Origin of the sequence: Agromyces ramosus, from assembly GCF_004216665.1 — a bacterium.
Taxonomy (GTDB): domain Bacteria; phylum Actinomycetota; class Actinomycetes; order Actinomycetales; family Microbacteriaceae; genus Agromyces; species Agromyces ramosus.
Genome location: NZ_SGWY01000003.1, coordinates 111645 through 169315 on the forward strand (window position 1 = coordinate 111645; position 57671 = coordinate 169315).

Sequence of the window (57671 nt, forward strand, 5' to 3'; positions counted from 1 at the left end):
TACGGCGCGCTGGCCGTGGTGCTCCTGCTCGTGCTCGGACCCGCGTACCTGGCCGCGGGCGTCGATGCGCCGCTCGCCGATCTCGTGGCCGTGAGCGGGTGGGCGTGGGCCGTGCCCGTGGTGCAGGTCGGCGCGGGACTCGCCGCGCTCGGCGCCCTGCTCGCCCTCATCGCGGGCATCGGCCGCACGGCCCTGGCCATGGCGAGGGATCGTGAGCTGCCGGCGCCGCTCGCCGCGGTGCATCCGCGGTTCGGGGTCCCGCACGTCGCCGAGATCGCGGTGGCCGTGGCGGTCGTCGTGCTCGTGCTCGTGGCCGACCTCCGGGGTGCGATCGGATTCAGCTCGTTCGGCGTGCTCGTGTACTACCTCGTCGCGAACGCCTCGGCGCTCACCCAGCCGTCGACCGAGCGTCGCGTGCCGCGGTGGCTGAGCGCCGCCGGGGCGATCGGATGCCTCGTGCTGGTCGCGACCCTGCCGGTCGAGTCGGTGCTCGCGGGTCTCGCCGTGTTCGCCGTGGGGGCCGTGTACCGGTCGGTGCGACTTGCGGTGGCGCGGCGACGGACGGACGGCTGAGTCGTGATCGGCCGCGCCGGCCCCCGTAGGCTGGCGCCATGAGCGCAGATCCCTCGGCCCGCATCCTCACCATCGCCGACGTGCCCGCGCCGGTCGTGCACGAGCGCGCCTTCGTGGCCGCCGGTGCCGTGATCGTCGGCGACGTGCGCCTCGAGGCGGGCTCGAGCGTCTGGTACAACGCGGTGCTGCGCGCCGAGGCGGAGCCCATCGTGCTCGGCGCCGACGCGAACCTGCAGGACACCGTGGTCTGCCACGTCGACGCCGGCTTCCCGCTCACGATCGGACGCGGCGTGTCGGTGGGGCACGGCGCCGTGCTGCACGGCTGCACGGTGGAGGACGACTGCCTCGTCGGCATGGGCGCGACCGTGCTGAACGGCGCGGTGATCGGATCGGGCTCGCTCGTCGCGGCAGGCGCCGTCGTGCTCGAGGGCACCGTCGTGCCGCCAGGATCGCTCGTGGCGGGCGTGCCCGCGAAGGTGCGGCGCGAGCTCACCGAGCCGGAGCGCGACGGCATCCGGCGCAACGCCGCCGCCTACCTGCGCCATGTCGAGGAGCACACCGCGCCCGTCGACTGATCTCGAGGACGCGTCCGCGCTGCGGCGCGTGCGAGCCCGACCGGTCAGGCTCGCTCGGGCGCGAGCCGGTTGCGAAGCCGGCGGACCCGCCGCACGATCCAGCGCAGGGGCAGGGCGACGAGCATCGCCGCGACGCCCTCGAACGACCGGTCGTGCCGTCCGAGCATCCGCTTGCGCTCGAACGCCCGGCGCAGCGCGCCGCCCGCGAGGTTGTACCGCCGCCGCGCGAGCGGGAGGGGCCCATCCCGTCGACGCGCGACGAGCCGGTCGAGCCGCACGAGCCAGTCGTCGGCGTCGGCGCCGTGGAAGTAGTTGTCGCCGAGCCACTCCGGCTCGGGGTGCCTCGCGGCGCCCGAGACCAGGTCGCCCGCACCACCGAACAGCCCGCTGCCGACGAACACGGTGTTGATGAGCTTCGGTTCGACCCCGAACTCGTCGATCACGAGCGACGGCACGCCCTCGGCCACCGCCTCGAGCACCGCGGTGGAGCTCACGGTGACGAGGGCGGACGCCCGCGCGAGGTGGTCGGCCATCGGGCCGTCCTCCACCACGAGGTTCGGGGGCAGGGTGCCGCCGAGCTCGGCGCGCACCTGCGGGTCCGCGAGCAGCTCGGCGAAGTCGTAGGACTCGGCATGGGTCTGCGCCTCGCCGGCACGGGCGCGCACCTTGACCACCACCCGGCGCTGCGGACGCCGGCGGGCGGCATCCGCGAGCCACCCGAGGAGGCGCACCCGGTCCTCCCGAAGCGACGGGACCTTCGCCTGCGCGGCGAACAGGAGGTCGGTGCGTGCCGCGTCGAATCCCGCCGTGCCGTGACCAGCGGACCCTGCGGGGGCCGCGCCCGCCGCGCCGGCTCCGGCGTGCTGCCGGGCCGCCGTCCGCAGGAACGGGAGGGTCGCGAGCCCGAGCTCGACGGGCAGGCCGAGGAGCTCGGCGTTCGCGCGGAACTCCCGCACCTCGCGTCGGCTGTGCAGCACGATGAGGTCGACCTGCTCCCGGTAGATCACGGCCTTCGGCTCGGCCGGGATCGTGAGGCCGGGGAAGCCGCTCATGAGCACCGGTCGATCGTCGGACGCACCGATCACGGGTGCGACCACCCGCACGAGCGGCCCCCGGAGCGCGAGCAGCACCGCCTCGGGCCGGAGCCCGCCGACCAGTCCGGCGAGCGCGTCGAGCTCGACCACGTCGACGTCCGCCGGGGCGACGCGCGATCCGGCGAGCGCCACCCTGAGCTGGCGCGCGCTCGGCTGCGCGGGCGTGGCCAGCACGACGAGGCGCATGCGCCAGGCATCCGTGGGCAGCTGCGACGCGAGCGCGGCGCCCCATTTCACGTACGAGTCGGTGTCGGCGACGACGAGGAGCGTGCCGCTCACGCAGGCACCCGGCGCAGCTTGGCCCGCGGCGCCTCCTCACCGGGGAAGACGCGCTTCACGCCGTCGCCCATGGCCTCGCCGATGATGCGGATGTCGCGCACGAGGTGCTCGAGGCCCTGCGGCTCGAGCGAGGCGGCCTGGTCGCTGCCCCACATGGCGCGGTCGAGGGTGATGTGGCGCTCCACCGCGACGGCGCCGAGCGCCACCGCCGCGAGGGAGATCTGCAGGCCGCACTCGTGGCCCGAGTAGCCGATCGGCACGCCGGGATAGCGCCTCTGCAGCGTGTCGATCATGCGCAGGTTGGCCTCCTCGGCGGGCATCGGGTAGCTCGACGTGGCGTGCATGAGCACGAGGCGATCGGTGCCGAGCGCCTCGATGGCGCGATCGATCTCCTCGATCGTCGACATGCCGGTCGAGAGGATCACGGGCTTGGCGGTGCGGGCGACGGCGTCGAGCAGCTCGAGGTCGGTCACCGACGCCGACGCGATCTTGTGCGCGACCACGTCGAGCCCCTCGAGGAACTCGACCGACGGCACGTCCCACGGCGACGCGAACCAGTCGACCCCTGCGCGCATCGCGTACGACGCGATCTCGAGGTACTCGGCCTCGCCGAACTCCACGCGGCGCCGGTAGTCGAGGTAGCTCATCGTGCCCCAGGGCGTCTCGCGCGGCACGTCGCGCATGTGCTCGGGCGTGGCGATCTCGGGGGTGCGCTTCTGGAACTTCACGGCCTGGGCGCCGCACTCGACCGCCACGTCGATCAGTCGCTTGGCGATCCCGACGTCGCCGTTGTGGTTCAGGCCGATCTCGCCGATCACGTAGACGGGCAGGCCGGGACCGATCACCGATCGGCCGATGCGCACAGCGGTCATTCGCTCACTCCTCCTCGTTCGAGGCGCCGGTCGCGCCCCTCGTCATACGGGCTCCGACGATGAGGTCGGAGAGTTCTCGCACGGCCCCGTCGCCGCCCCGGCGGCGCAGCACGAGGCGGGCACCGGCGAGCACCTCGGGCGTCGCATCGGCCACGGCGATCGGCCAGCCCACGAGCTCGAGCGCGGGCAGGTCGCCACGGTCGTTGCCGAGGTACGCGATGCGATCGAGCCGGATGCCGCGGGCCGCCGCCCACTCGCGCAGCACCGCGCCCTTGTCGGCGACGCCCTGCGCGCACTCCACCCCGAGCTTCTCGGCCCGGCGGCCGACCACCGGGTTCTCCTCGGCGGACAGGATCAGCACGGGCACGCCGGCGGCCCGGAGACGTGCGATGCCGTGACCGTCGCTGCGGCTCACGCGCACGGTCTCCCGTCCGAGCTGGTCGACCATCACCATGTCATCGGTGTGCACGCCGTCGAAGTCGGTGACGAGCGCGTCGACCTCGACGAGCGGATGCCGCGGCTCGTCGCCGGGGTGGTGGCGTGCCGCCGCGAGCGCCCGGTCGACCTGCGGCGCGATCGCCCGCGCCCGCTCGAGGTCGGCGGCGTCGTCGATCTCGATCGCGTGGTCGGCGGGCACGGGCCGGATGCCGACGCGCCCGAAGAAGCGGTGGCCCGCAGCGAGGAACCCCGCGGTGCGGAACACGTAGAACGCACCCGTCTCGGCGTACTCGGGCTCGCGGTCCTGCCGGCGCGGACGGTGCGCGGCGTCGTGGTTCACGCCGGAGGCGCCCGCGACGGCGTCGTCGCGCCACAGGAAGACGTGCGACGCCGCGGCCGAGAACACGACGTCCCGCTCGCCGGACGTGACCCATTCGATCGCGGCGTCGAGGTCGGCGGGGTCGATGAACGGCGACGTCGCCTGGATGAACACGGTGAGCTCGTCGCCCGCCGCGGCGTCGAGTCCGAGCGCCCCGAGCGCATGCCGGAGGGCCGACTCGCTCGACGCGGTGGCGCCGGCGAGCTCGGCAGGACGCGCGACGACCTCGGCGCCCGCGTGGCGCGCCGCCTCGGCGATCCCGTCGTCGTCGGTCGTGACGACCACGCGCCCGATCCGCTCCGCGGCGAGCGCGGCGAGCACCGCCCGTGCGACGAGCGGGATGCCCCCGACGCGTGCCACGTTCTTGCCCGGAAGTCCCTGCGAGCCGCCCCGCGCCGGGATGATCGCCGTCGCCAGTGCCGTCGGCGGGACCGCCGCGCGCGGACCGGCGGCCACGCGAGGCGCGCGACCCGCCGCGGCGGGCGCGTGCCGGAGGTCGACGTGGGTCATGGCGCGAAGCTATGCCGCCCGGACGGCCGGGCGGTGCACGCCGGGTGAACACGGGGCGACCGTCAGGTCGACGGCCGATGCCGCCGGTGCCCGCGCGCGCCGACGACGAAGCGGATGCCCCGGGCACCCGGCCCGCGGCATCCGCTCGCGTTCGTCGCTCCTACCGGTGCAGGCGCTGCTCGGCCGACTTCACGACGTTCGCCAGGAGCATGGCACGGGTCATCGGCCCGACGCCGCCCGGGTTCGGCGAGAGGTGGCCCGCGACCTCGGCGACGCCCGGGTCGACGTCGCCGGTGAGCCGGCCCTTGCCGGTCTCCTCGTCCTGCACGCGCGTGATGCCGACGTCGAGCACGGCCGCGCCGGGCTTGATCCAGTCGGGCTGCACGAGGTGCGGCACGCCCACGGCGGCCACGACGATGTCGGCGCGGCGCACCTCGGCCGCGAGGTCCTGCGTGCGCGAGTGCGTCAGCGTGACCGTCGCGTCGAGGCCCTTGCGGGTGAACAGCAGCCCGAGCGGACGACCCACGGTGAGGCCGCGTCCGATCACGGTGACGTGGCGTCCCCGGATCGGCACGTCGTAGCGACGCAGCATCTCGACGATGCCGGCGGGCGTGCACGGCAGCGGCGAGTGCAGCTCGCCCTCGATTCCGAGCACGAGCCGGCCGAGGTTGGTCGGGTGCAGGCCGTCGGCGTCCTTGTCGGGGTCGATGAGCTCGAGCATCGCGTTCTCGTCGTGGCCCGCCGGCAGCGGGAGCTGCACGATGTAGCCCGTCACCTCGTGCGCCGAGTTGAGGTCGTGGATCGCCCGGCGCACGTCGGCGGTGGTCGCCGACGCGGGCAGGTCGACGCGGATCGACTCGATGCCGACCTCGGCGCAGTCGCGGTGCTTGCCCGCGACGTAGGAGCGCGACCCCGGGTCATCGCCGACGAGGAGCGTGCCGAGGCCCGGCACGACCCCGTGTGCGCGCAGCAAGGCGATGCGCGACGCGAGCTCCCCCTTCACCGCCGTCGCGGTCGCGATGCCGTCGAGCGTGATCGCCGTCATGCCGCTCCCTACTGCTGGAGGCCGGGGTAGAGCGGGAACGCCGCCGTGAGGGCCTCGACGCGCGAGCGGAGCGACGCGACATCCGCCTCGCCCTGCAGCGCGAGCGCGATGAGGTCGGCGACCTCGGTGAACTCGGCGTCGCCGAAGCCGCGGGTGGCGAGCGCGGGGGTGCCGATCCGCAGGCCCGAGGTGACCATCGGCGGGCGCGGGTCGAAGGGCACCGCGTTGCGGTTCACGGTGATGAGCGCCTCGTGGAGCAGGTCCTCAGCCTGCTGTCCGTCGATCTTCGAGTTGCGCAGGTCGGCGAGCACGAGGTGCACGTCGGTGCCGCCCGTGAGCACGTCGACGCCGGCGGCGCGCGAGTCGTCGGCGGTGAGCCGCTCCGCGAGGATCTGCGCACCGCGGATGGTGCGCTCCTGGCGATCCCGGAACTCGGCGGATGCCGCGATCTTGAACGCCGTGGCCTTGGCCGCGATCACGTGCATGAGGGGACCGCCCTGCTGGCCCGGGAACACGTTGGAGTTGAGCTTCTTCGCGAGCTCCATGTCGCGCGCGACGATGAAGCCCGAGCGGGGGCCGCCGATCGTCTTGTGAACGGTCGACGACACGACGTCGGCGTGCGGCACGGGGTTCGGGTGCAGGCCTGCGGCCACCAGGCCGGCGAAGTGCGCCATGTCGACCCAGAGCTTCGCGCCCACCTCGTCGGCGATCGCGCGGAACGCGGCGAAGTCGAGGTGGCGCGGGTAGGCGGACCAGCCGGCGATGATGACCTGCGGCTTGTGCTCGAGGGCCTTGTCGCGCACGACGTCCATGTCGACGAGGAAGGTCTCGGGGTTCACGCCGTAGGAGACGGCGTTGTAGAGCTTGCCCGAGAAGTTGAGCTTCATGCCGTGCGTGAGGTGGCCGCCGTGCGCGAGCTCGAGCCCGAGGATCGTGTCGCCGGGGGTGGCGATCGCCGCGAGCACGGCCGCGTTGGCGGTGGCGCCCGAGTGCGGCTGCACGTTCGCGTACTCCGCGCCGAACAGGCTCTTCGCGCGCTCGATGGCGAGCGATTCGGCGATGTCGACGAACTCGCAGCCGCCGTAGTAGCGGCGGCCGGGGTAGCCCTCGGCGTACTTGTTCGTGAGCACCGAGCCCTGGGACTGCAGCACCGAGACGGGAACGAAGTTCTCGCTCGCGATCATCTCGAGGTAATCGCGCTGGCGTCCGAGCTCGAGATCGAGGACTTCGGCGATCTCGGGGTCGACCTCGGACAGCGGCTGATTGAAGACGGATTCGGCCAAGACTGGCTCCTTCATGACATGCGGACCTGATGGGTGCTGCTGCGAGCGCGACTCGCGCGGCAGCAGTCGCACCGGCCCAGGCGAGCGGTCGGTCCGTGCCAGTCGCTCCCCGATGGGACTCCATCTCAACGCCAGTCGCGACGCTCGCAAGCATAGCAACGGATGCCCGGCGCGGGCCGCTCGCCCACGGGAAGGCTGTCATACGGCGTCCCGACATGGCAGGATGGTGTCGACGCCATTTGTTAGGACTCCTGCCTTACCGGCCGGACCGTTGCCCACCACGAGGACGCATGCATCGACGCACCGCCCCCGACCGCCGCCGAGCCCCCTCGGCCACCCGTCCGGCCACTCGCCCGGCCACCCGTCCGGCCCGCCGCCTCGGCCGCCGATTCGCCGCGCTCGCGAGCCTCGTCGCGATCGCGGCGGCGGGGTCGCTCACCGCCTGCACCGCCGAACAGAACGGAGACGCCGTGACCGGCATCATCCCCGCCCCCACGTCCTTCGTGCTCCACGAGGGGGCGCCGTTCCGGCTCACCGAGTCGTCGCGGCTCGTCGCGGCCGGCGAGGGCGCGTCGGCGGTGGCCGAGACGTTCGCCCGGCAGGCGCGGGCGGCGACGGGGTTCGAGCTGCCCGTCGTCGAGGGGGAGCCGGCGGCATCCGACCTCGCGTTCGTGGTCGCCGACGGCGAGGCGCCCGACGCGGCGCCCGAGGGCTACACGCTCGAGTCGGGCGACGGCGGGGTGCGGGTCGCGGCCGACACCGCGACGGGACTCTTCCGCGGCACCCAGTCGCTGCGGCAGCTGCTGCCGGCGGCGATCGAGCGAGCGGATGCCGCGACGGCGCCCGACGGCGGATGGATCGTGCCCGCGGCATCCGTCGAGGACGCCCCGCGCTTCGCCTACCGGGGCGCCATGCTCGACGTCGCCCGGCACTTCTTCCCCGTCGAGGACGTGCTCCGCTACCTCGATGCCATCGCGCTCGTGAAGCTCAACGTGCTGCACCTGCACCTCACCGACGACCAGGGCTGGCGCATCCGCATCGACTCGTGGCCCGAGCTCACGGGCGTCGGCGCCGCGACCTCGGTGGGCGGGGACGGCGGCGGCTCCTACACGAAGGACGACTACCGCCGCATCGTCGAGTACGCCGCCGAGCGGTTCATCACGATCGTGCCCGAGATCGACCTGCCCGGGCACACGAACGCCGCACTCAGCGCGTACCCCGAGCTCAACTGCGACGGCGTCGCACCCGCGCCGTACGAGGGCGTCGAGGTCGGCTTCTCGTCGCTCTGCGCCTCGCCCGAGCGAGCCGAAGCGACCGACCGGTTCCTGGCCGACGTCACGCGCGAGCTCGCCGAGCTCACGCCCGGACCGTGGCTGCACCTCGGCGGCGACGAGTCGCTCTCGACGAGTCGCGACGATTACCTCGACCTCGTGCGGCGGATGACCCGGGCCGCAGCAGCGACCGGCAAGACGGTCATCGGGTGGCACGAGATGGGCGCCTCGCGGGAGCTGCCCGCCGGCACCGTCGGGCAGTACTGGAGCTTCGTCGAGCCCGAGGGCGACGCGGCGGAGCTCACCCGCTCGTTCGTCGAGCAGGGCGGCAGCGTGATCCTCTCCCCCGCCGACGTCGCCTACCTCGACATGAAGTACGTCGACGATCCGCAGAACGCCCTCGGCCACACGCTCGGCCTCGACTGGGCGAAGGGGCCGACCACGATCGACGAGGCGTACCTCTGGGAACCGTCGTCGATCATCCCGGGCGTCGACGAGCCGGACATCCTGGGCGTCGAGGCGCCGATCTGGACCGAGACGCTCGCGTCGATCTCGGACGTGGAGTTCATGGCGTTCCCCCGGCTGACGGCGATCGCCGAGATCGGCTGGTCGCCGGCGCCCGCCGTCGGCGACTCGCGGGACACGGAGGAGTTCTTCGGCCGGGTCGCGGCGCTCGGCACGCACTGGGACGAAGCGGGCATCGCGTACTACCCCGTGCGCGGGGTCCCCTGGCACGAATAGCGCACGTGTCAGGAGCGCCCTTCCGGCTCTCCCACCTGAGGACTATGCTCCCGACCGGCGCGGTACGGTGGCCAGGCGACACGTGCCCGGGCGACACCGTGTCGTGCCCCACACGAGAGGGGTGACCACATGTCCGGCGTGGTGCATTTCGAGATCCCGGCCGACGACCAGGAACGAGCACGGGGGTTCTACCGGGACGCCTTCGACTGGCGGCTCGACGTCCTGCCCGACCTGGGATACACCAACGTGGTGACGACCCCGGTCGACGAGACGACGCAGGCGCCGCTCGAGCCAGGGGCGATCAACGGCGGCATGTTCGAGCGCACCGCCGACCTGCCCAACCCGATCATCACGGTCGACGTCGACGACATCGACGCGGCACTCGAGCGCATCACCTCGCTCGGCGGCGCGGTCGTGCAGGCGAAGACCGCGATCCCGGGCATGGGGTACTTCGGGTACTTCCGCGACACCGAGGGGAACGTGCTCGGGCTCTGGACGACGGCGGCCGACGCCGCCTGAGGCGCGCGCCGGCCGGGTGAGCGGGGCAGACGGATGCCGGGGCATCCGTCGCCCCCTCCTCGACCTACTTGACGCTGCCCGCCGTGAGGCCGCCGACGAGGCGCTTCTCGATGATCATGAAGAGGATCACGACGGGGATGATCGCCACGATGGACACGCCGAACACGTAGTGCCACGAGGTCTCGTACTGGCCGACGAACTTCGTGAGCGCCACCGAGAGCGGCTGGTTGCCGGCGGTGGAGAGGATCACGAGCGAGGCGGCGAACTCGTTCCAGCACGCCACGAACGTGAACACGATCGCGGTCACGATGCCGGGCCACACGAGCGGCAGCTGGATCCGGAAGAGCACCGTCAGGCGCCCGGCGCCGTCGATCTGCGCCGCCTCGTCGATCTCCTTCGGCACCCCGGCGAAGAACGAGTGCATGATCCACACCGCGAACGAGAGGTTGAACGCGGCGTTGATGAAGATCATCGCGGCCCAGGTGTCGATCAGGCCGAGGGTGACGAACTGGCGGAAGAGGCCCGACGTGAGCACCGCGGGCTGCAGCATCTGCGTGACGATCACGAGGAAGAGGAACACGAAGCGCCCGGGGAACCGGAATCGCGCGGTGTAGTACGCGGCCGGCATCGCGACCGCGAGCACGAGCACGGTCGCGAAGACCGCGATGACGATGGTCGAGATGAGGTTCTGCGGCAGGGGCGTCTCCGGGGTCGACCACATGTTGACGTAGTTCTCCCAGTGCCACTCCGTGGGGAGGTACGTGGGATCGACCGAGCGGATCTGCGCCTTGGTCTTCACCGAGCCGAAGAACATGATCGTGTACGGCAGGACGAAGATCGCCAGCACGATGAAGCCGCCGAGCATGCGCAGCAGCACGCGGCCGATGGACACCTGGTCCTCGGTGTAGCGACGTCGGCGGTTCGATGGCGCGGGCGCGCCGATCGCCTCGAAGGCGGGTGCGGTGACGGCCACGGCTCAGACCTCCTTCGTGGGCTTGACGACCTTCACGTACACCGCGACGATCACGATGACGATGAGGAAGGCGACGACCGAGAGCGCGCTCGCGACGTCGACCTTGTGCTGGTTCTGGATGTACTTGAAGATCAGCGTCATGATCGTGTCGGCGTCGTAGCCGGGGATCGAGCCGGTCATCACCTTCAGGATCGGCAGCGAGTTGAAGACGTTGATGATGTTGATGAGCACGGCCACGCTGAGGGCGCCGCGCAGCTGCGGGAGGATGACGCTCACGTAGGTGCGCATCGGCCCGGCGCCGTCCATCTTGGCCGCCTCGAGCACGTCGCCGGGGATGGTCGCGAGGCCGGCGAGGATCGTGTACGTGGTGAACGGCAGCGAGACGAACACCGCGACGACGATCGACCACGCGAACGCGGTGGCCGGGTTGCGGGTCCACCCGTACCCCTCGGGCGTGTCGACGAGGCCGATGTCGACGAGGAACTTGTTGATGATGCCGAAGTACGGCTCGAGGCCGTAGTACACCACCATGGTCGTCATCACGACGGATGCCGCCCACGGGATGATCACCGCGAGGCGCACGATGCGCCGCCCCGGGAACGCCTTGTTGAGCACCTGCGCGAGCCCGAGCGAGATGACGACCGTCGCCGCGACGACGACCACCACCCAGACGATCGTGCGCGCGAAGATCGGCCAGAAGTAGGGGAACGAGAAGACCTCGACGTAGTTGTCGAAGCCGACCGAGCCGTGGTCGACGCCCGAGATCGAGATGTCGCGCGTCGAGTTGAAGAACATGACGACGGCCGGGAACAGCACGACGCCGAAGATGAGGATGAGGGCCGGCCCGATCCACGGCAGCGACGCGAGGAAGTCGCGTCCGCCGGGCCTGCGGCCGGTGCGGGAGTCGGTCCCGCCGGGGCGGGGGCGGCCGGTGGCCGCCCCCGCGGGGGTCGATGACGTGTCGGTCGTGGTGCTCATGATGTCGATGGTCACCGATCCCTCCGGTGGTGCTTCGGTGCGGTTGCGGTCGTCGCGGGGATCAGCCCGCGTCGGCCTGCGCCTGGATCTCGGTCAGGACCTCCTGCGCCGGCTTCGTCTGGAGCTGGCCGAAGAGCGCCTTGAACGCGGCATCCGTGGCCGCCCACTGCGGGTTCGTGCTCGGGTAGAACTGCGCGTCGGGCAGCACCTCGAGGAACGGCGCGAGCGCCTCCTCGCCGCCGAGCGCCTCGGCGCCCGACTTCGTGACCGGCAGGAAGCCCTCGGCCTGCACCCACGGCACGTAGACGTCGGACGTGTAGTAGTAGTCGAGGAACTTCGTGATCGCGTCCTGCTTGTCGCCGTCGTTCTGGAAGGCCATCAGCTGGTCCATGACGCCGAGCGTGAAGGGGCTGCCGTCCTGGGTGGGGATGGGCACGATCGAGTAGTCGAGGTCGGGGTTGTTCTCCTCGATCTGGCCGACGGTCGGCGGGAGGCCGACCTGCATGCCGATCTTGCCCTGGATGAAGATGTCCATGAGCGGCGAGCGGTCGGTCGAGCCGGGGTCGGCCTGCGTCGCGCCGGCGTCGATCATCTTCTTGATCTGCTCGGCGCCGGGGAGGTTCGCCGGGTCGTCGACCGTGATCTCGGTCGCGTCGCCGAACGTGCCTCCGCCGCCCCAGAGCCACACGGCCGCCTCGGCCTGCGCCTCCTCCGAGCCGAGCGGCATGCCGTATCCCGCGGTGCCGCCGCCGAGCGCGGAGATCTTGGTCGCCGCGTCGAGCAGCTCGTCCCAGGTGGTGGGCGGCGCCGCGACGCCCGCCTGCTCGAGCAGGGCGTTGTTGACGAACAGCGCGCGCGCCGACGCGATGAGCGGCAGCGCGTAGGCCGTGCCGTCGACCTCGGCGTTGGCGAGGAAGGACTCCTGGAAGTCGCCGTAGGTGTCGGCCGAAACGACCTCCTCGGCCGGGTAGAGCAGGCCGTCGGCCGCGAACCCCGCGAACGGGCCGCCGTTGTAGATGTCGGGTGCCTCGCCGCCCTGGACCTTCGTGGCGATCACGCTCTCGAGGTTGTCCCACGACTGCACCTCGAGGTTCACGCTGATGTCGGGGTTCTCCTCCTCGAAGCCCTCGATGACGTCCTCCCACAGGCCCTGGGTGCTGTCGGAGTAGCTCGGGACGAGCAGGTCCAGCGTGGTCCCGCCGGCCTCGTCCCCGGAGCCGGAGCCGCCGCCGAACCCGCAGGACGCGAGCGTGAGCGATGCTGCGGCGGCTACCGCGACCGCGGCGCTGAGACGCAGTGACTTCTTCATTGTGCTTCCTCACTCTGGTGGATGGGGCACCTGACGCAGACTGAGCCTCGCGCGACGGTGCGTTGGCCGGGAAACATGCAGCGCGAGCAGGCCGTGATGATGCTTCCTGACTGTTTCGCCGATGAATCGATCATGTTCGTTCATGCGACGCACGAAATGTATGACGGATGCCGCACGCCCGTCAAGACAGGAAACGTATTCGTTACCGGATTTTGTTCAGATCCCTCACAAACGGAGAATTCTCGCCGGTCCCAAGTAATCGATCGTTCACTTGATCGATAGACATCACGAACAGTCATCTGCAATCATTGACTCGTCATGCCGCCGTGTGCACGTCACGCGCGGACCTCCCACCCACCTGGAGCACCGACCGTGAGCGAACCGCAGAGCCCCTCCGTCACCCCCGCAGCGCACATGGCGGCGGAACTCGCCTCCCAGCCGGAGACGTGGGCTCGCGCGGCGTCGATGACCCGGGAGCACGCGCTGCTCCCGGCTCCCGGCGCGCGCGTCGCCGTGGTCGGCTGCGGCACCTCGTGGTTCATGGCGCAGTCGTACGCGTGGCTGCGCGAGACGGGCGGGCGCGGCGAGACCGACGCGTTCGCGGCATCCGAGGCCTTCGTCGACCGCGGATACGACGCCGTCGTCGCGCTCACCCGCTCCGGCACCACCACCGAGGTGCTCGAACTCGTCGAGCGCCTGCGCGGACGGGTGCGCACGGTGGGCGTCATCGGCGACCCGACCTCGCCGCTCGTCGACCTCGTCGACGACGCCGTGACCCTGCCCTTCGCCGACGAGCGGTCGGTGGTGCAGACCCGCTTCGCGACCTCCGCCCTCGCGCTCTTCCGCGCCTCACTCGGCGAGGACCTGGCGGGAGCGGTGGCCGACGCCCGGGTCGCGGTCGCCGAGGAGCTCGACCCCGCCCTCGTCGACGCCGAGCAGGTCACGTTCCTCGGCCGCGGCTGGACCGTCGGACTCGCCCACGAGGCGGCGCTCAAGATGCGCGAGGCCTCGCAGTCGTGGACCGAGTCGTATCCCGCGATGGAGTACCGCCACGGTCCCATCTCGATCGCGGCGCCGGGCCGGGTCACGTGGCAGTTCGGCGAGCCGCCCGCGGGCCTCGCCGACGACGTCGCCGTCACCGGCGCGCGCTTCGAGGCGGGCGGACTCGACCCGATGGCCGAGCTCGTGCGGGCCCAGCGCCTGGCCCTCGCCCGCGCGCTCGCCCGGGGCCTCGACCCCGACACGCCCCGCAACCTCACCCGCTCGGTCATCCTCGGCGGCTGACGGCCATGACCGAGATCGCGGATGCCGCGCCGGCGCCCCTCGGGCCCGGCGAGGTCGTGCTGGCGTTCGACGTGGGCGGCACCGACACCAAGTCGGCCCTCGTCGACCGCGGCGGACGCCTGCTCGGCCTGCGCCGCACGCCGACGCCGCTCGACGGCGGGCGCACCGCAGAGGCCGTCGTCGGCCTCGTCGCCGAGCTCGCGGCCGAGCTGCGCGCCGCGCACCCCGACCTTCAGCCGGTCGCGGCCGGGCTGCTGGTGCCGGGCATCGTCGACGCCGAGCGGGGCGTGGGAATCTACGCCAGCAACCTCGGCTGGCACGACGCCCCGATCCGCGACCTCGCCGAGGCCGCCCTCGGCCTTCCGGTGGCGTTCCACCACGACGTGACGGCCGCGAGCTGGGCCGAGCACCGGCTGGGCGCTGCACGCGCCCACGACGACGTGGTCGTGCTCGTCATCGGCACCGGCATCGCGGGCTCGCTGATCCTCGACGGCCGGCCGCACCTTGGCGGCGGCTTCGCGGGCGAGATCGGCCACTCGCCCGTCGCCGAGGGCCCGCGCTGCGCCTGCGGCGCCCGCGGATGCCTCGAGACGATCGCCTCGGCGGGCGCCATCGCCCGACGCTACACCGAGCGCTCGGGGGTCGAGGTCGACGGCGCACGCGAGGTGCTCGCCCGTGCCGAGGCCGGCGACGCGGAGGCGCGGGAGGTGTGGGAGGCCGCGATCGACGCCCTCGGGTTCGCCGTGGCCCAGCTGGCCGCGACGGTCGCCCCCGAGGCGATCGTGATCGGCGGCGGCCTCTCCCGCGCCGGCGACGCGCTGTTCGCCCCGCTGGCGTCGCGCGTGGACGAGCGACTCAGCTTCCACCGCCGTCCGCTGCTCGTCCCGGCCCGGCTCGGCGGCGATGCCGGCCTGCTCGGCGCCGCCCTGATCGCACGAGAGAGCGCCGCGGCATGATCCTCACCGTCACCCCCAACCCGGCGATCGACCTCACGTGGCACGTCGACCGGCTGACCCCGGGCGCCACGCACCGGGTGCCGACCGGTGCGTGCCGAGCGGGCGGCAAGGGCGTGAACGCGGCCCGGGTGCTGCACCAGACGGGACACGAGGTGCTGGCGCTCGCGACGGCGGGCGGCGCCACCGGGGACGAGCTCCGGGCCGACCTCGCGGCATCCGGCGTGCCCCATCGACTCGTTCCGACCGCCGCGGCCACCCGCCGCAGCCTCGCGATCGTCGACGACGGCGACGGCGAGACCTCGGTCCTCAACGAGCTCGGCGCGCCGCTCTCACCGGCCGAGTCGGTCGCGCTCGCCGACGCCGCGGAGCACCTCGGGCGCGGCGCGCGGGCGGTCGCGATCAGCGGGAGCCTGCCGTCGGGGTTCGGCCCCGAGGAGCTCGGAGCGCTCGTCGCCCGCCTCGTCGCGGCCGGCGTTCCGGTCGTCGTCGACACCAGCGGGCCGGCCATCCTCGCGGCGGCACGGGCCGGCGCCGACGCCCTGAAGCCCAATCGCGAGGAGCTCGCCGAGGCGACCGGCCTCGACGACCCGGTCGAGGGCGCGCGGGCGCTGCTCGACCTCGGCGCACGCCTCGTGCTCGTCTCGCTGGGCGCCGACGGGCTGCTGGTCGTCGGTCGGGGCGGCGCCCCCCTCCTGGCCCGGCTCCCCCGCGTGCTGCACGGCAACGCCACCGGGGCCGGCGATGCGGCCGTCGCCGCGATCGCCGTGGCCCACGCCGCCGGGGACGACCTCTCGTCGACCACGGACGCCGCCGACCGCGCCCGCGCCGCCCTCGCCCGCCGCGCGACCGCCTGGTCGGCGAGCGCGGTGCTCATGCCGCTCGCCGGCGAGCTCTCACCCGACCACGTCGCGCTCGCCGACGAGGTCGTCCTGACGACGATCGACGAGGAACGCCGATGACGCTCACCCCCACCCGCACGCTGCTCGACGAGGCGCGCGCCGCCGGCCGCGGCATCGGCGCGTTCAACGTCGTGCACCTCGAGACGGCCGAGGCGCTCGCCGGCGCCGCCGAGGACGCGGGGCTGCCGGTCATCCTCCAGCTCTCGGAGAACTGCGTGCGCTACCACGGCGGGCTCGATCCGATCGCCCTCGCGACGCTCGCCATCGCCGAGGCGTCGTCGGCCCGCGTCGCCGTGCACCTCGACCACGCCGAGGATTCCGAACTCGCCCTGCGCGCGATCGACCGCGGATTCGGCTCGATCATGTACGACGGGGCGAAGCTCCCCTTCGACGGGAACGTGGCGACCACCCGGCTGGTGGTCGAGCGGGCGGATGCCGCGGGCGTGCTCGTCGAGGCCGAGCTCGGCGAGATCGGCGGCAAGGACGGCGCCCACGCCCCGGGCGTGCGCACCGACCCCGACGAGGCGGCACGATTCGTCGCCGAGACCGGCGTCGGCGCCCTCGCGGTGGCGGTCGGCTCGTCGCACGCGATGACCGAGCGGGTCGCTGCGATCGACCTCGACCTCGTCGCCCGGCTCGCGCAGGCGGTGCCCGTGCCCCTCGTGCTGCACGGCTCGTCGGGGGTGCCCGACGACCTGCTCGTGCGCGGCATCCGCTCGGGGATCACGAAGGTCAACGTGTCCACCCACCTGAACCGGGCGTTCACGGGTGCGATCCGCGAGCATCTCGCGACGCATCCGGCGGCCGTGGACTCGCGCACGTACGCCGCCGCGGGCCGCGCGGCCGTGCGATCCGAGGCCGCACGAATGCTCACCCTGTTCGCCTCCACCACCGAGGAGCCCGTATGAACCGCGCCGAACGCCTCAGTGCCGTGCTCGACCTGCTCGCCGAGGGCGGGCAGGTGGAGGTCGACCAGATCGTCGAGCGCCTCGACGTGTCGCCGGCCACCGCGCGCCGCGACCTCGACGCCCTCGCCGAACAGCAGCTCCTCACCCGCACCCGCGGCGGCGCCGTCGCCCACTCGGTCGCGTACGACCTGCCGATCCGCTACAAGAACCAGCAGAATCCCGAGGCGAAGGCGGCCATCGCCCGGGCCGCGAGCGGGCTCGTGCCGCGCGGCGCGGTGATCGGGCTCTGCGGGGGCACCACCGCCACCGCCATCGCCGACGCCCTCATGTCGCGCGCGGACATCATGGAGCCGTCGCCCGAGCCGAGCCTGACGGTCGTGACGAACGCCATCAACATCGCCATGCAGCTCGCCATGCGACCGCAGATCAAGACCGTGGTCACCGGCGGCGTCGTGCACGCGCGCTCGTACGAGCTCGTCGGCTCGTACGTCGACGCGGTACTCGGCAGCATCACGCTCGACCTGGCCTTCATCGGCGTGAACGGGGTCGACCCGGTGGTGGGGCCGACATCGCACGACGAGCGGGAGGCCGCCGTCAACGCCCTCATGGCGTCGCGGGCCGCCCACCCCGTGCTCGTCGCCGACGCGTCCAAGATCGACAAGCGCGCGTTCGCGGCCATCGGTCACCGCCGGCTCTTCCCGACGATCATCACGGACGATGCGGCGACGCCCGAGCAGCGCCAGCGCCTCACCGACAGCGGGTACGACGTTATCGTTGCCTAGGTGAGCACCTCCACGACCGTCGTCCACTCCGCCCGCCTCGTGAGCAGCCGCGACACGGTCGCCGACGCGTGGGTGCGCTTCGACGGCGACCGCGTCGCCGCGCGCGGGATCGGCGACGACTGGCGTGCCGACCTGCCCGCCGACGCGTCGGTCACGGATGCCGCGGGCCGCACGCTCGTGCCCGGCTTCATCGACCTGCACTGCCACGGTGCGGGCGGCGCCTCCGTCGAGGAGGGCGCGGAGGCGATCGAGGCCCTGCTCGCCGTGCACACCGCGCACGGCACCACGCGCACCGTGCTCTCGCTCGTGACGGCGACGGTGGACCTGCTCTGCGATCGGCTCCAGGTGATCGCCGGTGCGGCGGCCACGGATGCTCGAGTGCTCGGCGCGCACCTGGAGGGGCCGTTCCTCGACCACGACTTCCGCGGCGCCCACGACCCGCGCCAGCTGCGCGCGGCCGACCCGGCCACCGTGGAGCGGCTGCTCGAGGCGTCGGGCAGGACGCTGCGGCAGATCACGATCGCGCCCGAGCATCCCGGCGCGGCCGACGCGATCGATCGGTTCGTCGACGCGGGCGTCGCGGTCGCCGTCGGCCACACCGGCGCGGACTTCGAGACGGCCCTCGCGGCGTTCGGCGCCGGCGCCTCGATCCTCACCCATGCGTTCAACGGCATGCGCGGCATCCACCATCGCGCACCCGGCCCCGTCGTCGCGGCGATGCACGCCGATCACGTGACCCTCGAGGTCATCAACGACGGCGTGCACGTGCATCCCGACGTGGTGCGGCTCGCATTCGCGGGCGCGCACGGGAGGGTCGCGCTCGTGACCGATGCCATGGCGGCCGCCGGCGCGGCCGACGGCGCCTACCGGCTCGGCTCGCTCGGCGTCATCGTCGAGGGCGGCGTCGCGCGACTGCTCGAGGGCGGGTCGATCGCGGGGTCCACGCTCACACAGGACACGGCCCTGCGCCGCGCCGTGATCGACAGCGGCATCCCGCTCGACGAGGCCGTAGGCGCCCTCACGGTCGCTCCCGCCGCGGCGATCGGACGCGCGCACGACCTCGGACGACTCGACCCGGGCTACGCGGCCGACGCCGTGCTCCTCACGCCCGACCTGGACGTCGAGGCCGTGTGGGGTGCGGGGGCTCGGCTCGCCTGACGCCGTCGGTGCACCACTCCGGTCCCCCGGAGGCACCGTGCGGGGCTCGGAGGCGTGTTCCCCTTCGCCTCCGAGTCCCCGACGATCGAGGTGCCGCCTCGACCCCCCGATGCGGCACCTCAGGCCGGTGTCGAGCCGGCCCCGCCTCGCGCTCGGGCCTGCGAGACGGCGGTGGTCCGGCCCCCGGAAGGGCCTTCACCCGAAGAGACGGGTTCCTCGCCCATCCATGACGCGTGAATTCGGAAAATCTGCTGGAATGGTCGAACCCCGCGACGCGCGTCATGATCCGCCCCGTTCCACGTCTCTTCCGTGACGCCCGCGAACCCGAACCTGGAGGCGATGTGCCACCCCTGCGCACCGACCTGTCCGACGGGGCGCTCATCGAGCGCACCCGTCGCGGCGATCGCACCGCCTATGGCGAGCTCTGGCAGCGCCATGCGGGTTCCGCTCGCACGGTCGCGCGCTCGTACAGCTCGCTCGACCCCGACGACCTCGTGGCCGAGGCGTTCACGAGGATCTACGACGCGATCCTCGCGGGGCGCGGTCCGACCGGCGCGTTCAGGCCCTACCTGTTCACGACCATCCGGAACACCGCCGCGAGCTGGGGTCGCGCGCGCCGGGAGACGAACCTCGAGACCCTCGAGTCGTTCGAGGATCCGGCGACGAGCGAGTCCGCCACGCTGGACGCGCTCGACCGCTCCACCACGGCGCAGGCGTTCCGCTCGCTGCCCACCCGATGGCAGGAGGTGCTCTGGTACTCCGAGGTCGAGGGCATGGCGCCGCAGCAGGTCGCTCCGCTCATCGGCATGAGCGCGAACGCGACGGCCGCCTTGGCCTACCGCGCGCGCGAAGGACTCCGCCAGGCGTGGATCCGGGCGCACCTGCGCAACCCCGAGAACGACCCCGAGTGCCGTTGGACGATCGACCGGCTCGGCGGCTACACACGCGGACGGCTCCGTGGTCGCGACACCACCCGCCTCGAGGCGCACCTCGACGACTGCGCCCGTTGCACCATCGTGGCCGCCGAGGCTCGCGAGGCGGGCTCGCGTCTCGCCCTCGTCCTGCTGCCGCTCGCCGCGGGCATCGGCGGCGCCACCGCCTACTCGGCGTGGCTCTCGTCGGGTCTGCCCGCGGTGAACGTCGCGCTCGGCGCCGCATCGGGCGCGGGAGCCGCGTCGGGCGCGGGAGCCGCCTCGGGCGCGGGAGCCGCCTCGGGCGCCGGAGCCGCCTCGGGCGCCGGAGCCGCCTCGAGCGCGGGAGCCGCCTCGAGTGTTGCGGCCGCCGCGGGCGCGACCGGCGGCGTCGGCGCCGGCGGCGTCGCCATCGGTGCGGGCGCCGGCGCCCTGGTCCTGGCCGCCGCCGTGGCCGCCATCGTCGTCGTGCCGACCCTCGCCACGGCGAACCAGGAGCGGCCGCCCACCGCGGTCGTCGCCGAGGCCGACCCGGGTGCCGGTGCGAAGCCGGCCGGGCCGGCGGATGCGTCCCCGCCCGTGCTGCCCGACCCGGCCCCGCCCGTCGCGGGTGGAACCGAGGCGTTCGACGAGGACGCCGGCGCCGACCTGCCCGACGGCGATGGAGCTCCCGCGGCGCCATCCGCGCCCGTGGCGCCCTCGCCCGCACCCGCGCCGACCCCCACGCCGACGCCGGAGCCGGTCGACGACCTCGCCCTCCCACCCGCGTTCTCGGCCGACTCGGCGGGCGGACTGGTGGACCCGATCCTCTCGGGCAGCGCCGAGCCCGGCGCCTCCGTGGCCGTGACGGCCGTCGACGGCAGCGCGTGGAGCACGACGGCCGACCCGTCCGGAGCCTGGACGCTCGTCGCCGACGGACTCCCGGCGGGCGTCTCGCAGCTCGCGGCCTCGCAGACCGACGTCGCCGGCAACGTCTCGGTGCCGGGCCCGCCCGTCACGGTCGAGCTCGCGAGCCCGATCCTCGAGCTGCGCCGGAGCGGCACCCACGTCGTGCACGGCACGTTCACCGGAGTGCCGGGCGCTGCCGTGCAGCTGCTGATCGACGGCACGACGGTGGGTACCGCGACGCTCGACGGTTCGGGATCCGCGGGACTCCTCGGCGTGGGCTGGGTCGACGACGGCAGCGTGGTCGAGGTGCGCTACGCGGTCGACGGCCGCACGGGCCCGGTCTCCATCGCCGTGGTCGAGCGGACCTGACGGGCGCGTCGCGCGGCGTCGGCGACGAGCACCAGCGCCACCGCGACGAGCACCACGGCGTACACCAACGGCAGGCTCTGCACGCCCACGCGTTCGAACAGCACCGCGCCGACCAGGGCCCCGCCGCCGATGCCGACGTTGAAGGCGGTCGTGTAGAGCGCACTGGCGGCGTCGCGCTGGCGCGCGGGCGTCGCCTGCAGGAGGCGCGTCTGGAGCAGCGGCGGGATGGCGCCGAACGCGAGGCCCCACACGGCGAACGCGAGGAGCGAGGGCACGACGCCGGGTGCGAGACCGAGCACCACCAGGGCGGCGGCCGCCAGCGCCATCGCCGCGAGCATCGCCCGGTCGGCCCGGCGTGCGAGCGGCGAGCCCGCGACGACGAGTCCGAGCGCGCCGGTGATGCCGTAGACGAGCAGCAGCGGGCCGACGGCGCCGGCGGACAGGCCGACGACCTCGGTGATGAGCGGAGCGACGTACGTGAACACGGCGTACTGGCCGAGCATCGTCGCCGCGGTGATGCCGCTGACGAGGAGCACGGGCCCGAGCGCCACGTCGCCGCGACGGAATCGCGCGGCGGTGGCGCCGGGCTCGGTCGCGACCCGCGGCAGGAACCGCCACACGGCGAGCGCACCGGCGAGCGTGAGCCCGGCCACGATCGCGAACACCGGTCGCCAGCCGAGCGCCTGCCCGAGCACCGTCGTCGCGGGCACGCCGGCGACCAGCGCGAGCGTGCCGCCGCCGAGGGTCACGGACACGGCGCGGCCGATCTGGCCCTCGGGCACGAGCCGAGCGGCGTAGGCGGCGACGATCGCCCAGAAGAGGCCGTGCGCCACGCCGCCGACGATGCGCACGGCGACGAGCATCCAGTACTCGGGCACGAACGCGGAGGCGAGCGTCGTGAGTCCGAGCACGGCGAGCACGGCGACGAGGAGCCCGTGCCGCGGCATCCGGCTGGTGAGCGCCGTGAGCGGCGTCGACGTGATGACGACGGTGAAGGCGAAGACCGACATGAGCAGCCCGATGAAGGGCTCGGCCACGCCGAGGCCCCCGCTCATCTCTGGCAGCAGCCCGGTGGGCAGCATCTCGATCGTGATGGACAGGAAGACGCCCGCGGCCAGCATGAGGAGGCCCGGCCAGGGCAGGCGTGGTGCGCGCACGCGCGCGGATTCGGTGACGGACATTGGGGGATGTCTCTCCGACGGCGTTCCCCGTGCGGGTGCATTCACCGCGCGGGTCGACTACGCGCTCATGTGCGCGCCCAGGGCCGTGCGCTGTCCGCCGACCACTGGCCAGTCTACAGGACGCACTACTCTGGGCGGATGACCACGGATGCCGCCCCCGCCCACCTGTTCCACTGGGTCGTGACGCTCGCGTGCACCGACGGGCCCGGCATCGTGCACGCCGTGAGCGGTGCGATCGTCGCCGCGCGGGGCAACATCACCGAGAGCCAGCAGTTCGCGAGCGTCGACACCGGTCGCTTCTTCATGCGCGTGCAGGTGGAATCGCCCGCCGGCCGCGCCGAGGTCGAGGCCGCGCTCGCGCCCGTCGTCGAACGCTGGGACATGACCTGGCATCTCGACGAGGTCGGCCGTCCGCTGCGCACGCTCGTGCTCGCCTCGACCGCGGGCCACTGCGTCAACGACCTCCTGTTCCGCCAGCACGCCGGCCAGTTGCCCGTCGAGATCCCGCTCGTGCTCTCCAACCACGGCACCCTGCGCGACCTGGTCGACTTCTACGGCGTGCCGTTCGAATCGCTCGCGGTCACGGATGCCGCGTCGAAGGCGGCGTTCGAGGAACGGGTGCTGGCCGCCGTCGATCAGCACGACATCGAGCTCGTCGTGCTCGCCCGGTACATGCAGATCCTGACGCCGGGGCTCTGCGACGCCCTCGCCGGCCGGTGCATCAACATCCACCACTCCTTCCTGCCCGGGTTCAAGGGCGCGAACCCCTACCGCCAGGCGCACGCCCGCGGCGTGAAGCTCATCGGCGCCACGGCGCACTTCGTCACCAGCGACCTCGACGAGGGACCCATCATCGAGCAGAACGTCGTGCGCGTCGACCACTCGCGCAACGTCGCCGAGCTCGTCGCGATCGGCCAGGACGAGGAGAGCCGCACCCTCTCGCAGGCGGTGAAGTGGTTCGCCGAGCGCCGGGTGCTGCTCGATGGGGCTCGGACGATCATCTTCCGCTGATGCCGCGCCGGCGATCCGGCCACGACGGCGATCCGACCGCGGCGGCGATCCGACCGCGGCGGCGATCCGACCCGTGGGTGATCCGACCGGTAGGTGATCCGACCGCCCTCCGAGCGAACTAGGCTGGACTGCCGTGAGCAACGCAGTGCCGAACGAACCCCAGCCGAGGATCGGCCCGAACGACGTCCTCCGCTTCTTCCTGGAGCTCTTCGCGTTCGTGACGCTCGGGATCTGGGGCTTCGTCGCGTTCCCGCTCCCGTGGCCGGGCGTGCTGATCGGCCTCGGTGCGCCGGCGCTCGCCATCCTGCTCTGGGCGCTGTTCAACTCCCCCAAGGCGGTCTTCAAGGTCGACCCGTTCGGGCAGGCGCTCGTCGAGATCGCGGTGTTCTCCGCGGCCGCCCTCGCCTGGTGGATGATGGGCCAGCCCGTCGTCGCGGTCGTCTTCGCGATCGTCGCGGCGGTGAGCGGCATCCTGCACGGGCGCAAGCAGCTCGGCTGAACGCCGGCGCTAGGGTCGGAGCATGCCCGCCGACGACGCGCCCGCGTTCCGCAGCCTCGCGCTCGACGCGATCCCGCGGCCCGACCACGTCGACGTGATCGCCGTCGCACTGCCTCCGGGGTCGACCACCGACCCGACGGAGTGGACGCGCACGATCTTCTCTGTCGCGTCGACGCCCGTCTGGGTGCGGGTCCTCTTCGGGCTCCGCCAGCTGCTCGTCCCCCTCATCGGGGTGCGCCCAGGCGATCCCGATGCCGCGTTCGCGGTGCGGCGGGTGGTGGGCGAGGAGGCGCTCGTCGCGGCATCCGACCGGCACCTCGACTTCGCGGCGGGCATCGGCGTCGACGCGGAACGGCGCCTCGTTCGACTGGTCACGGTGGTGCGGCTGCACGGATGGCGCGGCCGGCTCTACTTCGCGCCGGTCGCACTCGTGCACCCCGCCGTCGTGCGGTCGATGATGCGTCGAGCGGCCCGGCGACTGGCGCCGGGCCGCTGACCGCTCTCGCGTTCAGGCGGTGACGCGATGCTCGCTGTCGGCGGGCCGCCCGGCGTCGAGCGACTCGGCGTCGCCGATGGCGTCGGCTTCGGCGTCCGACTCCGCGCCGCCCGCCGTGCGGAAGTGGCCGATCAACGAGAGCAGGATGCCGCCGGCCGCCCACGCCGCGAGCACGAGCCACGGGAAGGTGGTGTCGGCGGCGGGGAAGTACGACAGCTCCCGCATGAGGGTCGCGGCGGCCCCGGGCGGGAACCACTGGCCCACCTCGCCCCACGGCGCGAGGATGAACTCCTTCGGGATCGCGGCAGCGGAGATGGGGTTCGCGATGAGCAGCATGATGATCGGGCCGAGGGCGATGCCGGGCCGACCCATGAGGGCGACGAACCCGGTGATCGGGGCCGCGATCGCAGCGAGGGCGAGGGCGATGCCGGCCGAGTTCAGCCAGTAGTCGCCCTGGAGGGCCCCGAACCAGCCCTGCAGGATGGCGGCCAGCAGGAGCCCGCCCACGGCCGAGTAGACCAGCACCGCGGTCACGCGGCGCATCGCCCCGATGATCGCGAGCGAGATCGCGATGCCGCCGAGCATGCCGCCCAGCACGAGCGGGAAGAGCGCGGCGGTGAGCCCGGTGCCGCGCGGATCGCTGTCGGCGAGCGGCACGACGTCGGTCGCCGCGACCTCGATGTGCGGCGGAGCGGCGGGAGCGCCGGCGGCCTCCGCCGCGGCGGCGGCCTGCACGTTGACGCCCTCCTCGAGCGACGCTGCGACTCCGGTGAGCAGTTGCGACACCGGGAGGCTGGATGCCGACGAGGTGAGCACCTCGGGCTCCGGCCCGAGCACGATGGCGCCGTAGGCTCGGCGCGTCTCGATCGCCTCGACGGCGGCGTCGCGATCGTCGACCTCGACGAACGAGATGGCGCCGGGAGCCTGCTCGTCGACGGCCTGCTCGGCGGCCGAGATCGCCAGGGCCGGCCCCGTGATCGCGACCGGGAGGTCCTTCGGCTCGGCGGTGACCGACGGCCAGGCGAAGGCGAGCACGATGACGGCGACGACGCCCACGAGGGCCAGGGCGATACCCAGCACCTTGCCGATGGGGGTGCGTGCCGTGGTGGCATCCGGATGGCCGGTCATGGTGTCCTCCAAGAAAGCGAATGTTCGTTCTTTATCAGGATCGACCCATCGGCTAGCCTTGTCAAGGAACGAGCGTTCGTTTTTCTGGAGGTCCGATGCCGAAGGTCACCGAGGCGCACCGTGCCGCCCGACGCGACGAGATCGTGGGGGCGGCGCTGCGATGCTTCGCCGCCAAGGGCTACCAGCGCACGTCGATGGCCGACGTGATCGAGGAGTCCGGGCTCTCGGCCGGCGCGATCTACGGCTACTTCGCGGGCAAGCAGGAGCTCTTCGCCGCCGTCGCGGCCCGCGTGCTCGAAGCGCGCCGGGGTGAACTCGACGCACGGCGCGCGCACGGCGCGCCGCTCGTGCCCGGGCAGGTGATGGCGACCCTCATCGACGGCATGCGCCACGAGCCCTTCGGCCACGTGATCGTGCAACTGTGGGCCGAGGCCGCCGTCGACCCCGAGATGCGCGGGCTGGTGCAGTCGGTGCTCACGCGCGTCAGGGACACCGTGCGCCCGCGACTGGTCGAGTGGGCGTCGGCCGAGCCCGGTCGTGTCCAGGGCGACCCCGAGGAATGGGCGACGCGGGTGCTCCCCGTCGTGCTCGGCGCCGTGCCCGGCTTCATGATCCAGCGCGAGATCGCGGCGGACTTCGACGAGGAGGCGTTCCTCCGCGCGCTTCCCGAGGTGTTCCCGCACTGACCGGGCGGGGTCGTACCCCGGTGACGTGGGCCGCCTCCGTCAGCGACGAGCGGCGATCGCGAGCCCGACGCTCGTCAGATGCCCTGCCAGCCCGGCTTGTTCGCCCAGGCGTGGCGGTAGTAGTCGAGGTTCACCAGCTCCGAGGCGGCGGCCTCGTCGACGATCACGGTCGTGTGCGGATGCAGCTGGATGGCGGATCCGGGCTGGCTGGCCGAGACCGGTCCCTCGACCGCCGCGGCGACCGCGTGCGCCTTCGCCTCGCCGAACGCGAGGAGCACCAGGTGCCGCGCGCGCAGGATGGTGCCGATCCCCTGCGTGATGCAGTGCATCGGCACCTCGTCGGGCGAGTCGAAGAACCGCGCGTTGTCGGCCCGGGTCGCCTCGGTGAGCGTCTTCACGCGTGTGAGCGAGGCCAGCGACGAACCGGGTTCGTTGAAGCCGATGTGACCGGTGCGACCGATGCCGAGGATCTGCAGGTCGACCCCGCCGGCGGCGGAGATCGCGGCCTCGTAGTCGCCACCCGCGTGCTCGATCGTGGCCGGGTCGCCGTTCGGCACGCGCACGAGCTCGGGCGTGAGGCCGAGCGGCTCGACGACCTCGCGCATGATCACGGCGCGATAGCCCTCGGGATGCCCGGCGGGCAGGCCGACGTACTCGTCGAGCGCGAACCCGCGCACGCCGCGCACGTCGATCGCATCCGCCGCGATGCGCGCCGCGAGTGCCCGATAGCTCGCGAGCGGCGTCGAACCCGTCGCGAGGCCGAGCACGGCGTCGGGCTTCGCGCGGATGAGCGAGACGATCGCATCCGCGACGAGGGCGCCCGCGGCGTCCTCGTCGGCGACGATCACGACTTCAGCCATTGGTGTTCTCCTACGAGGGCGGCGCCCACGGCGGCCGCCGGGAATCCGAGCGGGATGACCTGCACGCGCGACGGGAGGTCGAGCGAGGCGAGGAAGGCCGAGTCCGTGGCCCACTCGCTCAGGATACGGCGGGCTCCGGCCAGCAGCGGGTCGCCGAGCGCGGCGAGCCCGCCGCCGATCACGACGTCGTCGACGTCGGCCGTGAGAACGAGCAGGCGCACCGCGGCCGCGACGCCGGTGAGGAATCGCTCCCGCACCGCGATCGCCCGGTCGTCGCCCGCCGCTGCGGCGGCGAAGAGCTCCTTCGCCGGAAGCGGGCCGTCGGTCGGCCACATGCGCGCGATCGCGGAGCCCGAGGCGAGCGTCTCGAGGCATCCGCGCTGGCCGCAGGTGCACACCACCCCGGCCGGGTCGACGGGGATGTGCCCGATCTCGCCCGCCACGCCGTGTCCGCCACGCAGCAGGCGTCCGTCGAGCACGATGCCCGCCGCGAGCCCCGTGCCGAGGTTGAGGTACGCCATCGAATGGGCTCTGATGCCGTCGGCGACGCCGAGGAGGTGGTGCGCGCCGACCGCGGCCGCCTTCACGTCGTTCTCGACGGTCACCTCGACGCCGAGCCGGTCGGCGAGTCGCGGGCCGAGGTCGAGCCCCTCGAGCCCGAGGTTCACCGCGTGGGCGACTCGCCCGGTGCCGCTGTCCACGGCGCCGGGGATGCCGATGCCGATGGACGCGAACGACGAGGCCTCCACCCCGGCGAGCTCGGTCATCCGCTCCACGGTCCGCAGGGCCGTCGCGACGACCTCCTCCGCCCCGAAGCCGGTGGGCATGCGGAACTGGTCGCTGAGCTCGCCGTCGGCGCCGATCGCGACGGCGGCCGTCTTGGTGCCGCCGATGTCGATGCCGAGTCTCACGGCACGTCCGCCGTGACGAGTCCCGCCGACTCCGCGACGAGGGCGATGAGCGCCCGGCCGACGAGGCGGGACGCGCCGAACGTCGCGACGTCGGCGAGTGCCCGGTCGTCGGAGGGCCACCCCATGTCGACGGTCACCACGTCGTCGCGCACGGCGCGCAGGGCGTCGATCGCGGCGACGGCGAACGGATGCCGGTGCAGGTCCCTGCCCACCACGAGCACCGGCCCGCGCAGGGCGGCCGGGTCGGCGAGCGGGGCGTCGGGGTCGACCTGCAGCACGTCGGCGTCGTCGAGCCACGTCGGCTCCCCCGGCGCGGCCGCGACCGCGAACGGTCCCCACGGCGCGACGCCGACGGCGATGCTCGCGACCGTGTCGATGCGCACGACGGTGCGCACGGGCCCGGATGCCGCGAGGCGCGCGCGCGCGGCCTCGGTCAGCTCGAACGCGGCGGCGATGCGCGCCAGGTCGGCGGCCGTGTGGGCCGGGTCGATGCCCGCCGCCGATGCCGCCGCGGGGAGGGCGGGCGCCGAGGCGCCGAGCGCGCGCACGCGGGCGGCCGCCTCGCGGACCCGCTCCGCGGGCAGGCGCCCGGATTCGACGGCCGCGGCGATCGCCGCGACGATCCCGTCGAGCTGCTCGGCGGTGTTGTCGCTGCCGATGCAGAGCAGGTCGCAACCGGCGGCGAGGGCGCGCACGGCCGCCTCGGGGATGCCGTGCACGCCGCTCGCCCCCTGCATGTCGAGGGCGTCGGTGACGATGACGCCCTCGAACCCCAGCTCCCCGCGGAGCAGGCCGTGCACGATGCGCGGGGAGAGGGTGGCGGGCTGCTCCGCGTCGAGCCGGGGCAGCAGGATGTGGGAGGTCATGATCGTGCGGGTGCCGGCCGCGATGGCGGCGCGGAACGGCACGAGCTCCCGCTCGCGGAGCGTCTCGAGCGGCAGGTCGACCACCGGCAGCGCGAGGTGCGAGTCCGTCGCCGTGTCGCCGTGGCCCGGGAAGTGCTTCGCGCTCGCGGCGACGCCGGTCGACTGGAGTCCGCGCACCCATGCCGCCGCGTGGCGGGCCGCGAGCGCGGGATCGGCGCCGAAGCTCCGCACGCCGATCACGGGATTGTCGGGGTTGGAGTTCACGTCGACGTCCGGCGCGAACGCGACGGTGCACCCCGTGGCGACGAGCGCCTCGCCGACCGCGCGGGCGACCCGCTCGGTCAGTTCGGGGTCGTCGATGCGGCCGAGCAGCGCGTTGCCCGGATACGGCGCGCCGCGGTCGTAGAAGAGGCGCGTGACGTCGCCGCCCTCCTCGTCGATGGCGATCACCGCGAGCGGGTTCGCGGCTCGGAGCTCGGCGTTGAGCTCGCGGAGCTGGCCGGCATCGGCGACGTTCTGCCCGAAGAGGCACACGCCGCCGAGACCCTCCGCGAGGCGGCCCAGCACCCAGGCGGGCGCCACGGCGCCGTCGAATCCCGGGAGCAGTGTCGTGAGGATGTCCCGGTGCAGGTCGCTCCCCGCACCGGTCCCGTGGTGCTCGGTCATCCCTTGACGGCCCCGCTCACGAGGCCGCTCGTCATCCGGCCCTGAACGAGGAGGAAGAAGACGATCACCGGGATGGCCATGAGGGTCGAGCCGGCCATGATCGCCGCCCAGTTCGTGGTGCCGTTGGCGACGAGGTACGTGCGCAGCCAGACGGGGAGGGTCATCATCTCGGGGCGGGCGTTCAGCACGAGCGCCATGATGAACTCGTTCCACGCCTGGATGAACCCGAACACGCCGGTGGCGATGAGGCCGGGCGCGAGCAGGGGGAACGTCACGCGCCAGAAGGCGCCGGCGCGGGAGCATCCGTCGATCATGGCGGCCTCCTCGAGCTCAGCCGGCACGCCGTTCACGAAACCGCGGAGCGTCCAGATCGTGAACGGCAGCACGGTCGCGATGTACACGAGCGTGAGGCCGATGATCGTGTTCAGCAGGTGCCAGCCGTCGATCACCCGGAAGACCGAGACGATCATCGCCTCGCCCGGGATCATCTGGATGACGAGGATCGCGATGATGAAGGCGCGCCGGCTCCTGAAGCGGAACCGCGTCACCGCGATCGCGGCGAGGAACGCGAAGACGAGCGCGATGATCACCGTGAGGATCGTGATCACGAGCGAGTTGCCGGCCGCGGGCAGGAACGGGGTGCGACCCGGGTCGAACAGCACGGTCGCATAGTTGCGCAGCGTGAACTCCTCGGGCCAGAAGTTGACGTCGGAGCCGCGGATCTCGTTGTTCGGCTGGAACGACGTGTTCACCATCCAGTAGACGGGGAACACGAAGAACAGGAAGAGCAGGATCGAGACGGCGCTGAGGACCCACGTCATGACGCGGCGACGACCGCCGCCGGTACGGCGGGCGCTGCGCGACGACGCTCCCTCGGCGGCGGAGCCGACGACCGGTCGGGCGGGTGCGACGGTGGCGCTCACGGCTCCTCCTCCTTGGTGACCTGGCGGACGTAGTAGATCGAGATGGACATGAGCAGGATCGCGGTGATCACGGCGATCGCGCCGCCCTGGCCGAAGTCGCCGCCGGCGATCGACGTCTGGTAGATGTACACGCCGAGCGTGTTGGTGAGGGCACGGATGCCGCCGATGTCCTGCAGCGCGAAGATCTGCGTGAACACGCGGAGATCCCAGATGATCTGCAGGATCGTGACGATCAGGAAGATCGGCTTCAGGTAGGGGAAGATGATCAGCCGGAAGCGCTTGAACCCGCCCGCGCCGTCGAGCTGCGCGGCTTCCAGCACCTCGTCGGGCACCTGCGTGAGGCCCGCGTAGAGCGTGAAGGCCACGAACGGCACGGCGCCCCAGACGATGATGATGCCGGCCACGAGGAAGAAGCTCAGCGGATCGATGAGCCACGAGTGCTGGAAGAACTCCTCCATGCCGAACCAGTTGACCAGGATGTAGTTGACGACGCCGTAGGCGGTGTCGAACATCCAGCCCCAGACGACCGTCGCGGTGAGGGCCGGCATCGCCCACGCGAGCAGCATGCCCACCGAGAGCAGGATGCGGAATCCCTTCGGAAGCCGCATCATCATCAGCGCGATGAGGGTGCCGAACACCATCGTCAGCACCACGCAGGCCGCGGAGAAGGCCAGCGTGCGCAGCAGAACGGCGTAGAAGACGGGGTCGGTCAGGACGTTCGCGTAGTTCTCGAACCAGACCCACTCGGGCGGTGCGCCGAAGACCTGGGCGCGCCCGAACTCCTGGAACGAGGTGACGATGAGCTGGATGAGCGGCCAGCCGGTGATGAGGGCCAGCACGATGATCGCCGGGGTCAGCAGCGAGTACGGCGTGAGGCCGCCTCGGATGCGCCGGATGCGGCGCCCGGCCGGCTTCGGCTGCGGCGCCATCATGCGTTCGCCCTCGAACGCGCTGGGCGCCGGATCGAGGTCGCGGTGGACCGTGGTCATGGTGGTGCTCCTGGAGGATCGAGGGGTTCGGGGAGCGGACGGTGGGGCCCGCTCCCCGATCCCCGGAAGGCGACGGGTGCGTTCGTCGCGCTCCCGGGCTTGCGGTGCGGTGCGGCGGCGGATGGGGGATGCCGCCGCACCGCGCCAGCCGGACGGATCCGGCTAGCTGTTGAGGATCGCCTCGATCTCCTCGTCGGCGGCCTCGGCGAGCGCCGTGATGTCGCCGCCCTGCGCGATGTTGACGAACAGGTCGGTCAGGATGCCCGACGCCTCGACGTCGGCCCAGTTCGGCGACGCCGGCGTGAGCTTGGCGTTGCCGGCAGCAGCCGCGATCGCCTGCGCGACCTCGTCGGTGCCGAGGGTGTCGGCGAGCGAGAGCTTGGCGGGAACGAGGCCGTTCTCACCGTAGATCGTCTGGAACTCGTCGGAGAGGATGATCTCCAGCGCGCTCAGGGCGAGCTCGGGGTGAGCCGACTTCGCCGAGATGCCGATGTTCGAGCCGCCGGCGAAGACCTGCGCGGCACCGCCGTCCATGCCCGGGAGGGCGTAGACACCGAGGTTCTCCTCCTGGTCGGGGCAGCCGGGCGCCTCGGCGTCGGCCGGGGCGAGGATCGACCACTTGACCCAGCTCGGGGCCGAGATCTGCAGCGACGTGCCGTCGCAGAAGCCGACCTCGGGGCTCGTCTCGTTGCCGTCCTTGGGTGCGGACGAGGCGGTCGTCATGACCTCCTGCACCTGCGCGAGGCCGGCGAGCGATTCCTCGCTCGAGAGCTGCGCGTCCCACTCCTCGCCATCGGCGACGGCGATCTCGCCGCCGTTCTCCCAGATGTAGGGCAGGGCGTTGTACCAGTCCTGGCCGGGCCACCAGATGCCCGACTTGCCGGGGTTGGCCGCGGCGAGCGCCTGCGCGTTCGAGATGTACTCGTCGAGCGTCGTCGGAACCGTCAGGCCGGCCGCCGCGAGGGCGTCCTTCTTGTAGAACACGAGGCGGGAGCCCGAGTAGAGCGGGGCGGCGTAGAACTTGCCGTCATAGCTGCCCGCCTCGACGAAGCCGGGGAGCAGGTCGTCGCCGCCGAGCGTCTCGTACTCGTCGGTCAGGTCGAGGAACGCGCCCGCCGACGTGAAGGCCGAGGCCTGGGTGTTGCCGACCTCGACGACGTCGGGGCTGTCCGAGCCGGAGAGGCTCGTGGTCAGGCGGTCGACGAGGCCGTCCCACGCCTGCTCCTCGATGACGAGGGTCGAGCCGGGGTTCTCCTTCTCGAAGGTGTCCACCAGGTACTCGCGCGCCTCGTCGGGCGTGTCGGTGCCGACGAGCCACACGCGGATCTCGGCGCCGTCGTCGGAGGCACCGGTGCCTCCGGAGGTGGCACAACCGGCGAGGGTGAGCGCAGCAGCGGCGCCGAGCGCCACGATGCCGAGTTTCCTCATTGTCGTTTCCTTTCATGGGGTGAGGGAAACAGCGGGGGTTCGCTGCGCCCTTGGTGCGTGGAGTCCCTCACGAGACTCCGAGTTGTCCGGAGAGGACCATGACGGCCGCGCCGCGGAGGACGACGTCCTCCGCCTGCTCGGTCATCCGGAGCCTCAGATCACGGTTGTGTTCCGCCATCGTCCGCGTCCGGAGCGTGTCGACGGTCGCGTCGTGGAGCGCGCCGTCAAGCAGTTCGGCGGGGCCGCTGAGCACGACCTCCGACAGGTTGAGCGCCCCGACCACCGGCGCGAGCACGATGCCGAGCCGGCGTCCGGCCTCGGCGAGGATCTCCTCGCGAGCGGATGCCGCGTCGGCCGCTTCCGGGTCGAGGGCATCGAGCTGGGCGGTGAGCCGGGGCACGGCGAGCCACGCCTCGAGGCATCCGTGCTTGCCGCAGGCGCAGCGGGGACCGCCGTCGGTGCCGACGACCACGTGGCCGATCTCGCCGGCCGCGAAACCGCCGCCGATCACGGGCCGGCCGCCGATGATGAGGCCGGCGCCGACGCCGTGGCCCACCTTCACGAGCAGCAGGTCGTCCTGGTGGGAGGATCCGTGCTCGGCGAGCACCGCCACGTTGGCGTCGTTCGCCACGTGCACGGGCAGCTCGAACTCGTCGTGCAGGCGGGCCTGCAGGTCGACGTCGGTCCATCCGAGGTTGGGTGCGGAGCGCACCACGCCGAGCGGGTCGACGACACCGGGCGAGCCGACGCCGATGCCGAGCACCGGGGTCTCGGTGCTCGCGAGGAGCCGGCGGACGAGGTCGGCCACGAGGACGACGGCCGCGTCGCCGGTGGCGCCGTCGAGGGCGACCTCGGCACGCGACACGATGCCGCCGTCGAGGTCGACGACCGCGCCGAGGAAGCGCTGGTGCTCGGAGAGGTCGACGCCCACGATGTGGAACGCGGCGCGGTCGACGTCGATGAGCGTGGCGGGCTTGCCGGGGCGGGCGTCCTCGCGCTGACCGAGCTCGATGACGAGGCCCTCGGCGATGAGGCCGGCCACGAGGTCGGAGATCGTGACCCGGGTCAGGCCGGTCTGGCGCGCGACATCCGCACGGCTCTGCGCACCCGAGGTGTAGAGCGTCTGCAGCACGAGCGCGCGGTTGTGGCTCCGCGCGTGCTCGGGGAGCACCTTGCCGGTGGGGCGCAGGGCACGGGCCCGCGTGAACATCGGCGCGCCGCCGAACGGCACGGTGAGCACGTCGGCGCCCGCGTTGGGGATGCCGCCCTCGCTGACCTGGCTTCGTCGCGCTTCCGTCGTCACGTTTGTTAGTAAAGCTTACGAACAAACTGGACGCAAGTGCGCCGTGCCATTTCGCCGGGGTGTTATCGAGTTGTGATCCTGGGCCCTCCGCCGGTGATCGGGGCCCCGGGCCACGGCCGCGCAGGCAGGTCGCCGTGGCGGCCGTGAACGGCGAAGGGGCCGGATGCCGCGGCATCCGGCCCCTTCGAGCACTGCGTCAGGCGGCGATGCGCGCCTTGAGGTTGTCGGAGAGGGTCTGCAGGAACTCCTCCGTGGTCTGGTACGGCTGGTCGGGGCCGACGAGGAGCGCGAGGTCCTTCGTCATGGCGCCGGACTCGACGGTCGTGATCACGACGTCCTCGAGGGTGTGCGAGAAGTCGATGAGCTCCTGGTTGCCGTCGAGCTTGCCGCGGTGCGACAGGCCGCGCGTCCACGCGTAGATCGAGGCGATCGGGTTCGTCGAGGTGGGCTTGCCCTGCTGGTGCTGGCGGTAGTGGCGCGTGACGGTGCCGTGCGCCGCCTCGGCCTCGACGACCTTGCCGTCGGGCGTGGCGAGCACGGAGGTCATCAGGCCGAGCGAGCCGAAGCCCTGCGCCACGGTGTCGGACTGCACGTCGCCGTCGTAGTTCTTGCAGGCCCAGACGTAGCCGCCCTCCCACTTGAGGCTCGCGGCGACCATGTCGTCGATGAGGCGGTGCTCGTAGGTGAGGCCGGCGGCGTCGAACCGCTCCTTGAACTCGGTGTCGAAGACCTCCTGGAACAGGTCCTTGAAGCGGCCGTCGTAGGCCTTCAGGATCGTGTTCTTCGTCGAGAGGTACACCGGGTAGTTGCGGTCGAGGCCGTAGTTGAGCGAGGCCCGCGCGAAGTCCCTGATCGACTCGTCGAGGTTGTACATGCCCATCGCGACGCCCGAGCCCGGGGACTGGAACACCTCGAACTGCTGGGGCTCCGAGCCGTCCTTCGGGGTGAAGGTCATCGTGAGGGTGCCCTCGCCCTCGAAGCGGAAGTCGGTCGCGCGGTACTGGTCGCCGAACGCATGGCGGCCGACGATGATCGGCTTGTTCCAGCCGGGCACGAGGCGCGGGATGTTCGAGATGATGATCGGCTCGCGGAAGATCACGCCGCCGAGGATGTTGCGGATGGTGCCGTTCGGCGAGCGCCACATCTTCTTCAGGCCGAACTCCTCGACGCGCGCCTCGTCGGGGGTGATCGTGGCGCACTTGACGCCGACCCCGTGCTTCTGGATCGCGTGCGCGGCGTCGATCGTGATCTGGTCGTCGGTCTCGTCGCGCTTCTGGATCGAGAGGTCGTAGTACTCGAGGTTCACGTCGAGGTACGGGTGGATGAGCTGGTCCTTGATGGCCTGCCAGATGATGCGGGTCATCTCGTCGCCGTCGAGCTCGACGACCGTGCCTTCAACCTTGATCTTGGACAAGTCGGTTCTCCTTGGATCTCTCGTGGGAATGGGGAAGTCTGTGGGCGGACACGCCGCCTGCCAGCTTACCGCGTCGGCGGGATATCTCGACATCGAGACAGTTGCAGGCCGATCGGCGCCTCCGACGGCAACTGCCCGCCGGGGCGGCTACCTGCCGCGGGGCGCCACAGGTTAGCCTTGGCAGCATGGCTGATCTGCGACTCGAAGAACTGAACGCGACGAACATCGTGGCCGCGAACAACCTGTCGCTGAAGCCCGGACAGGAGCAGTTCATCGCTCCGGTCACCTACTCGGCCGAGTCCTCGGTCGTGAACCCCGACACCGCGTGGCAGCGCGTCGCGCTGCTCAAGGAGAAGGTCGTCGGCTTCATCCACGGCAACTTCGACCCCGAGAACTCGCACGAGGAGTTCCGGGCCTGCATCTGGCGCATCAACGTCGACGCCGAGGTGCAGGGCAAGGGCGTCGGCCGGTTCCTCGCGCAGGCGCTCGCCGAGGAGGCGAAGCGCCGCGGCTTCGACCGCATCACCGTGCTCTGGGAGCCGGGCGAGGAGGGGCCCGAGGCCTTCTTCCACCGCATCGGCTTCGTCGACGTCGGCGAGACCGCCTACGGCGACGTGATCGGCGCCCTCGAGCTCTGACCGAGCGGATGCCGCAGCACCCAGCCGGATTCGTCGAGGCCGTGCTCGCCGTGGTCGACGACATCCCGCCGGGGTGCGTGGCGACCTACGGCGACGTCGCCGCCATCCTGGGCTCACGCGGCGCGCGGGCCGTCGGCCAGGTGATGGCGAGGTACGGCTCGGAGGTCCCGTGGTGGCGCGTCGTGCGCGCCGGGGGCCGTCCGCCGGCGGGTCATGCCGCCGCGGCTCGCCCGCGCTACGAGGCCGAGGGCACGCCGATCGTCGCGACGTCCGACGATGACGGCTACCGCATCGCGATCGCGCGGTGCCGCTGGCGCCCGTGAGGGCTCCGCACGCAGGTCGTGGTCACGGCTCGAGCGGCGCTCCGAGCGGGATCCGCATGGTGAGCGTGGTGCCCGCCCCCGGCGGGCTCTCGAGTTCGAGCGTGCCGCCGACCGCGTCGACGCGGTCGCCGATGCCGAGCATGCCCGTGCCCGCCTCGAGCGAGGCGCCGCCCGCCCCGTTGTCGCGCACCACGAGCTGGAGCTCGTCGTCGACGACGTGGGCGCGCACCCAGGCCCGACTCGCCCCCGAGTGCTTCGCCACGTTGGCGAGCGCCTCGGCGAGCACGAAGTAGGCGGTCGACTCGATGAGCTCCGGCAGGCGCCCCTCGGCCTGCACGTCGACCTCGACCGGCACGGGGCACCGCCCCGCGAGCTCGGGCACGGCGAGGGCGAGGCCGCCCGACGAGAGCAGGCTGGGGTGGATGCCGTGCGCGAGCTCGCGAAGCTCCCTGAGCGCCATGTTCAGCATGGTGATGGTGCCCTCGAGCTCCGTCGCGAGCTGCACCTCGTCGGTGTCCCGCGCGGTGTTCGCGGCGAGCCGCAGTCGCATACCCAGCGACACCAGGTGCTGCTGGGCGCCGTCGTGCAGGTCGCGCTCGATGCGCCGCCTCGCCTCGACGCCCGCTTCCACGATGCGCTGGCGCGACTGGCGGACCTGCTCGAGGGTGCGCTCGATCTCGGAGCGCAGGCGCCCGTTGTCGACCGAGAGCCGTAGGGCGCTGGACACCCCGTCCAGGAGTCGCATGTTGTCGGTGAGCACCCGGTCGTGCCGGATGAGGGCGATCGGCGCGCCGAGCGGCGATGCCACGGGCAGGATGCTGTGGCTGCCGCGCGGGTTGGCGTCGGCCGGCTCGATGGGGGTTCCCGCGGCATCCGCGTACCTGCCCCGCTCCTCGTCCCACCAGTAGACGCGCACGGACGCGTCGCGGAGGGTGCGGGCGAGCGACTCGGCCCAGAGGCCCCGGTCGGCGCCCTCCCGGGTGATGCGCATGAGGTCGGCGACCCGCGCGCGCATGTTGCGGGCGTGGGCCACGCCCGCGTCGAAGCTCACCGGGATGGAGGCCATCGCGATGAGCGAGACCGTGGCCAACACGGTGTCGGCCGTGCTCGCGGTCGCGTAGGTGACGACCTGCGCCGCGAGCGTGACTGCCCACACGAAGAGCGCGAGGGGCATCAGGAACGCGACGGTGCGTGCGGGCACGCTCGCACGCACCCAGCGCACGAGCAGGCGTGCGGCGATGACCAGGGCGAGCGCACCGCCGACCACGCGGTAGCCGTTGTCGATGAGGGAGAACAGCGCCGGCGCATCGGCCACCTGGTAGGGGTTCGGACTGACGCAGTCGCAACCGACGTCCTGGGGGCCGGCGAGCAGGACCACCCCGAGCAGGTTCACGAGCGAGGCGACCAGGGCGATCCCCGCGATCCAGCGGTCGAACCGGTCGCCGAGGTACCCCTTCGGATAGACCATCACCAGGATGCCCGCGATCACCGCCCACCAGAGGTCGACGCCGCGCACGATCGGCCACAGCCAGTCGATGCCGCCGATGACGTAGTAGATCGACTGCGGGATCCACAGCACGACGAACGCCACCATGAGCCGCGGCGGAACCCGGGTGGGACTGATCCGCCACGCCACGCCCGCGCACGCGGCGAACACGAGCGGCACGATCGCGTGCAGCGTCGTGTACGACACCTCTGGGCGATCCTCGACGGGCGTCGCCTGGAAGCCCGCGATCTCCATCCACAGGCTGAGCGCGACGACGGCGACGATGACGGCGGTGCGCCTGGCGATCCGGCCTTTGCGGCCGGGAGCCATCACCGTTCGCCGAGGAGCGTGAGCACGGCGAGCACGCGACGGTGATGCTCGGGCGACTCCTCGAGGTCGAGCTTCTGCAGGATGCTCCGCACGTGCGTCTCGACCGTCTTCAGGCCGAGGAAGAGGGTCTGGGCGATGCCGCCGTTGGAGTACCCCTGCGCCATGAGCTCGAGCACCGAGCGCTCCCGCTCGGTGAGGCGCGAGAGCGGGTCGTCGGCGCGGGTGCGCTTGACGAGCTGCTCCACGACCTCGGGGTCGACGACCGAGCCGCCGGATGCCACCGTCTCGACCGCGCGCACGAGCGTCTGCGGTTCCGAGACCCGCTCCTTCAGCAGGTACCCGGTGCCGCTTCCCGCCTGCATGACGCGCAGCGCGTACTCGGGGGTCGCGTACATCGACAGCAGGAGCACCCCGATCGTCGAGCCCTCGGCGCGCATCGCCTCGAGGGCGGTGATGCCCTCATCGCGGTAGGTCGGCGGCATCCGGATGTCGAGCACCGCCGCGTCGATGCCGCCGCCGCGGACCACCTCGAGCAGCTCGTCGCCGGTGCCCACCGACGCGACCACGTCGATGCCGCCGCCCTCGAGCACCTTCGCGATGCCCTCGCGGAGCAGGAGCGCGTCGTCGGCGATCGCGACGCGCAGGGGCCGAGCGTCGTCCATCGCACCTCCGTCCGATGGCAGGGGCGACCGTTCGGGGGTCGCCACCCGCCTCTGCCGAGGGTATCGCGTCGGCCGTCCCGGCCGTCGGTCCCAGTTCTGGGGGTATTCGAGCCCTCGTCCGGGATTCAGTGACAGCACCCACGGGCTCGGGGTGGCCGCCCGGATCCGGCCGGGTCGGTGCCCCGCGAGGATCGCGTCATGTCCACCATCGATCGCGTCCGGACCATCCGGAGGCCGGCTCGCCTCCGAACCACACCGGGAAGGGACACCCCGATGACCACCGCACTCGCAGAACGATCCCGCCGCATCGCGACGCGGGTCGCCCGCACCACCTCGGCACTCCACGACGGGCCGGCGCCCGAGCTGCCGCCGCACCGCGAGCTCGCGCGACGCGAGCTCGCCGCCTACGCCTCCCGCATCCACCTCACCGACCTGGTGCGCGAGCACGGCAGCCCGCTCTTCGTGGTCGACGTCGACCGCGTGACCACCCAGCTGCTCGCGCTGCGGCGCGAGCTGCCCGAGGCGCAGATCCACTTCGCGACCACGTCGCTCCCCCACCCCGCCGTGATCCGGGCGGTCGACGCCTTCGGCGCGAGCTTCGGGGTCGCATCCCGCGGCGAGATCGACCTGCTCGAGCGCGAGGGCGTGGCGATCGGTCGGTGCCTGCACGCGAACCCGGTCAAGTCCGTCGCCGACATCACGGGCGCGTACCTGCGGGGCATCCGCACCTTCGTCGTCGACCGCCCCGACGAGGTGGCGAAGTTCCGGGGCCTCGCGTCGGACTACTCCGTGCTCATCCGACTGTCGTTCCCGAACCCCCGCGCGACGGCCGACCCCTCGTCGAGCTTCGGCATCGCCCCCGAGGAGGCCGGCGGCCTCGTCGAGCACTGCCTGCGCGCGGGGCTGCGCGTGTCGGGCTTCACCTTCCACGTCGGCAGCCAGACCGTGTCGGCGGCACCGTGGGTGCACGCCATCCGCCGCACCCTCGCGCTCATGCGCCGGCTCGAGCACGCCCACGGCATCCGCTTCGACACCCTCGACCTCGGCGGCGGCTTCCCGGTCGAGTACGACGAACCGGTGCCCTCGCTCGGCGAGCTCGCCCGCGGCATCCGCGCTGCGCTCTCGGCCGCCCCGAGGCGGTACCGCATCATCATCGAGCCGGGGCGGTTCGTCGCTGCTCGGGCCATGACGCTCGTGACGCGGGTCGTGGGCACCGCCGACCGCCTCGACGGCCGCTGGGCGTACCTCGACGAGGGCGTCGACGGCGCCTACGCGAACATCCCGGCCGAGGACGTGCACGCGCTCGTCTTCGCCGGCTCCGAGCTCGACGTGCAGCCGCCGGCCGACGAGACCGGCGAACGCGCGACCCGACGACTGCGCGACCACCGTCGCGAGCCCGTCACGCTCGCCGGCCCGACCGCCGACGGCGTCGACGTCGTGGCGCGTCGCCTCCCGCTCCCGCCGCTCGCGGTGGGCGACCTGCTGCTCAGCCCGATGATGGGCGCCTGCACCGCCACCACCGCCGCCGGGTTCAACGGCATCGCGCCGACGCCCATCGTCGTGGTCCCGTCCTGAGCCGCACGGTCACACGAGCGAGTCGCGCCACGCCGCGTGCAGGGCCGCGAACCGCCCGGACCCGCCGATGAGCTCGGAGGGTGCGCCGTCCTCGACGATGCGGCCGTGCTCCATCACGAGCACGCGGTCGGCGATCGCGACCGTCGACAGGCGGTGCGCGATGATCACGGCGGTGCGGTCGGCCAGCAGCGACTGCAGGCCCTCCTGCACGAGGCGCTCGCTCGGGATGTCGAGCGAGGAGGTCGCCTCATCGAGGATCAGCACCGCCGGGTCGGCCAGGAACGCGCGCGCGAACGAGATCAGCTGGCGCTGCCCCGCGCTCACGCGCCCGCCGCGCTTGTTCACGTCGGTGTCGTAGCCGTTGGGCAGCCCCTCGATGAACTCGTGCGCGCCCACGGCCTTCGCGGACGCCACGATCTCGTCGTACGACGCGTCGGGCCTGCCGAGCGCGATGTTGTCGGCCACCGACCCCGAGAACAGGTACGCCTCCTGCGTGACCATGACGATCGCGCGGCGCAGGTCCTTCGGGTGCAGCGACCGGAGGTCGACCCCGTCGAGGTCCACCACGCCGTCGCTCGGGTCGTAGAACCGGGCGATGAGCTTGGCGAGGGTCGACTTGCCCGCACCGGTCGACCCGACGAGCGCCACCGTCTGCCCGGCGGGGAGGTCGAGGTCGAAGCGCGGCAGGACCACGCGATCGGGCGTGTAGGCGAACTCCACGCCCTCGAACCGGACGTGCCCGCGCGCCTTCCACAGGTCGACCGGGTGCGCCGGGTCGGGCACGCTCGGCTCCTCCTCGAGCACGCCAGAGATCTTCTCGAGCGCGGATGCCGCGGACTGGTAGGAGTTGTAGAACATCGCGAGCTCCTCCATCGGGTCGAAGAAGCGCTTCGTGTAGAGCACCGTGGCGAGCAGCACGCCGACCTCGAGGGCGCCGTCGACCACCCGGAATCCGCCCACCAGCAGCACGACCGCGACCGCGATGTTGCCGATGAGGGCGAGCGACGGGTTGTAGACGGCGAACAGCCCGAGCACGCGCGCGTTCACGTCGCGGTAGTCCTCGACGAGGTCGCCGAACTCCCGCTCGTTGCGGCGCTGGGTGCGGAACGCCTGCACCGCGCGGATGCCCGTCATCGTCTCGACGAACTTCACGATGAGGCTCGCGCTCGCGACGCGGGAGCGGCGGAACATCTTCTGCGAGCGCACCTGGAACCACCGCGTGAGCAGCGCGAGCGGCACGAGCGTCGCCAGGAGCACGAGCCCCGACACCCAGTCGAGCCACACGAGCGCGATCGCGGTGAACACCATGTAGAGCACGCCGCGCACGAGCTGGTTGATTCCTTCGTCGAGCAGCTCCCGGATCGCGTCGAGGTCGCTCGTCTGTCGCGAGATGATGCGTCCCGACGTGTACGACTCGTGGAACTCGAGCGAGAGCTTCTGCGTGTGCAGGAACACGCGCGTGCGCAGTTCGATGAGCACCGCCTGGCTGATGCGGGCGGCCAGGCTGATGTACCACGCGATGAGGAACGCGCCGACCGCGCCGGTCACGAGGTAGGCGAGCCCGGCGAGCCCGACGGGCATCCAGTCCTGCTGCATGAGCGCCGGCAGTCCCTGGTCGATGCCGTACGCGATGATCGCCGGGCCGGCGACCTGCGCGGCCGTGGACACGACGATGATCGCCAGGGTGAGCCAGAGCTGCGCGCGCAGCGGTTGCAGCAGCGACCCGAGGAGACGCAGGCTGCGCGTGCGGATCTGGCGGGACTCCGCCGTGGTGTACTCGTGGCGCTCCTCGCCCTGCACGCCGGTCACGGTGCTCATCGGATCGCCTCCTTCCGTTCGGCCGGTTCGACCGTTTCCATCGGTTCCGCGTCGTCGATGAGGTCGGATGCCCCGGCCTGCTCGCGTCGCTCCTCGTCCTCGAGGCTCGAGATGACGAATCGGTAGTGCTCCGACTCGCGCAGGAGCTCCGAGTGCGTGCCGACCGCCGTGATGCGGCCCTCCTCGAGGAGGGCGACCCGGTCGGCGAGCATGACCGTCGACGGGCGGTGCGCGACGATGAGCGCCGTCGTCGACGACAGCACGTCGCGCAACTCCGCCTCGACCCTCGCCTCGGTCGCCACGTCGAGCGCCGACAGCGGGTCGTCGAGCACGAGCACCGCTGGCTTCGCCGCGACGGCCCGCGCGAGCGCGAGGCGCTGCCGCTGGCCGCCCGAGAGGCTCATGCCCTCCTCCCCGACCTTCGTCGCGACGCCGTCGGGCAGGCCGTGGACGAACCCGGCCTGCGCGATGCGCAGCGCCTCGTCGAGCACGCGGTCGGCCTCCGCCCGCGTCGCCGGGTCGTCGCCCGCGAGTTCGGGGCGGCCGAGCAGCACGTTGTCGCGCACGGAGGCGGAGAACAGCGTGGCGTCCTCGAACGCCATCGCGATGTGCGTGCGCAGCTCCTCTCGCGTGAGCGCTCGCACGTCGACACCGTCGAGGGTCACCGAGCCCGACGTCACGTCGTAGAGGCGGGTGGTGAGGGCCGTCATCGTCGTCTTGCCGCAGCCGGTGAGCCCGACGAGCGCCATGGTCTCACCGGGTCGGAGCACGAGGTCGATCCCGTCGAGGAGGTCGCCGAAGCGTTCGGGCGAGTCCTGGTAGCGGAAGTGCACGGCGTTGAACGCGAGCTCGCCGCGCGGACGCTCCACCGACACGGAACGTGCCGGATCGGTGACCGAGTTCTCGCTGTCCATGATGTCGAAGAACCGGTCGGTCGCGGTGCGCGCGTCGAGCGAGAACGCGAGCAGGAACCCGATCGACTCGATCGGCCACGCGAGCACCGCGGCGGTGGCGAAGAAGGCGACGAGCTGGCCGACCGTGAGCTCCCCCTGCGACGCGAGCCAGACCCCGAGCACGAGGCAGATCGACAGGGCCACCGTGGGCACGATGAGGATCCAGACCCAGATGTTCGCATCGAGGCGGGCCTTCTCGATCTCGGTCGACCGCAGCTGCTCCGCCTGCGCGCGGAACGAGCTCAGGGCGTGCTTGCCGCGGCCGAACGCCTTCAGCACCCGGATGCCGTGCACCGACTCCTCGACCGCCGTGGCGAGGTCGCCCGACTGGTCCTGGCTCCGGCGGGAGACCTCCGAGTAGCGGCCCTCGAAGCGGTAGCCGACGATCCAGAGGGGCACGGAGCACACGAGGTACACGAGGCCCAGCACCCAGCTCATCGAGATGAGGATCGCCGCGCCGACGAGGATGACGACGAGGTTCATGACGAGCAGCACGAGGCCGAACGCGAGCCACCGGCGGATGAGCCCGAGGTCGCTCACCGCGCGGGAGAGCAGCTGGCCGCTCGGCCAGCGGTCGTGGAAGCTCACGGGGAGGTCCTGCAGCTTCGCGTACAGCGCGTTGCGCATGCGCGCCTCCACGCGCGTGGTCGGCGTGAGCACGAGCCAGCGGCGCAGGGCGAACATCGCCGCCTCGCCGGCACCGAGCGCGAGCACGAGCAGCGAGAGCGGCACGACCGCCTCGCGGTCGCCGTCGGCGAGGGGGCCGTCGACGATCGACTCGAGCACCTGCGGGATCGCGAGCGCGATGAGCTGCGCGACGAGGTAGGCCGCCATGCTGCCGACGATGGCGATCATGGCGGGGCCGACGTAGGTGCGCAGCCTGAAGAGTGCGCGCACGGTGCCGACGCGCGCCGGAGAGGGGTCGTGGTGGTGCGGGGTGGCGGACAAGCCGGTTCCTTCCGGAAGAGCGTCGTGGCGTCCTCGTGGGACGTCGGACGACGTGTCTGATCGAGCGGACGCGCGCGCGCTGGCGGCGTCGGGATGCGGGGATACCGCGGAATGTGCAGGCTGCGCCTGCGGGGCTGGGGCGGAAGCTACCCGGAGATGCCCTCGGCGGGGAGGACCGGACGGGCAGCGCCGTCGACCGCGACCTGGCGGGCGTAGCTGTCTGTCTGCATGGTGTCCTCCTGCGTCGTCGTCTGCGAACCCTCACGGCCACCGGGTGTCGCGCGATGGCCAGCCCTTCAGACTAGGGGGTGGGAGCGCTCGCGTGCAAGACCGGCTTCCCCGATAGGCTGTGCGAATTCGTCGGCGCGCGGGGCGGAGCCCTGCACCATCCCGCTCGCGCGCGCCCGGACCGACGTCACGAGGAGATCGCGTGGGAGCGACACGGATCGCGTTCGCGCGCGCCGCCGCGCGCGCGGGAGTGCTGGGCTCGATCGCCGCCGTCGTGTTCCTCCTCGCCGGGCTCGGCACCGCGGTGGTCGACTCGCTCGCGGGCTCGTCCACGTCGGGCCTGCGCGACGGGCTCGCGGCCGCCACCGGAACCGACGGCGCCGTCCGTTGGCAGATCCGCGTGGCGCGGGATCCCGAGGCGCAGGCGGATGCCGCGGCATCCGTGCTCGACCGGATGCTCGTGCCGCACGGCGTGGCGTGGAGCCGGTCGGTGGAGACCGCCCCCGTCGACGCCCGGCACGGCGACGACCCGTTGGCCGCCGTGCTGCTCGCCGACGACGGCGTACCCGGGCGTTCCGAGCTCGTCAGCGGGTCGTGGCCGGGCGACGCCGATGCGCTCGTCGCGGCCGCCGCGGACGACGCAATGCCGGCGACGTTGCACGCGGGGGCCGCCACCGCGCTCGGGCTCGCTCCCGGCGACGTCGTGGAACTCGCCGACGGAGATGGGCCCCGGCGACTCGTCGTGGTCGGCACGTGGCGGCCGCTCGATCCGAACGAGCCGGCGTGGTTCGGCGAGCCCATCGTCGCCTCCGGCGCGATCGAGGGGGGAGTCGGCCCGTTCGTCGTCGGCGACGAGGCGCTCGTCGACCTTCCCGCCGCCACCGTGGTGCGGTGGACCGCCCTCGTCGATCCTCCGGCCATGACCGCCTCCGTCGCGACGCAGCTCCGTGCGGCCCTGCCGAACGTCGAGCCCGCCCTTCGCGCCGAGGAGGCGATCGGCACCGACGGACTCGGCGCCTCGGGCGGCCTGGCGTCCACGCTCGATCGCCTCCTCGCCGGCCTCGGCGCGGTGCGCGCGATCACGCCGCTGCCCGTGCTGCTGCTCGCGTTCTCGGGGTTCGCCGCGCTCGATCGGCTCGCCGCACTCCTCGGCGCCTCGCGGCGCGGCGAGACCGTGCTGCTGCGCGCCCGCGGGGCCTCGCCATGGCGACTTGCCGGCGACGCCGCGATCGAGGTCGTCGTCGTCGGCATCCCGGCGGCCGCGGCGGGCGCCGTCGCCGCAACGGGACTGCTCGCGCTCGTCCGCCCCGGGGAGGAGCGCTCCTGGCCGGTCGCCCTGCTCGCGGCATCCGTCGCCCTCGCCGGCGCCCTGCTGCTCACGGCCGGCCGCACGTGGCGCGACGCGACCCGCCCCGTCGTGCGCGGCGCCGGCGATGAGGTGGGCCGGATGCCGCGCGCCGCGCTCGCGGGCGGCGTGGTGGTCGTCGCGGTGGCGGCCGCGGTCTCGCTGTGGCAGTTCCGGCTCTACGGATCGCCGCTGGTGACCGGTGCGTCGGGCGCGCTCGAGGTCGACGTCGTGGCGGTGCTCGCCCCAGTGCTCCTCCTGCTCGCGCTCAGCCTCGCCGCGCTGGGGCTTACGCGTCCGATCGGGGGCCTGCTCGAACGTGCGGCCGGGCGCCGCCCCGGGCTGGTCCCCGCGCTGCCGATGCGCCAGCTGGCCCGCCGCGCCGGGCTGTACTCGTCGGCCTCGTTCGTGGCCATGCTCGGCGTGTCCGGGCTCACGCTCACCGCGGTGTTCGCGGGCAGCTGGCAGGCCCTCGACGCCGAGGCGGCCGCGATCCGCACCGGAGGCGAGGTGCGCGTGGCGTACGCCGGGCGCGACCTCGTGCGCGGCGAGGACCCCGACGCGCTGGTCGACCCGTTCGCGGCGGTCGACGACGTCTCCGCGAGCGTGCCCGTGGTCCGCGGTGAGGCGCGCATCGGGTCGGACCCGACGACCATCGTGGCCGTGCCGGCCGCGGAGCTGGCCGGGGTCGCGCCGGGCGTGGGAGCCGCCGCCGATGCGACCGCGCTCGCGGCGCTCGCGGCTGCGGGCGAGTCGATCGCCCCGGCCCTTCCGCCGGGGGCGGAGGCGGTGACCGCCGCCGTGCGCATCGAGGCACCAGCCGGCACGCCGGGCACCGTGGCGGTGTCGGCGTGGGTGCTCGGAGCGGGTGGCGCAGCCAGCCGGCTGGCCGCGGGCGACGTCGACGTGGCGAGCGGCGGCGGCATCACCCGCGCCGTACTGCCCGACGCGCCGGGGCTCCGCCTCCTCGGATTCGAGGCGGCCCTCGCCGGCTCCCAGGGCGCGGCGCCCGTGACGGTCGAGATCGGCGATGTCGGCGTCGATGGCGCAGGAGACGCGGGCGCCGAGCCGGGCGGGCTCGCCGTGACCGGCACGGCCGAGCTCTCGGCGACCTCGCCGAGCGGGCGCATCCGCACGTCGGGAAGCCCGGCAGAGCCGGTCCCCGTGCTCCTCGGCGCCGAGCTCGCCGCGCGGATCCGGGCGCATCCGGGCGACCCGCTCGCCTTCCGGCTGCTCACCGGCGGGGCCGACGTCGATGCCGTGGTGGCGGGCGTCGTGCCCGCCGTGCCCGGGGTCGGCGACGCGGGCATCCTCGCCGACCTCGGCACGCTCTCCGGCGCCGCGTTCGACGCCGATGCCGGCGTGCCCGCGACCACCGAGGCGTGGCTCGCCTCTCCCGAACCCGAGCGGGTGGCGGCCGCCCTCGAACGCGACCGCACCACCGCGCTCGCCACGTCCACCCGCGACGACGCGTCGTCGGCGCCCCTGATCGGCCCTGCCGTGGCCGCGCTCTGGGCGGGTGCGGCCGGGGCGCTGCTGTTCGCCCTCATCGCCGTGGTCGCGCTCGTCGCCGCGCTCGCGCGCACGCGGTTCGGCGAGGTGGTCGTGCTGCGCGCGCTCGGCACGCCGGCGCGACTCCAGGCGCGGGCGCGCTTCGCCGAACTGGCCGCGGCGCTCTCGGCCGCGGCGGTCATCGGCATCCTGATCGGCGCCGTCACCGCGTTCGCCACCGCCCGTGAGCTCGCGCGCGCGTCGGTCGCGGGGACTCCCGGCGCATTGCCCGTCGCCGCCCACGTCGCGTGGCTGCCCTGGGCGGCCGGGCTGGTGGCGTTCCTCGTCCTCTCGGCGACGGTCGGCGCGGTCGCCGCGGCATCCGTTCGGCGTGAGGCCTCGCGGCCCGGCCTGCGCGAGGAGGAGCGATGACGGCCCGTTCGCACCTGTCGACGCCCGGCCTGCTGCGCCGGCAGTTCCTCGCGGGGCCGGGCGCGTCCATCGCCCTCGCCGCGCTCGTGCTGGTCGGCGCGTTCCTCGCGACGTCGGTGCCACGAGCCGTCGCCGCACTGCACACCGCCGCCCTCGCCGACCAGCTGGCGACGGTGCCCGCGAACGAGCTCGACCTCACCACGGAGACCCGCGCGCACCCCGACGACGGCGCCTCCACCGCGGGCACCACCCTCGCCGATGACGTCGACGCCGTGTGGGGGCGCCAGGAGGAAGTGCTCACCGGCATCCGCGACGCGCTGCCCGAACCGCTGCGCGGGGTCACCGGCGCACCGCACTCGGCGCTCGTGATGGGCCCCGTGCGCGCCGTCGTGCCCGGCGCCGCTCCGAGCTCCCCCGTCTACCGGGTGCTGCCGGGGTTCGACCCGCGCCTGCGCGAGCACGTCGAGCTGACGTCGGGCGACTGGCCCGCCCCGGTCGACGGCGCACTCGACGCCGACATCCCGGTCGACCTCGTGCTCTCCGACGCGGTCGCCGAGCGCATGGCGTGGGAGCTCGGCGAGGTGCGCTTCATCGACATCGGGAACGTCGAGCAGCCCCTTCGCCTCGCCGGCACGGTCGCGGCGATCGATGTCGCCGACGGGGTCTGGACCCACGTGCCCAGCGCGCTCGAGCCGTCGGTGATCGACAACGGGCTCGCCCCGCCCGAGTTCACCGCCACGGCCTTCGTCGACCCGGCCGCATGGACCGCGTTCTCCGCCGTCAACCTGCCGGTGACCATGCAGGCCTGGTTCCCCGTGCTCGCCGAGCGGATCACCGCCGACGAGACGCCCGTGCTCCGAGCGCAGCTCGGCGAGTTCTCGAGCGACGTGCACGCGCTCGGCTCGGGCGAGTGGGTCGGGTTCGTGTCCACCGTCGGCCAGGTCGGCTTCCTCAGCGGGCTCGGCGAGGAGCTCGGCGAGGCCGCCGCCGCCGCCGCGGCCGCCGACGCCGTGCTCGCGACGATCGCCTCCGGGCCGATCGGCGTCATGGTCGCCGTGCTCGTGCTCGGCGCGCGCGTCGTGTTCGAGCGACGGCGGCTGGGCCTCGAGCTCGCCGCCGCACGAGGCGCGTCGGTCGGCCAGCTCCGCGGCATCCTCGGGCTCGAGGGGCTCGCGATCGGCGTGCCGGCGGCGGTCGTCGGCGGCCTACTGGGCACGCTCGTCGTCGCGGCCGACGCCGGTGCGGGCGGTTGGCTCCTCACCACGGCGTTCGCGCTGACTCCCGCCGCCCTCATGGTCGCCTCCGCACCCGCCCTCAGCCCGCTCCGGCGCGCCCGCGCGGACCTGGGCGGCGCGGGTCGCTGGCGATTCCGCTGGATCGCCGAGCTGATCGTCGTGCTGCTCGCCGCCGCGGCGGTCGTGCTGCTGCTGCGCCGCGGGCTCGCCACCTCGGTGGCGCAGACGGGCGTCGATCCGCTGCTGGCGGCCGTGCCGCTGCTGCTCTCGCTCGTCGCGTGCATCGTCGTGCTCCGGCTGTACCCGCTCCCCCTCGCCAGACTCGTCCGCACCACGGCCGCGCGACCGGGACTCGTGCCGTTCCTCGGGTCGGCGCGGGCGCTGCGCGACCCCGGCGCGGGCCTCGTGCCGGTGCTGGCGGTGGTGGTCGGCATCTCGGTCGCCGTGTTCTCCTCGGTGCTGCTCGGCACGGTGCGCGCGGGCGTCGACCGGGCCGCCGCGGAGCAGGTGGGGGCGGATGCCTCGATCTCGGGCATGCCGCTCACGCTCGCCCAACTCGACGAATTCCGTGCGGTGCCCGGGGTCGAGGCCATCGCCCCCGTCTACTCGACGCGCGCCGCCCAGCTCTCGATCGACGGGCGCGCGCGCTCCACGACGCTCATCGTGGTCGACGTCGCCGAGATGCGAGCCGTGCAGGCAGGCCGGCCGGATGCCACCCCGCTGCCCGAGTCGCTGGCGGGCGGCCGGGGCGACGGCGCGGGCGACGGCGGCGTGCCCGTGCTGCTCTCCGGGATCGTCGACGACCTGGTCGCCGACGCCGACGACGTCGGGCTCGAGGGCGAGCCGTTCCAGGTGCAGGGCGTCGTCGAGGGCGCCACGGCGTACTCGCCGCGAGCGAACTGGGTGCTCATGGACCGGTCGAACGCCGAGCCCTTCACCGACACGCTCGTGCCGCGCACCGTGCTCGTGCGATTCGAGCCCGGGGCGGACGGCGCGGCGATCACGGCAGCGCTCGCCCCGATCGCCGGGGAGGGCACGACCGTCGTGACGCCGATCGATCTCGCCGACGAGCTCGCCGGCCGCCCGACCGCGCAGGGCCTCGTCACCGCGCTGATCGCCGCGATCGTGCTGGCCAGCCTGCTCACCGCACTCGCGATCGTGCTCACGCTCGTCGTCGGCCGCCCGGCGCGCGATCGGCTGCTGCCCCTGCTCTCCACGCTCGGCCTCGGGCGCCGGGGCGAGCAGGCTCTGGTCGCCTGGGAGGTCGGCCCGGTCGCGGTGGTCGCCGTGCTGGTCGGGGCGGTGCTCGGCGCGGTGCTTCCGTTCGTCGTGCTGCAGGGGATCGACCTGCGGGCGTTCACGGGCGGCGACGCCCAGCCGGCCGTCGCGTACGACCCGTGGCTGGTCACGGCCGTGCTGGTCGGGTCGGTGCTGGTGACCGCGGTCGCCGTGGCCGCGGCATCGCGCATCGGCAGCCGCGTGGATGCGGCGCGCGCGATGCGCACGGAGGAGGAAGGATGATCACGTGGCCGACACGCTGACCGAACCGCACATCCTGTGCGCCGACCTCGTGCGGATCTTCACCGCCGACGGCGTCGAGGTGCAGGCCCTGCAGGGGCTCGACCTGCGCGTCGAACCGGGCGAGATGGTGGCGGTCGTCGGCGCGTCGGGGTCCGGCAAGTCGACCTTGCTCACGATCCTCTCGGGGCTCGACACCGCCACAGCCGGTGTCGCACGCGTGGCGGGGCACGACCTGCTCACCATGGGGTCGCGCGAGCGCGTCGCGTACCAGCGACGTACGGTCGGGTTCGTCTGGCAGCAGACCTCGCGCAACCTCCTCCCCTACCTGACGGCCGGCGAGAACCTCGCCGTGGCCATGAACGTCGCCCGCACGCATCGTGGGGCGGACCGGGCCCGGCGCGTCGACGAGCTGCTCGAGCTCACGGGCGTCGGCGAGGCGCGCGACCGGCGTCCCGCCGAGCTGTCGGGCGGCCAGCAGCAACGTGTCGCGATCGCCGTCGCCCTCGCGAACGCCCCACTCGTGCTCCTCGCCGACGAGCCCACCGGCGAGCTCGACGAGGAGACGTCGGCCGCGGTGCTCGAGGCGATGCGCGGCGTGAACGAGGAGCTCGGCGTGACCACGCTCATCGTCACGCACGACGCGACGGTCTCGGGCCACGTGCGCCGCACGGTGCAGATCCGCGACGGCCGCACCTCCACCGAGGTGCTCCGCTCCACGCGCGTCGACGAGCACGGTGCCGAGGAGCACGTGGCCGAGGAGTTCGCGGTGCTCGACCGGGTCGGCCGGCTCCAGCTGCCGCACGAGTTCGTGCAGAACCTGCAGCTGCGCGACCGCGTGCGGCTCGCCCTCGAGCCCGACCACGTGGGCGTGTGGCCCGGGCACGACGGGGCGGATGCCGCGCCCCCGACGTCGCCGTCACGACGCGGTCGCCACACGGCCCAGGTCGACGGCGGCACCGCCGAGCGCACCCCCGCGTCATCCGACGACACCGCGTCCGGGGCGGCCCACGGCGGCAACGCCGCCCCCGGCACCGAGGAGGAACGATGACCACGCTCCGCGCCCAGTCCGTGAGCCGTGTCTTCGAGACGCGTGGCGTGGCGGTGCACGCCGTGCGGGAGGTGTCGCTCGAGGTGCGGCCGGGCGAGCTGCTCGTCGTGACCGGGCCGTCGGGCGCGGGCAAGACGACGCTCCTCAACCTGCTCGGCGGCCTCGACCGCCCCACCTCGGGGCGCGTGCTCCTCGGCGACGACGAGCTCTCGGCGCTCGGCGAGGACGACCTGGCGGTCGTGCGGCGCGATCGGCTCGGCTACGTGTTCCAGTCGTTCGGGCTCATCCCGGTGCTGTCCGCCGCCGAGAACGTCGAGGTGCCGCTGCGCCTCCAGCGGATGCCGCCGGCCGAACGGGACGCGCGCGTCGCCGAGTCGCTCGAGCTCGTCGGCCTCGGCGCCCACGCCGCCCAGCGGCCCTACGAGCTCTCGGGCGGCCAGCAGCAGCGCGTCGGGATCGCTCGCGCGCTGGCCGCGCGCCCGCAGCTGCTCCTCGCCGACGAGCCGACCGGCCAGCTCGACAGCGGCACCGCGGCGACGGTGATGGACCTGATCGGCGAGCTCGTGCACGCGCGCGGGGTCGCCGCGGTGGTCACGACGCACGACGCCTCGCTCGTGCGGCGCGCCGACCGCGTCGTGGAACTCCACGACGGCGTCGGGTCCGCGCGGCGCGGCAACGACGCGCGTCCCGACGAACGGCGGCAGCAGGAGCGCTCGTGACGCATCGGGTCACGACGCGTGTGCGGTAGCCCACCATCGCGAACTCGACGCGACGAGGCGCACGCTACCGAACGCGCACCGACATGCCGGTGACGCGGCCCTCGAGCTTCTCGAACTCGCCGATGTCGACCGTGACGACGCGGTAGCCGAGCTCGGCGAGCATGGCGGCGGTCTTCGGTGCCGCCGACGACATCAGCAGCGACTCGGGCGACAGCTCGACGACCGCGACCCCCTCGGGCTCGGGCACCGGCAGGAACCGCGGGAAGAGGCTCGGCACGTCGACGAGTGACGGGTCGCCGATGATCGTGCCGTCGGGCAGGGCCGTCATCGTGCTCTTGAGGTGCAGCGCCCGCGTGACCGGCACCGCGACGACCGAGTAGCCGTGCGGCGTCAGCTGCGCGCGCAGCTGCCGGACGCCCTCGGCGTTCGTTCGAGCCGACGCGCCGACGTACACGGTGGAGTCGACCTTCAGCACGTCGCTGCCGTCGAGCGTGCCAGGCAGCTCGATGCGGGAGACGGTGAGGCCGGGGATCGCGCGCACCGTGCGCTCGACCGCGTCGATCTCGGGTCGTCGCGACTCGGCGCCGGGACTCGTGATCACCGCGAGGTCGCCGAAGAGCACGACCGTGTCCTCCACGAACACCGAGTCGGCGAGCTCCGGCGCGGCGTCGACCTCGAGCGTCTCCCACCCCTCGGCGACGAGGGCCGCGCAGTAGTTGTCCCACTGCTCGTCGGCGAGCGCCTTGTCGACGGGCACGCGCTCCAGGTGGGTGAGCTGGCCCTCATCGAGGTTCGACGCCGGGATGCGCACGAGTGCCATGCGCCGCGGCGGGTGGCGGGGGGCATAGGACATGATGCCGCGGTACACCTTGGGCGCGAGGAACACCTCGCCCGCGATGACGGCGAGGATGAAGACGAGATTCAGGCTCGCGAGCGAGCCGATCACGAACAGGAAGAGCGCGAGCGGGAACCCGCCGTTCGCCGCGCCCGCGGTGACGGTGGTGGCGATGAGCGCCGCGAGGCACGCCGACGTGAATCCGGTGATGAGCGCCAGGAACCAGGTGCGGGTCGCGCCGAGGCCGTTCGCGATCGCCAGCAGCAACCAGACCAGCAGCGCGGCCAGCGCGAAGTGCGGCACGAGCTGGGGGAACACCTGCGGCGACTGGCCGTTGCCGATGAAGAAGGCGAACACGGCGACGAGCATCGCGATGGCCGCCACGACCCCCGCCGACGCCAGCACCGCCAACGCCCGCCGCCCGGGCGTCGGCGCCGGCCGGAACCGGGCAGGGGCGGGCGGGGGCGTGGCGGCGGGGGACGTCATGGCACGAGCCTAGCGGCCGGTGCCGGCCCCTCAGCGCGCGGCGTCGAGGCGCGTGCGGGCGAGGCGCTCGGCGGCCGCGAGGGTCGTCGTGCCGTGCTCGTCGGCCGAGCGCAGCACGGATGCCACGGTGTCGCCGATGCTCGCGATGCGGGCGTCGAGGGCCGCCTGGTCGGCGTCGGGAGCGCTCGCCACGTCGAGGTAGATCACGCCGCCCGCGTTGACCACGAAGTCGGGCGCCCACACGATCCGGCGCTCGGTGAGACGGCCGGCGACCTCGCGGGAGGCGAGCTGGTTGTTGGCGGCGCCGACGACGGCGCGCACGCGCAGCGCGTCGACGACCTCGCGGGTGAGCACGCCGCCGAGCCCGCACGGCACGAACACGTCGGCCTCGACGAGGTGGGCCTCGTTCGGCTCCACCCAGGCGGCGCCGAGCTCGTCGGCGAGCGCACGCTTGGACTCCGCGACATCCGTCACCGTGAGCCGAGCGCCCGCCGCGGCGAGGCTCCGGGCGAGCCGGCCGCCCACCTGGCCGAGCCCGGCGACGACGAAGTGGCGACCCGCGACGTCGGCCGAGCCGAAGACGTGGTCGAGCGTGGCGAGGATCGAGGCGTGCACGCCCGCCGCCGTGGCATCCGCGGGCTCGCCCACGCCGCCCTGGTCGGCGGGGAGGCCGCACACGTGCTCGGTGCGCTCGTGCACGACGGCCATGAGCTCGGCGCTCGTGCCGACATCCTCCGCGGTCATGTAGGCGCCGCCGAGCGACTCGACGGCGTCGCCGAGGTCGAGCATGGCGTCGTGGGTCTCCCGCTCGTCGAGCGTGACGCCCGACGGGATGCAGACGACGGACTTGCCGCCCCCCCGGGCGAGGCCGGCAGCGGCGTTCTTCATGGTCATCGCCTGCGAGAGGCGGAGGGCGTCGGCGAGGGCGTCGGTCCAGTGCCCGTAGCGCCAGAGGCGGGCGCCGCCGAGGGCCTGGCCCAGCCGCGTCGAGTGGACGGCGACGATGATGGTGAGTCCGGACCGGGCGCCTCGGGTGATGAGCACGCGCTCGTGCTCGGGGGCCTCGGTGGGAAGTGCTGCGCTGACCTCGGCTGCGCGGGTGGCCGGGGCGTGGGTGATCGTCATCGATCGTTCTCCTTGTTCATCCGCTTCGTGGGCGGAACGGCGGTGGGCGCCTTCTGAGCGCCGCTCACCTAAGCCTACCGCCGCGGCGGACCTGCCGCGTGCCGCTCGGCGCTCGGCGGACGACTCGCGCTCAGTGGAAGAAGTGCCGCTCGCCCGTGAAGTACATCGTCACGCCGGCCGCGCGGGCGGCCTCGACGACCTCCTCGTCGCGCACCGACCCGCCCGGCTGCACGACCGCACGCACGCCGCCGTCGATGAGGATCTGCAGCCCGTCGGCGAAGGGGAAGAAGGCGTCGGATGCCGCGACCGAGCCCGCGGCCCGCTCCCCCGCCCGCTCGACGGCCAGCCGGCACGAGTCGACGCGGTTGACCTGTCCCATGCCGACGCCGACGGAGGCGCCGCCCGAGGCGAGCAGGATCGCGTTCGACTTCACGGCACGGCAGGCCCGCCAAGCGAACTCGAGGTCGGCGAGGGTCGCCTCGTCGGCGGGTTCGCCCGCCGCCAAGGTCCACTCGGATGCCGCGGCGAAGCGCCGGTCGGCCTGCTGCAGGAGCAGCCCGCCCGAGACCTGGCGGAGCTCGACGGCCGTGGGCGCGAAACCCTCGGGAAGCGTCAGCAGGCGGAGGTTCTTCTTCTTCGCGAGCACCTCGAGCGCCTCGGCCTCGAAGGCGGGCGCGATGAGCACCTCGGTGAAGATGCCCGAGACGGTCTCGGCCATCGCGAGCGTGACCGTGCGGTTCGCGGCGATGACACCGCCGAACGCCGACACGGGGTCGCACTCGTGCGCGCGCCGGTGGGCGTCGGCGATGGGGTCGGATGCCCCGGGCGAGGCGATCGCGATGCCGCACGGGTTCGCGTGCTTGATGATCGCGACCGCGGGCTCGTCGAAGTCGAAGGCGGCCCGCACCGCGGCATCCGCGTCGACGTAGTTGTTGTACGACATCTCCTTGCCGTGCAGTTGCACCGCCTGCGCGATGCCGGGTCGACCACCCGCGGAGCCGTACAGCGCAGCGCGCTGGTGGGAGTTCTCGCCGTATCGAAGGTCGGCGTCCTTCGTCCACGTGCCGCCGACCCACGCCGGGAAGGGCGACTCCTCGACGGGCTGGTCCTGCGCGACGACGCTGCCGAGCCAGGACGCGACTGCGACGTCGTACGAGGCGGTGTGGCGGAACGCCTCACGGGCGAGCGCCTTGCGCTGCGCGAGCGTGGTGCCACCGGCGGCGATCGCGGCGATGACCTCGTCGTAGCGGTCGGGCGAGACGACGATGGCGACGTTCGCGTGGTTCTTCGCGGCGGCGCGCACCATTGCCGGCCCGCCGATGTCGATCTGCTCGACGGCGTCGAACTCGGATGCCCCGGCCGCGACCGTCGCGGCGAACGGGTAGAGGTTCACCACGACGAGCTGGAAGGGCTCGATGTCGAGGTCGCCCAGCTCGCGCTCGTGGTGCTCGAGCCGGAGGTCGGCGAGGAGGCCGGCGTGGACCGCCGGGTGCAGGGTCTTCACGCGGCCGTCGAGCATCTCGCGGGCGCCCGTGACGCTCGCGACATCCGTCACCGGCAAGCCCGCGTCGCGGATGGCCTGCGCGGTCGAGCCGGTGGAGACGATCTCGGCCCCGGCGGCGGCGAGCGCCGCCGCGAGCTCGACGATGCGCGACTTGTCGCTGACCGAGAGGAGCGCGCGGCGCACCGGGACGAGGTCGCGATCGCGGTAGAGGCTCGGGTCGTGCGTGGGGCCGCTCATGATCGGCTGAGCTCCTTCAGGTCGAGGTGCGAGTTGGCGATGTCGAGCACGGCCTGGATGAGCAGGCGGCGCTCCACCGGCTTGATGCGGTCGTGGAGGGTCGACTCGGTGTCGTCGGGCAGCACCGGCACGCGCTCCTGCGCGATGATCGGACCGCCGTCGACCGAGTTGTCGACGACGATGAGGCTGGCCCCGGTCTGTTCGACGCCGGCTGCGAGTGCGTCGCGCACGCCGTGGGCGCCGGGAAACTCGGGCAGGTAGGCCGGGTGGGTGTTGATGAGGTGCGGCGAGAAGGCGTCGACGACGGCCGGCGGCACGAGCCGCATGAGGCCCGAGAGGATGACGAGGTCGGGCTCCCACTGCCGCACCTGCTCGATCAGCGCCGCACCCCAGGCATCGCGATCGGGATACGCCGTGAAGGGCACGGTGAAGGTGGGGATGCCGAACTCCTCGCCCAACAGGAGGCCGTCGGCCTCGCGGTCGGCTCCGATCGCGACGACGCGCGCGGGGAACTCGGCGTCTTCGGAGGCCTCGAGGAGGGCGCGGAGGTTGGAGCCAGTGCCCGAGATGAGCACGACGAGCTTCTGCACCCCTCGAGCCTACCCGCTGCGCCGATCCGCACCGCGCGGCGGCAGGGGTCAGCGGTCGACGGCGCCGGCCATCGCGGCGTCCGCCGGCTCGGATGCACCGGGGTCGCCGCTGCCACGCGGGCGGAGGCGCGCGGCGTACCCGCCGACGAGTGCGCCGATCCCCACGGTGGCCGCCGCGATGCCGGCGACGGCGAGCGGCGCGGGCCCGACGTCGGCGAGGCGCCCCGGTCCGGCCGCGCCGCCCGACCACCAGGCCAGCAGCCCCAGTACGACCGCCGCGGCGACCGCCGAACCCGCCGCCACGGCGAGCGGGGCCCACCAGCCGGCGGTGCGCGGGAGGTCGCGATCGGCGGCGTCGCCGGCCGACACGACCCATGCGCCGACGAATCCGAGCAGCACGGGCACCACGAGCCACAGCGCACCGAGCGCCGGGGCGTCGGTGGGCAGCGCCCCGAGCAGCGGGATGCCGGGCACCGGCCCGAGCAGCGTGCCGCCGGTCGAGACGAGACTGCCGGTGCCGATCGCGAAGCCCGGCCCGAGCAGCCACGCTGCCGCCCAGATCACGAGGTTCGGCAGCAGCGCGAGCTCGCCGAGGGTCAGGGCGATGCCGCCGTCGACGCCCGCGCCGAGCGCCTGGTACAGGGCGGCGATGGTCGCGTAGTCGAGGGCGATGAGCACCGCCACCAGCACCGCGGCGATGGCCAGCACGCCGAAGGCGGCTCCGGCGCCGATGCGCACCGCGACACGGGCGCCCGCCACGAGGCCGGATGGGAGCGCGGCGAGCGCG

General features: G+C 73.1%; 49 protein-coding genes and 1 riboswitch (2 of these 50 cut by a window edge). Of the genes, 22 read left to right on the forward strand and 27 right to left on the reverse strand.

Annotation, left to right across the window (positions count from 1 at the left end; translation table 11 throughout):
- Both EV187_RS12465 and EV187_RS12470 read left to right on the forward strand, forming a co-directional pair.
- On the forward strand, positions 1-573 hold the 3' end of the coding sequence (locus tag EV187_RS12465) for an APC family permease (protein WP_242609592.1). 717 nt of this gene lie to the left of the window's left edge; the window shows 573 of its 1290 coding nt (coding positions 718-1290); its start codon lies off the left edge, out of view; the stop codon is at positions 571-573.
- Between the two features lie 38 nt (positions 574-611).
- On the forward strand, positions 612-1148 hold the full coding sequence (locus EV187_RS12470) for a gamma carbonic anhydrase family protein (RefSeq protein ID WP_130353410.1): 537 nt from the start codon (positions 612-614) through the stop codon (positions 1146-1148).
- Positions 1149-1192: 44 nt separating this feature from the next.
- On the opposite strand, the gene EV187_RS12475 is transcribed toward EV187_RS12470, so the two are convergent.
- The 5 genes from EV187_RS12475 to glyA all read right to left on the reverse strand — a co-directional run bounded on the left by EV187_RS12475 (position 1193) and on the right by glyA (position 7048).
- Positions 1193-2521 carry a DUF6716 putative glycosyltransferase gene (locus EV187_RS12475; RefSeq protein ID WP_130353411.1) on the reverse strand — a complete coding sequence of 443 codons (1329 nt, stop codon included), beginning with the start codon at positions 2519-2521 and terminating at the stop codon, positions 1193-1195.
- Entirely contained in the window at positions 2518-3393 is an 876-nt protein-coding gene (locus EV187_RS12480; protein WP_130353412.1) for an N-acetylneuraminate synthase family protein, read from the reverse strand. The genes EV187_RS12475 and EV187_RS12480 overlap by 4 nt, the downstream gene beginning before the upstream one ends.
- 4 nt (positions 3394-3397) lie before the next feature.
- Positions 3398-4720, reverse strand: coding sequence for an acylneuraminate cytidylyltransferase (locus tag EV187_RS12485; RefSeq protein ID WP_130353413.1), 1323 nt, complete (start codon positions 4718-4720; stop codon positions 3398-3400).
- Between the two features lie 160 nt (positions 4721-4880).
- Positions 4881-5765: a bifunctional methylenetetrahydrofolate dehydrogenase/methenyltetrahydrofolate cyclohydrolase gene (locus EV187_RS12490; protein WP_130353414.1), complete on the reverse strand. Its 885-nt coding sequence runs from the start codon at positions 5763-5765 to the stop codon at positions 4881-4883.
- Positions 5766-5773: 8 nt separating this feature from the next.
- Positions 5774-7048 carry a serine hydroxymethyltransferase gene (gene glyA, locus EV187_RS12495; RefSeq protein ID WP_242609593.1) on the reverse strand — a complete coding sequence of 425 codons (1275 nt, stop codon included), beginning with the start codon at positions 7046-7048 and terminating at the stop codon, positions 5774-5776.
- A 67-nt stretch (positions 7049-7115) separates the two neighbouring features.
- Positions 7116-7197: riboswitch (ZMP/ZTP riboswitch) on the reverse strand.
- Between the two features lie 141 nt (positions 7198-7338).
- Between glyA and EV187_RS12500 the strand changes: the two genes are divergently transcribed.
- Positions 7339-9060 carry a beta-N-acetylhexosaminidase gene (locus EV187_RS12500; protein ID WP_130353416.1) on the forward strand — a complete coding sequence of 574 codons (1722 nt, stop codon included), beginning with the start codon at positions 7339-7341 and terminating at the stop codon, positions 9058-9060.
- A 129-nt stretch (positions 9061-9189) separates the two neighbouring features.
- Entirely contained in the window at positions 9190-9579 is a 390-nt protein-coding gene (locus EV187_RS12505) for a VOC family protein (RefSeq protein WP_130353417.1), read from the forward strand.
- A 64-nt stretch (positions 9580-9643) separates the two neighbouring features.
- On the opposite strand, the gene EV187_RS12510 is transcribed toward EV187_RS12505, so the two are convergent.
- The 3 genes from EV187_RS12510 to EV187_RS12520 form a co-directional block, all read right to left on the reverse strand.
- The gene (locus EV187_RS12510; protein ID WP_242609594.1) at positions 9644-10552 is read right to left on the reverse strand and encodes a carbohydrate ABC transporter permease; all 909 of its coding nucleotides are present in this window, start codon (positions 10550-10552) and stop codon (positions 9644-9646) included.
- A gap of 3 nt (positions 10553-10555) precedes the next feature.
- Positions 10556-11530 (reverse strand): carbohydrate ABC transporter permease, encoded by a 975-nt coding sequence (locus EV187_RS12515; protein ID WP_130353418.1) that lies wholly within the window; start codon positions 11528-11530, stop codon positions 10556-10558.
- 61 nt (positions 11531-11591) lie between these two features.
- The gene (locus tag EV187_RS12520) at positions 11592-12839 is read right to left on the reverse strand and encodes an extracellular solute-binding protein (protein WP_130353419.1); all 1248 of its coding nucleotides are present in this window, start codon (positions 12837-12839) and stop codon (positions 11592-11594) included.
- 414 nt (positions 12840-13253) lie between these two features.
- On the opposite strand from EV187_RS12520, the gene EV187_RS12525 reads away from it, so the two are divergent.
- The 7 genes from EV187_RS12525 (at position 13254) to EV187_RS12555 (ending at position 20994) form a co-directional block, all read left to right on the forward strand.
- Positions 13254-14123, forward strand: a complete 870-nt coding sequence (locus EV187_RS12525; protein WP_130354058.1) for an SIS domain-containing protein — start codon at positions 13254-13256, stop codon at positions 14121-14123.
- A 5-nt stretch (positions 14124-14128) separates the two neighbouring features.
- A complete protein-coding gene (locus EV187_RS12530; protein WP_130353420.1) occupies positions 14129-15079 on the forward strand; it encodes an ROK family protein in 951 nt (316 codons plus the stop codon).
- A complete protein-coding gene (locus tag EV187_RS12535; protein ID WP_130353421.1) occupies positions 15076-16038 on the forward strand; it encodes a 1-phosphofructokinase family hexose kinase in 963 nt (320 codons plus the stop codon). The genes EV187_RS12530 and EV187_RS12535 overlap by 4 nt, the downstream gene beginning before the upstream one ends.
- Positions 16035-16886, forward strand: coding sequence for a class II fructose-bisphosphate aldolase (locus EV187_RS12540; RefSeq protein ID WP_130353422.1), 852 nt, complete (start codon positions 16035-16037; stop codon positions 16884-16886). Before EV187_RS12535 ends, EV187_RS12540 begins: the two co-directional genes overlap by 4 nt.
- Entirely contained in the window at positions 16883-17668 is a 786-nt protein-coding gene (locus EV187_RS12545; protein ID WP_130353423.1) for a DeoR/GlpR family DNA-binding transcription regulator, read from the forward strand. The genes EV187_RS12540 and EV187_RS12545 overlap by 4 nt, the downstream gene beginning before the upstream one ends.
- Entirely contained in the window at positions 17669-18826 is a 1158-nt protein-coding gene (gene nagA / locus EV187_RS12550; protein ID WP_130353424.1) for an N-acetylglucosamine-6-phosphate deacetylase, read from the forward strand.
- A 341-nt stretch (positions 18827-19167) separates the two neighbouring features.
- Positions 19168-20994 (forward strand): sigma-70 family RNA polymerase sigma factor, encoded by a 1827-nt coding sequence (locus EV187_RS12555; RefSeq protein WP_165391181.1) that lies wholly within the window; start codon positions 19168-19170, stop codon positions 20992-20994.
- Here the strand turns inward: EV187_RS12555 and EV187_RS12560 are convergent.
- On the reverse strand, positions 20937-22175 hold the full coding sequence (locus EV187_RS12560; RefSeq protein ID WP_130353426.1) for an MFS transporter: 1239 nt from the start codon (positions 22173-22175) through the stop codon (positions 20937-20939). The genes EV187_RS12555 and EV187_RS12560 overlap by 58 nt on opposite strands.
- 138 nt (positions 22176-22313) lie before the next feature.
- On the opposite strand from EV187_RS12560, the gene purU reads away from it, so the two are divergent.
- The 3 genes from purU (at position 22314) to EV187_RS12575 (ending at position 24181) form a co-directional block, all read left to right on the forward strand.
- Positions 22314-23186: a formyltetrahydrofolate deformylase gene (gene purU, locus EV187_RS12565; protein WP_130353427.1), complete on the forward strand. Its 873-nt coding sequence runs from the start codon at positions 22314-22316 to the stop codon at positions 23184-23186.
- A gap of 133 nt (positions 23187-23319) precedes the next feature.
- The gene (locus tag EV187_RS12570) at positions 23320-23685 is read left to right on the forward strand and encodes a YrdB family protein (protein ID WP_130353428.1); all 366 of its coding nucleotides are present in this window, start codon (positions 23320-23322) and stop codon (positions 23683-23685) included.
- Between the two features lie 22 nt (positions 23686-23707).
- Complete coding sequence (locus EV187_RS12575; protein WP_130353429.1) at positions 23708-24181, forward strand: DUF2867 domain-containing protein; 474 nt, start codon at positions 23708-23710, stop codon at positions 24179-24181.
- 12 nt (positions 24182-24193) lie between these two features.
- On the opposite strand, the gene EV187_RS12580 is transcribed toward EV187_RS12575, so the two are convergent.
- Positions 24194-25309: a hypothetical protein gene (locus tag EV187_RS12580; RefSeq protein ID WP_130353430.1), complete on the reverse strand. Its 1116-nt coding sequence runs from the start codon at positions 25307-25309 to the stop codon at positions 24194-24196.
- Between the two features lie 95 nt (positions 25310-25404).
- Here EV187_RS12580 and EV187_RS12585 point away from each other — a divergent pair, with 95 nt between their 5' ends.
- Positions 25405-25995, forward strand: coding sequence for a TetR/AcrR family transcriptional regulator (locus tag EV187_RS12585; protein ID WP_130353431.1), 591 nt, complete (start codon positions 25405-25407; stop codon positions 25993-25995).
- Positions 25996-26069: 74 nt separating this feature from the next.
- Here EV187_RS12585 and EV187_RS12590 read toward each other — a convergent pair whose 3' ends face one another.
- The 8 genes from EV187_RS12590 to EV187_RS12625 all read right to left on the reverse strand — a co-directional run bounded on the left by EV187_RS12590 (position 26070) and on the right by EV187_RS12625 (position 35355).
- Positions 26070-26855, reverse strand: a complete 786-nt coding sequence (locus EV187_RS12590; protein ID WP_130353432.1) for a glucosamine-6-phosphate deaminase — start codon at positions 26853-26855, stop codon at positions 26070-26072.
- Complete coding sequence (locus EV187_RS12595) at positions 26840-27766, reverse strand: ROK family protein (protein ID WP_130353433.1); 927 nt, start codon at positions 27764-27766, stop codon at positions 26840-26842. The genes EV187_RS12590 and EV187_RS12595 overlap by 16 nt, the downstream gene beginning before the upstream one ends.
- Positions 27763-29298, reverse strand: a complete 1536-nt coding sequence (locus EV187_RS12600; protein WP_130353434.1) for a glycoside hydrolase family 3 protein — start codon at positions 29296-29298, stop codon at positions 27763-27765. The genes EV187_RS12595 and EV187_RS12600 overlap by 4 nt, the downstream gene beginning before the upstream one ends.
- Positions 29295-30119: a carbohydrate ABC transporter permease gene (locus EV187_RS12605; protein WP_130354059.1), complete on the reverse strand. Its 825-nt coding sequence runs from the start codon at positions 30117-30119 to the stop codon at positions 29295-29297. Before EV187_RS12605 ends, EV187_RS12600 begins: the two co-directional genes overlap by 4 nt.
- A 98-nt stretch (positions 30120-30217) precedes the next feature.
- Entirely contained in the window at positions 30218-31210 is a 993-nt protein-coding gene (locus tag EV187_RS12610; protein WP_130353435.1) for a carbohydrate ABC transporter permease, read from the reverse strand.
- 162 nt (positions 31211-31372) lie between these two features.
- Positions 31373-32638: an extracellular solute-binding protein gene (locus EV187_RS12615; protein ID WP_130353436.1), complete on the reverse strand. Its 1266-nt coding sequence runs from the start codon at positions 32636-32638 to the stop codon at positions 31373-31375.
- A 67-nt stretch (positions 32639-32705) separates the two neighbouring features.
- Positions 32706-33848, reverse strand: a complete 1143-nt coding sequence (locus tag EV187_RS12620) for an ROK family transcriptional regulator (protein ID WP_130354060.1) — start codon at positions 33846-33848, stop codon at positions 32706-32708.
- Between the two features lie 289 nt (positions 33849-34137).
- Positions 34138-35355, reverse strand: coding sequence for an NADP-dependent isocitrate dehydrogenase (locus EV187_RS12625; protein WP_130353437.1), 1218 nt, complete (start codon positions 35353-35355; stop codon positions 34138-34140).
- A gap of 185 nt (positions 35356-35540) precedes the next feature.
- Here EV187_RS12625 and EV187_RS12630 point away from each other — a divergent pair, with 185 nt between their 5' ends.
- Positions 35541-35993, forward strand: coding sequence for a GNAT family N-acetyltransferase (locus tag EV187_RS12630; RefSeq protein ID WP_130353438.1), 453 nt, complete (start codon positions 35541-35543; stop codon positions 35991-35993).
- 8 nt (positions 35994-36001) lie between these two features.
- Positions 36002-36316, forward strand: coding sequence for an MGMT family protein (locus EV187_RS12635; protein ID WP_130353439.1), 315 nt, complete (start codon positions 36002-36004; stop codon positions 36314-36316).
- Positions 36317-36338: 22 nt separating this feature from the next.
- On the opposite strand, the gene EV187_RS12640 is transcribed toward EV187_RS12635, so the two are convergent.
- Positions 36339-38132, reverse strand: a complete 1794-nt coding sequence (locus tag EV187_RS12640; RefSeq protein ID WP_130353440.1) for a sensor histidine kinase — start codon at positions 38130-38132, stop codon at positions 36339-36341.
- A complete protein-coding gene (locus EV187_RS12645) occupies positions 38132-38794 on the reverse strand; it encodes a response regulator transcription factor (RefSeq protein ID WP_130353441.1) in 663 nt (220 codons plus the stop codon). The genes EV187_RS12640 and EV187_RS12645 overlap by 1 nt, the downstream gene beginning before the upstream one ends.
- A gap of 273 nt (positions 38795-39067) precedes the next feature.
- On the opposite strand from EV187_RS12645, the gene EV187_RS12650 reads away from it, so the two are divergent.
- Complete coding sequence (locus tag EV187_RS12650; protein WP_130353442.1) at positions 39068-40369, forward strand: type III PLP-dependent enzyme domain-containing protein; 1302 nt, start codon at positions 39068-39070, stop codon at positions 40367-40369.
- A gap of 9 nt (positions 40370-40378) precedes the next feature.
- Here EV187_RS12650 and EV187_RS12655 read toward each other — a convergent pair whose 3' ends face one another.
- Entirely contained in the window at positions 40379-42187 is a 1809-nt protein-coding gene (locus tag EV187_RS12655) for an ABC transporter ATP-binding protein (RefSeq protein ID WP_130353443.1), read from the reverse strand.
- Positions 42184-43995 carry an ABC transporter ATP-binding protein gene (locus EV187_RS12660; protein ID WP_130354061.1) on the reverse strand — a complete coding sequence of 604 codons (1812 nt, stop codon included), beginning with the start codon at positions 43993-43995 and terminating at the stop codon, positions 42184-42186. The genes EV187_RS12655 and EV187_RS12660 overlap by 4 nt, the downstream gene beginning before the upstream one ends.
- Positions 43996-44518: 523 nt before the next feature.
- Between EV187_RS12660 and EV187_RS12665 the strand changes: the two genes are divergently transcribed.
- From EV187_RS12665 to EV187_RS12680, 4 genes are read left to right on the forward strand one after another with little or no spacing between them, the layout of a single operon-like run.
- Positions 44519-47584 carry a hypothetical protein gene (locus tag EV187_RS12665; RefSeq protein ID WP_130353444.1) on the forward strand — a complete coding sequence of 1022 codons (3066 nt, stop codon included), beginning with the start codon at positions 44519-44521 and terminating at the stop codon, positions 47582-47584.
- A complete protein-coding gene (locus EV187_RS12670; RefSeq protein WP_130353445.1) occupies positions 47581-50340 on the forward strand; it encodes an FtsX-like permease family protein in 2760 nt (919 codons plus the stop codon). The genes EV187_RS12665 and EV187_RS12670 overlap by 4 nt, the downstream gene beginning before the upstream one ends.
- Positions 50341-50344: 4 nt before the next feature.
- Positions 50345-51388 carry an ABC transporter ATP-binding protein gene (locus EV187_RS12675; protein WP_242609596.1) on the forward strand — a complete coding sequence of 348 codons (1044 nt, stop codon included), beginning with the start codon at positions 50345-50347 and terminating at the stop codon, positions 51386-51388.
- Positions 51385-52107, forward strand: a complete 723-nt coding sequence (locus EV187_RS12680) for an ABC transporter ATP-binding protein (protein ID WP_130353447.1) — start codon at positions 51385-51387, stop codon at positions 52105-52107. The genes EV187_RS12675 and EV187_RS12680 overlap by 4 nt, the downstream gene beginning before the upstream one ends.
- Positions 52108-52171: 64 nt before the next feature.
- Here the strand turns inward: EV187_RS12680 and ddaH are convergent, their stop codons facing one another.
- From ddaH to EV187_RS12705, 5 genes are all read right to left on the reverse strand, one after another.
- Complete coding sequence (gene ddaH / locus EV187_RS18890) at positions 52172-53428, reverse strand: dimethylargininase (RefSeq protein ID WP_130353448.1); 1257 nt, start codon at positions 53426-53428, stop codon at positions 52172-52174.
- Between the two features lie 30 nt (positions 53429-53458).
- Positions 53459-54553 (reverse strand): Glu/Leu/Phe/Val dehydrogenase family protein, encoded by a 1095-nt coding sequence (locus EV187_RS12690; RefSeq protein ID WP_130353449.1) that lies wholly within the window; start codon positions 54551-54553, stop codon positions 53459-53461.
- Positions 54554-54683: 130 nt separating this feature from the next.
- Positions 54684-56294 carry a bifunctional phosphoribosylaminoimidazolecarboxamide formyltransferase/IMP cyclohydrolase gene (gene purH, locus EV187_RS12695; RefSeq protein WP_130353450.1) on the reverse strand — a complete coding sequence of 537 codons (1611 nt, stop codon included), beginning with the start codon at positions 56292-56294 and terminating at the stop codon, positions 54684-54686.
- Entirely contained in the window at positions 56291-56884 is a 594-nt protein-coding gene (purN, locus tag EV187_RS12700; RefSeq protein ID WP_130353451.1) for a phosphoribosylglycinamide formyltransferase, read from the reverse strand. The genes purH and purN overlap by 4 nt, the downstream gene beginning before the upstream one ends.
- Before the next feature lie 48 nt (positions 56885-56932).
- Positions 56933-57671 carry the 3' portion of a cell division protein PerM gene (locus tag EV187_RS12705; protein ID WP_130353452.1) on the reverse strand. It continues 548 nt past the right edge of the window, so only the last 739 of its 1287 coding nucleotides appear in the window; its start codon lies off the right edge, out of view; the stop codon is at positions 56933-56935.

What these genes read in the sequence shown, in the direction of transcription:
- EV187_RS12470 (WP_130353410.1), top strand. Translation starts at nt 612, where the DNA reads ATGAGCGCAGATCCCTCGGCCCGCATCCTCACCATCGCCGACGTGCCC.
- EV187_RS12480 (WP_130353412.1), bottom strand. Translation starts at nt 3,393, where the DNA reads ATGACCGCTGTGCGCATCGGCCGATCGGTGATCGGTCCCGGCCTGCCC.
- EV187_RS12485 (WP_130353413.1), bottom strand. Translation starts at nt 4,720, where the DNA reads ATGACCCACGTCGACCTCCGGCACGCGCCCGCCGCGGCGGGTCGCGCG.
- EV187_RS12490 (WP_130353414.1), bottom strand. Translation starts at nt 5,765, where the DNA reads ATGACGGCGATCACGCTCGACGGCATCGCGACCGCGACGGCGGTGAAG.
- EV187_RS12500 (WP_130353416.1), top strand. Translation starts at nt 7,339, where the DNA reads ATGCATCGACGCACCGCCCCCGACCGCCGCCGAGCCCCCTCGGCCACC.
- EV187_RS12505 (WP_130353417.1), top strand. Translation starts at nt 9,190, where the DNA reads ATGTCCGGCGTGGTGCATTTCGAGATCCCGGCCGACGACCAGGAACGA.
- EV187_RS12515 (WP_130353418.1), bottom strand. Translation starts at nt 11,530, where the DNA reads ATGAGCACCACGACCGACACGTCATCGACCCCCGCGGGGGCGGCCACC.
- EV187_RS12520 (WP_130353419.1), bottom strand. Translation starts at nt 12,839, where the DNA reads ATGAAGAAGTCACTGCGTCTCAGCGCCGCGGTCGCGGTAGCCGCCGCA.
- EV187_RS12525 (WP_130354058.1), top strand. Translation starts at nt 13,254, where the DNA reads ATGGCGGCGGAACTCGCCTCCCAGCCGGAGACGTGGGCTCGCGCGGCG.
- EV187_RS12530 (WP_130353420.1), top strand. Translation starts at nt 14,129, where the DNA reads ATGACCGAGATCGCGGATGCCGCGCCGGCGCCCCTCGGGCCCGGCGAG.
- EV187_RS12535 (WP_130353421.1), top strand. Translation starts at nt 15,076, where the DNA reads ATGATCCTCACCGTCACCCCCAACCCGGCGATCGACCTCACGTGGCAC.
- EV187_RS12540 (WP_130353422.1), top strand. Translation starts at nt 16,035, where the DNA reads ATGACGCTCACCCCCACCCGCACGCTGCTCGACGAGGCGCGCGCCGCC.
- EV187_RS12545 (WP_130353423.1), top strand. Translation starts at nt 16,883, where the DNA reads ATGAACCGCGCCGAACGCCTCAGTGCCGTGCTCGACCTGCTCGCCGAG.
- EV187_RS12560 (WP_130353426.1), bottom strand. Translation starts at nt 22,175, where the DNA reads ATGTCCGTCACCGAATCCGCGCGCGTGCGCGCACCACGCCTGCCCTGG.
- purU (WP_130353427.1), top strand. Translation starts at nt 22,314, where the DNA reads ATGACCACGGATGCCGCCCCCGCCCACCTGTTCCACTGGGTCGTGACG.
- EV187_RS12575 (WP_130353429.1), top strand. Translation starts at nt 23,708, where the DNA reads ATGCCCGCCGACGACGCGCCCGCGTTCCGCAGCCTCGCGCTCGACGCG.
- EV187_RS12580 (WP_130353430.1), bottom strand. Translation starts at nt 25,309, where the DNA reads ATGACCGGCCATCCGGATGCCACCACGGCACGCACCCCCATCGGCAAG.
- EV187_RS12585 (WP_130353431.1), top strand. Translation starts at nt 25,405, where the DNA reads ATGCCGAAGGTCACCGAGGCGCACCGTGCCGCCCGACGCGACGAGATC.
- EV187_RS12590 (WP_130353432.1), bottom strand. Translation starts at nt 26,855, where the DNA reads ATGGCTGAAGTCGTGATCGTCGCCGACGAGGACGCCGCGGGCGCCCTC.
- EV187_RS12600 (WP_130353434.1), bottom strand. Translation starts at nt 29,298, where the DNA reads ATGACCGAGCACCACGGGACCGGTGCGGGGAGCGACCTGCACCGGGAC.
- EV187_RS12605 (WP_130354059.1), bottom strand. Translation starts at nt 30,119, where the DNA reads ATGACGTGGGTCCTCAGCGCCGTCTCGATCCTGCTCTTCCTGTTCTTC.
- EV187_RS12610 (WP_130353435.1), bottom strand. Translation starts at nt 31,210, where the DNA reads ATGACCACGGTCCACCGCGACCTCGATCCGGCGCCCAGCGCGTTCGAG.
- EV187_RS12615 (WP_130353436.1), bottom strand. Translation starts at nt 32,638, where the DNA reads ATGAGGAAACTCGGCATCGTGGCGCTCGGCGCCGCTGCTGCGCTCACC.
- EV187_RS12620 (WP_130354060.1), bottom strand. Translation starts at nt 33,848, where the DNA reads ATGTTCACGCGGGCCCGTGCCCTGCGCCCCACCGGCAAGGTGCTCCCC.
- EV187_RS12630 (WP_130353438.1), top strand. Translation starts at nt 35,541, where the DNA reads ATGGCTGATCTGCGACTCGAAGAACTGAACGCGACGAACATCGTGGCC.
- EV187_RS12635 (WP_130353439.1), top strand. Translation starts at nt 36,002, where the DNA reads ATGCCGCAGCACCCAGCCGGATTCGTCGAGGCCGTGCTCGCCGTGGTC.
- EV187_RS12640 (WP_130353440.1), bottom strand. Translation starts at nt 38,132, where the DNA reads ATGGCTCCCGGCCGCAAAGGCCGGATCGCCAGGCGCACCGCCGTCATC.
- EV187_RS12645 (WP_130353441.1), bottom strand. Translation starts at nt 38,794, where the DNA reads ATGGACGACGCTCGGCCCCTGCGCGTCGCGATCGCCGACGACGCGCTC.
- EV187_RS12650 (WP_130353442.1), top strand. Translation starts at nt 39,068, where the DNA reads ATGACCACCGCACTCGCAGAACGATCCCGCCGCATCGCGACGCGGGTC.
- EV187_RS12655 (WP_130353443.1), bottom strand. Translation starts at nt 42,187, where the DNA reads ATGAGCACCGTGACCGGCGTGCAGGGCGAGGAGCGCCACGAGTACACC.
- EV187_RS12660 (WP_130354061.1), bottom strand. Translation starts at nt 43,995, where the DNA reads ATGATCGCCATCGTCGGCAGCATGGCGGCCTACCTCGTCGCGCAGCTC.
- EV187_RS12670 (WP_130353445.1), top strand. Translation starts at nt 47,581, where the DNA reads ATGACGGCCCGTTCGCACCTGTCGACGCCCGGCCTGCTGCGCCGGCAG.
- EV187_RS12680 (WP_130353447.1), top strand. Translation starts at nt 51,385, where the DNA reads ATGACCACGCTCCGCGCCCAGTCCGTGAGCCGTGTCTTCGAGACGCGT.
- ddaH (WP_130353448.1), bottom strand. Translation starts at nt 53,428, where the DNA reads ATGACGTCCCCCGCCGCCACGCCCCCGCCCGCCCCTGCCCGGTTCCGG.
- EV187_RS12690 (WP_130353449.1), bottom strand. Translation starts at nt 54,553, where the DNA reads ATGACGATCACCCACGCCCCGGCCACCCGCGCAGCCGAGGTCAGCGCA.
- purH (WP_130353450.1), bottom strand. Translation starts at nt 56,294, where the DNA reads ATGAGCGGCCCCACGCACGACCCGAGCCTCTACCGCGATCGCGACCTC.